This is a genomic window from Ruminococcus bovis (genome assembly GCF_005601135.1).
Classification (GTDB): Bacteria; Bacillota; Clostridia; order Oscillospirales; family Acutalibacteraceae; genus Ruminococcoides; species Ruminococcoides bovis.
This window is the reverse complement of sequence record NZ_CP039381.1, coordinates 2,305,155-2,362,825: the sequence shown is the minus strand read 5'-3', so window position 1 is coordinate 2,362,825 and position 57,671 is coordinate 2,305,155. Positions and strand designations below refer to the sequence as shown.

Below are 57,671 nucleotides of genomic sequence, written 5' to 3'. Positions count from 1 at the left end.
GCCGACCTTATGCAGATTGCAGGTCTATCTCATGGTACTGATGTATGGCTTGGTAATGCTCAAGAACTTATCAAGAATGGTACTTGTACAATTTCAGAAGTTATTGGTACTCGTGACAGTATTATGACTTACTTAATGCACAAAGGTCTTGAACCCGGTATGGCATTTAAGATTATGGAAATTGTCCGTAAAGGTAATGCCACAAAGTTACTTACAGAAGAACATTTTGAAGCTATGCGTAGTCACAATGTTCCTGAATGGTACATTGACTCTTGTATGAAAATCAAGTATATGTTCCCTAAGGCTCATGCTGCTGCTTATATGATTTCTACTTTGCGTTATGGTTGGTATAAAGTGCATAAACCACTTGCATATTATGCTGCTTACTTTACTGTTCGTGGTGAAGATTTTGACGGTGCAACTGTAATGAAAGGCAGAGATGCAGTTAGAGAAAAGATGAAGATTATCAAGCAAAAGGGTAATGAAGCATCTGCTAAAGAACAAACAGAATTTTCTACTTTGGAGATTATTAATGAAATGTTGGCAAGGGGCATTGAGTGCCTACCTGTTGATATTTACAAATCCGAAGCTAAGAAATTTATTATAGAAGATGGTAAGATTAGACTACCGTTTATGTCACTTTCAGGTATAGGTGAAGCTGCTGCAATTTCTCTTGCTGAATGTGGCAAGAAAAATAAGTATCTTTCAATAGAAGAAATGATTATTAAAACTAAAGTTTCCAGAGCAGTTATTGAAACACTTAAAAATGTAGGTTGTCTAAACGATTTACCTGAAAGTTCACAAATGTCTTTGTTCTAAGGAGGAATATATGAAAGATAAACGACTAAAAAGAGGTATAATCCTAATAGCAGTTGCAGCTTTATTCTGCTTTTTGATTATGAATTTTAACAAAGCAGTAAGTATTATTTCTACAATTTTTACTGTATTAACACCATTTATGTATGGCTTTATTATTGCTTATATATTGAAGTTTCCATATAACTTCTTTTATGAAAAAGCCTATAAAGGCATAGGTAAGAAACATGAAAAATGTAAAGTAATGCGAAAACCACTTGCTATTATAACTACCTATGTAATAGCCTTTTCTGTAATAGCTTTCTTGATGGTTATTATTATACCTAGCTTGGTAGACAGCTTTGCAGAGTTATCTAAAAATATTATTAACTATGGTAAACAGTTTGAACAGTGGGCTGCACAATTTATAGATTGGGCAAATGCAACATTCGGTTTATCACTACAGATGGATAACGGTCTTGTTGACTTTATTAATAAGTTTACAAAGATGTTCTCAGGTGGTAATATTCTTGATACTGTTAAGTCACTGCTAAGCAGTATTTTCCCTGAAATCCTTTCTACTGCAAAGGTTGTTTCTTATGGTGTATATAACTGGATTATCGGTATTGTTGCATCAATTTATTTCCTATCATCAAAGGAACTTATGTGTGGTCAAGTAAAGAAACTTACTATGGCGTATGCTCCTAAGAAATGGCAAAACAAGATTTTCGAAGTAACTCATATGTCAAATGAAGTATGTGGTAACTTTATTATCGGTCGTGTAATTGACTCTTTAATTATTGGTGTACTTTGCTATATTATTTTACTTGTATTCAACTTTGATTACGCTTTACTGATTGCAGTTGTAGTTGGTATTACAAATGTCATTCCATTCTTTGGACCATTCCTTGGTGCAATCCCTAGTGGCTTTATTCTACTAATGATTAACCCAACAGAATGTTTCTGGTTTGTAATTATTATTGTTCTTTTACAGCAACTTGACGGTAATGTTATTGGTCCTAAGGTTATCGGTGACAAAATCGGTATCTCAGGTTTCTGGATTTTATTCAGCGTTATTGTAGGTAGTGGATTATTTGGTGTTGCCGGTATGCTAATGGGTATTCCTGCTTTCGTTGTAATTTATAACCTTCTTGGCAAAGATGTAAACAAGAAACTTCTTAGAAATAAAGAGTATATTTCTAAAGAGCCTTTAGATAAAAGCAAAAAGTCTGAGAAAGTTAAAGAAAATTAAAGGTTGACAAAATTTCTTTAGTGTGTTAACATATTAGCACACTAAAGTGCGAGGTAATTTATGAGAAAGAATTTAATGATTACACCGGAGGGTACAAAGGACTATTTGTTTGAAGAATGTATCACCTCTTGTGATGTACAGGAAAAGATTAAGAATTGTTTTGTAAATAGGGGCTACTCAAAGGTAGATACTCCTTGTATTGAATTTTATGATTTGTTTTCTTTAGAGGACTCAGGTTATCCACAAGAAGCAATGTTTAAGACTACCGATAATAAAGGCAGACTAATGGTAATGCGTCCCGATTCAACATTACCGATTGCCAGAATGGCAGCAACTCGTCTAAAGAATTATGATTTGCCACTAAGATTATATTACGGTCAGTCTGTTTATCGTAACAATCCTACTTTGCGTGGTAGAAGTAATGAAATTATGCAGATGGGTGTTGAACTTATTGGTGCAACTGGTAAGAGGGCAGACCTTGAAATTCTAACTACTGCTATTGACTGTCTGTCAGCTAATGTTGATGATTTCCGTATTGAAATCGGTCATGCTGATGTTTTTAACGCATTAGTGAAAAGACTAAATGTAACTGCTGAAACTGCCGAGGCTATTAGAGTAAGTATTGAAAGCAAGAATTATTCAGCCCTAAATACTATCCTTGATAAACTTCCTCAGAGTTCAGATGTTGAAGCTATCAGAAAGCTACCAAGACTTTTTGGTGGTGTTGAAGTAATTGATGAAGCTTTAAATCTATGTAATGATGAAAAGGCAGTTAAAGCATTAAACTACCTAAAAGAACTATTTGAAGATTTATCAAAACTTAACCTTGGTGACAAGATTATTATTGACCTTGGTATTGTTCAACAGACTAACTACTACAGTGGTATTGTTTTCACAGCTTTTGTAAACGGTATCGGTGATGAAGTTATTTCAGGTGGTAGATACGACAAACTAATGGAAAACTTTGATTTCCCTACAGGTGCTGCCGGTTTTGCAGTTAATGTAGATGACCTTGTTGAAATTAAGTTAAAAGATAGCAACAAAGATGAAGCTCCTATTCCGGAAATTCTTGTTTGTGCAAAAGATGGCTTTGAAATCACAGCTATTGAAAAAACAAAAGAACTTGTTAATCAGGGCAAAAATGCAGTGTTTAGTGTATTTGAAACAATTGAAGAAGCTAAACAGTATGCAGACAAAACCAGAGTAAAGGAACTATTAGTTGTAGGTGAATGATATGCAGCCATTAAGAATAGCCTTAACAAAAGGCAGACTTGAAAAAGATACAATAAAATTATTTCAAAAGATAGGTTACAACTGTGATGCAGTTATCAACAAGGGCAGAAAGCTCATCCTTCCAATCGGTAACGGCGAAATCGAAGTTGTCCTAGCTAAAGCAGCCGATGTTATTACATATGTAGAAAATGGAGTTTGTGACCTTGGTGTTGTTGGCAAAGATACAATTCTTGAAAACGGTCATTGTTTCTATGAACTACTTGACCTAGGCTTTGGTAGATGTAAGTTTGCAGTAGCAACACAAAAGGGTAAAGACCTTTATGGTGGATACAAAGCATTAACAATTGCTACTAAGTATCCTAATGTTACAAGATCATTCTTTGAAGAAAAGAATATGGATGTTCGTGTAATCAAAATTGAAGGTTCTGTTGAACTTGGTCCACTTATCGGTTTAAGTGATGCAATTGTGGATATTGTTGAAACAGGTTCAACTTTAAAAGAAAACGGACTTGAAGTAGTTGAAGATGTTTGTCCAATCTCAGCAAGACTAATTGCTAATGTTGCAAGTCTAAAACTACACAAAAAACAAATTGAAGAACTTGTTGATTTAATAAGTAAGGAGATTGATGCTTAATGTATATTATTCCTGCTATTGATATTAAAGACGGTAACTGTGTTCGCCTACAAAAGGGTGATTACAATACAGTTAAAAAAGTTGCTGAAAACCCATATATTACTGCTAAGTCATTTAAAGATGCCGGTGCAAGATACTTACATATGGTCGATCTTGATGGTGCAAAAGACGGTAAAATGCAAAACGCCGAATTAATTTGTGATATTGCAAAGTCCTGTGGTATGCTTGTTGATGTTGGTGGTGGTATTCGTGACCTAAAGGCTATTGAATTCTACCTAAATAACGGTGTTAACCAAGTTGTTTTAGGTTCAGTTGCAGTTAAGAACCCTCAGATTGTTATTGATGCAGTTAAGAATTTTGGTGACAAAATTATTGTTGGTATTGATGCAATGGACGGTATGGTTAAGTCAGAGGGTTGGATTGACGGTAGCGATATTTACTACACAGAACTTGCCAAGAGAATGGAAGATGTTGGTGTAGAAAAGTTTATCTTTACCGATATTAACCGTGACGGTATGCTAACAGGTCCTAACCTTGTTCAGCTTGAAGTGCTAAGTAATTCTGTAAGTGCTGACATTGTAGCAAGTGGTGGTGTATCAGATTTAACAGATATTAAGGACTTAATGAGTCTTAATATTTTCGGTGCAATTTGTGGTAAGTCAATTTATGAAGGTACACTTAATTTACCAAAGGCTATTAAACTAACAAGAGGTTAATTATGGAAAATAACTTAGATAAATATTTTGTTAAGTCAGACTTAATTCCTGCAGTAGTTCAAGAGAAATCTACAGGTGAAGTCCTTATGGTTGCTTGGATGAACAAGGAGTCTATGGCTAAAACACTTGAAACAGGCTATACTTGGTTTTGGAGTAGAAGTCGTCAGGAACTATGGAATAAAGGTGCAACATCAGGCCATCTTCAAAAGGTTGTTGAAATTTATTCCGATTGTGATGATGATACTTTATTAGTAACAGTGGAACAAACAGGTGCTGCTTGTCATACAGGCAACCACAGTTGTTTCTTTAAGAAAATTTATTGATTTAATTACAAAACTGCTTTCTATTAATTTAGAGAGCAGTTTTTCTCATAAAAAAGTGGGTACTGAAAATCAGTACCCATAATTTTTTAACTTGCATTCTTTAGTTGTAGTCTTAATTTATCACTAATCATAGCAATAAATTCACTGTTAGTTGGCTTACCTCTTGAGTTGTGGATAGTATATCCAAAGTAGGAGTTAAGCACATCCATATCACCTCTGTCCCAAGCAACTTCAATTGCATGTCTAATAGCCCTTTCAACTCTGCTGGAAGTGGTTTCATACTTTAGTGCAACAGATGGATACAGTTCCTTAGTAACGGCATTGATAATTTCAGGTTTTTCAATAGACATAAGTATTGAGTCTCTTAGGTAGTGATAACCCTTAATATGTGCAGGTACACCGATTTGATGAAGAATCTCAGTAACCTTTACTTCAATGTTAAGGTTGCTTTGATAACCAGGGTTGTTCATAATGTTCTTTGTGTTCATTAACATAGTAATGTTTTCAGTAAGGTCGTTAATGTTGTAAGGCTTTAGCACAAAGTAAGATGCACCATTGTTCATAGCCTCTTGTTCAAGTAAAGCACTTCTATAGTTAGAAAATGCAATGAAAAGTGGTGAACAGTTGCTTTCGTTTCTAATGTGACGCATAACGCTTATTCCATCTAGTCTTGTTAGGAACAAGTCGAAAAGTACCACATCAGGGTGTATCTCGTTAATTTTGTTTAGTAGTTCTTCACCATCTTTAGCAGAGTAGTGAACTGAAAAGTTCTTGCTGTTGAGAAAACGGAGTGTTTCCTCATCAAATTCATTTGGTTCTTCTGTGAGAAGTAGTTTGATTTTATTCTCCATGAAAATTCTCCCTTGTTAATTTGTTGAGATAATTATACCATATTATGGTAAATATATCAAGGGTTTACACTTAAATTTTTTTCAAAAAATTAATTTAAATCTCAACATATTGTGCCACTACTACTCACTATATTACAAAATACCCCAATAATATGCCATTTCTACAATTTTTTTATTTTGACTCTTCTATCATAGTTTCAGCAAGAATACCATAACCTTTTTCAGGATTATTGACAAATACATGGGTAACAGCACCAACAAGCTTACCATCTTGTATTATAGGTGAACCACTCATACCCTGAACAATGCCACCTGTTTTTTTCAGCAACTCTTTGTCTGTGACTTCAATTGTAATTTCTTTCATTTTGTCAAAGAAGAAGTGACATTCAGGTTTAATGTTTACTTTGTAGAATTTAGGATTATAACCCTCAACAGTTGTGTAAATATAAGCAGTTCCTTTTTTAACTTCTTCCTTCGTAGCAACTTTATATTCTTTGTAGGAAGTTTCTATTTCTTTATTACAGAACAGTCCATATTCTGAATTATAATAAGCCTTACCGATTTCATCATCTAAGAAATATCCGTTAAGTCCACCGGCATAACCACTTTTTGCTTTATCAACACTTTGAATAATTGCAGGACAAATGTCACCTTCAGCCATAGGTAATAGGTTAGTTGATTCTTTGTCACAGATACCATGACCTAAACAAGCAAAGGTATTATTGCTCTCATCATAGTATGTTATAGTACCTATACCGGCACAACTGTCTTTTATCCAAATACCTACTGTATAATTACCATTGTGATTTTCAGGTTTAATGTTTAAGTCAATAATTTCATAATCTCTGTTAATTGTAAATTTAATTGTTCGATTTTTATATTCTTCAATTTTATTCCTTACAACTTCATTATCCTTAACTTTCTCATTATTAATACCTATTATAATGTCATTAACTCTCATACCTGCTTTATCAGCAGGAGAATTTTCTCTTACTTTAGTTACTAAAGCACCCTCTGAATAAAATTTAATTCCAAAAGGTTGTCCACCGATTTGTACTGTTTTATTTTTTAAGTCACTACTTGTTGCAATAGCATTTGATGGATTTATAGTATTATATACTCCTAATATAGCCACAATAGCTATTATAAAAGAAATAACTTTTTTCATAACCTCACCTTTATTTATATGTCATACTATTATTTTTTCTTGTTTTATAGTATAATAGTTTGGAAATAGTATTGATAAAATATTATTTTGGTAGTATTATTTTTTTAGTGCTGATTTTCAGTACAGAGGTTCCAAATTTTTTATTTAATGGGTGCTATATGAGTGAAGAAAAAATTTTTACAGGTTTAACTACCCAAGAAGTTGAGAAGAGAGTTTCAGAGGGTAAGGTTAATGTTGATACCTCAAAACCGGAAAAAACCTTAGGAAATATTTTATTTAAAAATATTTGTACATTATTTAACTTATTGAATGTTGTTCTTGCCTTAGCAGTTTTTCTTGTTGGTTCATACAAGAATATGCTTTTTATCGGGGTTGTATTTTTCAATACAATAATCGGTATTGTGCAAGAAATTCGTAGCAAAAAAGCAGTTGATAAACTGTCTATTATTTCCGGTAACAATTCAAAGGTTATCAGAAACGGTGAAACAATAGATATTAATAATGAAGATATTGTTCTTGATGATTTACTTTCATTAAGCAGAGGTAACCAAATTCCAACTGACTGTGTTGTAGTTGACGGTGAGTGCTTTGTAAATGAAAGTATGCTTACCGGTGAAAGTGAATTAATTAGGAAAAAAGTTGGGGATAAGCTAATGTCCGGTAGCTTTATCAACTCAGGACAATGTATCTCAAAGGTTGTTGCAGTAGGCGACGATAATTATGCAGCAAAACTAAATAATTCAGCTAAGTATTACAAAGAAAACAATTCTGAAATTTTCAGAACTATTAAAAAAATTATTAAAGTAGTAACTTGTATTTTAGTTCCTTTAGGTACAATACTATTTTTACATCAGTTGTTATTCCTAAATGTTACACTTGAAAATGCAGTTGTTAAAACAGTAGCAGCACTTATAGGTATGATTCCTGAGGGTCTTGTGCTTTTGACAAGTACAGTTCTTGCAGTTTCTGTTATAAGACTTTCTAAGAAAAATGTTCTTGTTCAAGACCTTTATTGTATTGAAACACTTGCAAGAGTAGATACACTTTGTCTAGACAAAACAGGTACACTGACTTGTGATGAAATGATTGTTGAGGATATTATTCCCCTAAGTGACTATACTTATGATGATGTGCTAAATATTCTTTCTGATTTTGCAAATAATAGCATTGACTACAACAGTACAATGAATGCAGTTAGAGATAAAATTGATGGTTACCATTATGAAAAAGCAGTTTCAGTAGAAGCCTTTTCTTCCGAAAAGAAATGTTCTTCTGTTACTTTTAGTGATAGGAAGATTCTCTGTGGTGCAGGTGAATTTATCCTTAATGAAGATGAAAATGATATTCTAACTGATATTAAGGAATACGAAAATAACTACAGAGTACTAACCTTTGTAATGATTAAAGGTGATACAAGAACACCTATTTGTAATGTTTTATTGAGAGATAAACTTCGAGAAAATGCAAAAGAAACTTTAAAGTATTTCAAAAAACAAGGTGTTAATATTAAGATTATTTCAGGTGACTCAGTAAACACAATTGTAAATATAGCTAGAACTTTTAATATTGACAACTATGATAAAGCAATAGACTGTAGCACCTTAAAAACTGATGAAGATATTAAAAAGGCATCAGAAGAATATACAATCTTTGGCAGAGTAACACCACAACAAAAAGAAAAGTTGATTTCATCAATTCACGATAATGGTCATTCAGTAGCTATGACAGGTGATGGTGTAAATGATGTATTAGCACTTAAAAAGGCCGATTGTTCAGTTGCAATGGCATCAGGTAGTGAGGCTGCTAAGTGTGTATCACAAATTGTACTTGCTGATAATGACTTTTCTTCAATGCCACATATTGTTGCAGAAGGTAGAAGAACAATTCAGAATATCCAGAGAAGTTCATCACTGTTTTTAGTTAAAAATATTTTTTCAATTTTACTTTCTGTTTTAGTTATTATTTTTGGTATGTCCTATCCATTCCAATCAATTCAACTTTCGTTTGTCGGAGGACTTACCATCGGTATTCCATCATTTATATTAGCTATGGAATACAACAATAACAGAATTACAGGAAACTTCTTTGTAAATATAATCTGTGGTGCAATACCTGCCGGTTTAACGGTAACTTTAAATTATATATTGGTTATGACTTTAGGTTATCATCTTGGCTTTAATACCCAAACACTTGAAACCATTTGTATTATGGTAACTGCATTTGCTTTGTTTGCACTAGTAGTAAAGATTTCTTTACCGTTTAATAAACTAAGACTATCACTATCAATTTTCATTTTTGTTTGCTTAGTTTTAGGTTTCTTGTTTGGTGGCAAAATTTTAGGCACAGTACCACTAAATCATAATTCTTCTATGTTCTTATTATGTTCATTTGCTTTTACAATAATAGTATTTATTATTCTTACTTTCATTACAAATGCTATTAAGAAAAAGATAGTTGACAAAAATTAATATATAACAAGATAGCACAACATGAAGTTGTGCTATTTTTGACTTAAATTTAACTTTTTTATACATAATTAATGTGGTATAATAAATATAAAAATAATTGAGATGATATATATGAATTTTACTTTACCTAAAAATGTTTTAAATATAATTGCTAAAATGGAGTCAAATGGTTTTCAATGTTATACGGTAGGTGGCTGTGTAAGGGATATGTTACTTGGTTTAACACCTAAAGATTATGACTTAACCACAAATGCAAAACCGGATGAAATTATTTCAATATTCAAAGATTACAAAATTATTGATGCCGGAATAAAGCATGGCACAGTTGCAGTAATAATTGATAATGAAGTTTATGAAATTACAACCTATAGAATTGATGGAGATTATGAAGATAATCGACATCCTAAGAATGTTGAGTTCACCACTTCACTAAAAGAAGACTTAGCAAGAAGAGATTTTACAGTAAATGCTATGGCATATAACCCAAGTGAAGGTGTAATTGATTATTTTAACGGTCAAGAAGATTTAAAGTATAAAGCTATTAGATGTGTTGGTGAACCGGATAAAAGATTTAAGGAAGATGCACTGAGAATTTTAAGAGCATTAAGGTTTGCATCAACTTATAACTTTTCAGTAGAATTTAATACATATAATGCAATTGCAAAGAATAAAGAACTATTAAATAATATTTCTAAAGAAAGAATTGCAACAGAACTTGTAAAAACTTTGTGTGGCGAAAACTGTAGTTATATTCTTAGAAGATTTAAAGATGTATTTGCAGTAATTATTCCTGAAATTTCTACAGTGTTTCATTATGACCAAAACACACCACACCATAACAAAACTTTATGGAAACATACAGTTTCTTGCGTCAAGCATATTGACAACGACCCAATCTTAAGAATGACAATGCTACTTCACGATATAGGTAAACCTATGTCAGAAAATAAAGACGAAAATGGTGTTTCTCATTTTAGAGGTCACGAAAAGACAGGTGCAGGTATTGCAAAGATAATTTTGGAAAGACTTCGTTATCCAAAAGATTTTACTGAAACTGTGGTTAATTTAATTTCAATTCACGATTTAAGAATTCAGCCTGATAGAATTATAATTAAAAAAGTCCTAAAAAATATCGGTTCAGATAATTTTTCAATGCTTATGAAAATTCAAATGGCTGATGTACTTTCTCAGTCATCATACCATCAGCAAGAAAAAATTGATAAACTGAATAAAGTTAATAGTATCTTTCTTGATATTATGGCTAATGATGAATGTTTTAGCTTAAAGTATCTTAAGGTCAATGGTTCAGACCTTATGGGTTGTGGAATGTCAAAAGGCAAAATAATAGGGGATACACTTAATCTTTTACTTAATAAAGTTATTGAAAATACTTTAGTTAACGATAAAGAAACTTTACTCCAATATGTCAGAAAAAATGTAATATAAATAAGAAAAAGGAGATGCATTAGCATCTCCTAAATTTTTGCCTATTTAAATTGTAACAGATAATTAAATCTGACTTACACCTGTTTCCTTAGCAGCCGTAATAACAGCCTCAGCAACAGCCTTACCGATTCTCTTATCAAATGCTTCCGGTAAAATGTATTCAGCATTTAGTTCATCATCAGAAATTAGGTTTGCAATAGCATAAGATGCAGCAACTTTCATTTCTTCATTGATTTCTTTTGCTCTACAATCCAAAGCACCTCTAAAGATACCTGGGAAAGCAAGTACATTGTTAATCTGATTAGGAAAGTCACTTCTACCTGTACCTACTACAGCAGCACCTGCATTCTTAGCCTTATCAGGCATAATTTCAGGTGTAGGGTTAGCCATAGAGAAGATAATAGGGTCATTAGCCATACTCTTTACCATTTCTTCGGAAACAATGTTAGGAGCACTTACACCGATAAATACATCAGCATTTTTCATTGCATCAGCTAGATTACCTGTCTTTTTACTTCTGTTAGTAACCTTTGCAATTTCCTTATGTGCATCTTTAAGAGTATCATCATCTTCACAAAGAATACCGTTAATATCACACATTGTAACATTCTTAAAACCAATGTTTAGCAGATGCTTACAAATAGCAATACCGGCTGAACCTGCACCGTTAATTACAACCTGTACATCTTCAACATTTTTCTTAACTACCTTTAGTGCGTTAAGTAAACCGGCTGCAACAATAATAGCAGTACCGTGTTGGTCATCATGGAATACAGGAATGTCACATTTTTCTTTTAACTTCTTTTCAATTTCAAAGCATCTTGGTGCTGCAATATCTTCAAGATTAATGCCACCAAAGCTACCACTGATAAGATAAACTGTATTTACAAATTCATCAACATCTTTAGTTCTAACACAAATAGGAAAGGCATCAACATCAGCAAATTCCTTGAATAATGCACATTTACCTTCCATAACAGGCATACCGGCCTCAGGACCAATGTCACCTAGACCTAAGATAGCAGAACCGTCAGTAACTACTGCAACAAGGTTATTTCTTCTTGTTAGTTCAAATGACTTGTTGTAGTCCTTATTAATTTCAAGGCAAGGTTCAGCAACACCGGGAGTATAGGCCAGTGACAAATCTTTGCTACTATTAACCTTAACTCTGGAAACAACTTCGATTTTGCCGTTCCATTCATAATGCTTTTGTAAAGATTCTTGTCTAATATCCATATTGTAATCCTCCATAAAAATCTTATTATATTATACAACTTATTATAAATTCATTCAATATGTTTGACAAAATATTATTTTTCTATTAAAATATAGTAGCAACTAGATTGAATAGCTACGGTTAGAAGCGAAAGCGACTATCCGAGGAAAGTCCGAGCTCCATAGAGCAATAATAACGGCTAACAGCCGCCGGGGGTGACCCTAGGGATAGTGCAACAGAAAATTACCGCCACTTATGTGGTAAGGATGGAAAGGCGAGGTAAGAGCTCACCGGTAATATGGAGACATATTAGCCGTGTAAACCCTATTTGGAGCAACACCGTGGAGGGACATAATGCTTGCTCGGCAGTCCCGGGGAGGTGGCGTTGAGCAGTTGTGGTAACACACTGCCAAGATAGATGGCTATTCACGACAGAACTCGGCTTATAGATTTGGTTGCTAAGGGTCATTACGACCCTTATTTTTTTACTATTTATATTTCTTTTAAATAATTTTCTATAAGAAAATTACAAAAATATTACAAAATATCACTATCTTGTAATATAATTCGATAAAAAGTATCAATTTTTTAAATTTATTTACAAAAAGGTCTTGTTTTTTTTCTTTTATAGTATTATAATATGTTCATAATGAATTTAAAGAATTTTTTTAAAGAATATTTTAAAAGAATTATTTATTAGAATTATTCAAAAGAATTACTTTAAAGAAAAATAATTATGTAAATGGGGAGAATATTATGAGGCTAAGAAAACAAAACTTAGGCGACAGAAACCTAATTGGTGCTCGTGTTGAATCTGCAAGAAAAAAGAAGGGAATGAAGCAAAAGGAACTTCTTGCACAGTTGCAGGTCAATGGCGTTGATATGAATGCATCAGGTCTTTCTAAGCTGGAAGGTCAAATCCGTTATGTAACAGATATTGAACTTGTTGCATTAGCAGATATTTTGGAAACTTCTGTTGACTCACTTCTTGGCAGAGAATAATTTTAAGTAGAACGGTGACTTTGTCACCGTTTTTTTGCGTTATTTGCATAAAATAATTGAAATTTTCTTTACATTTGGTATAATAATATAGTATGTATTTAGGAGGTTGAACCTTATGACAAAAATTGATAACTTTTTTGAAAGTATAAAGGATAAGAAAGTAGCATTTTGTGGACTTGGTATCAGTAACTTTCCTGTTATGGAAATGTTCGTAAACAAGGGCATTGATGTTACTGCTTGTGATAGAAGAAATTTTGAGGACCTAGGTGATAACGCTAAGAAAGCAGAAGAACTTGGTGTTAAACTTTCTTTAGGTGATAATTACCTAAAGAACCTTGATGTTGATATTGTTTTCAGAACACCGGGTATGAAGTATTATATGGATGAACTTGTTGAAATGCGTAATCGTGGTGTTGTTGTAACTTCAGAAATGGAACTTTTCTTTGAACTTGCCAACTGTCATATTATTGCAGTTACAGGTTCTGATGGTAAGACAACTACAACTTCTATTGTTTCAGAATTTCTAAAGGCTGCCGGTAAAAAGGTATTTTTAGGTGGTAATATTGGTAAGCCACTTTTACCTGAAATTGAAAGTATTACTAAGGATGATTATGCAGTTGTTGAACTTTCTTCATTCCAGCTAATCTCAATGAAAGAAAGTCCTGAAATTGCTATTGTAACAAATGTTTCACCAAATCACCTTGATATACATAAGGATATGCAAGAATATGTTGATGCTAAGAAGAACATTCTTCTTCATCAAAATGCTTTCTCTAAGACTGTTCTAAACCTTGATAATGAAATTTCAAATTCATTCTCAAGTGAAGTTCGTGGTCAGCTAGTTAAGTTTAGCAGAAGAAATACAGTTACTAACGGTGCATATCTAAAGGATAACAAGATTGTTTATTCTGATTACGGTAAGGAAACAGAAATCATTGATATTAAAGATATTTTCATTCCCGGTATGCACAATGTAGAGAACTATATGGCTGCTATCTCAGCAGTATGGGGCATTGTTGATGTTGATACTATTGTGAAAGTAGCAAAGACTTTCCAAGGTGTAGAACATAGAGCAGAATTTGTAAGAGAGTTTAATGGTGTTAAGTACTATAATGATTCTATTGCATCCAGTCCTACAAGAACTGCATCAGGTACACTTTCTCTATATGATGAAAAGATTATTATTATTGCCGGTGGCTATGACAAGAACCTTAACTATGATGAACTAGGTGAAGTTATTTGTAAGAAAGTTAAAATTCTTATTTTAATGGGCAATACTGCCGATAAGATTGAAACTTCAACTAAGAAAGCTCCTAGCTATAGTGAGGGTAACCCTGTAATTTATCGTGTATCTAATATGGAAGAAGCAGTTAAAAAGGCTTCTGAAGTAGCAGTTAAGGGTGATATTGTTTCTCTATCTCCTGCAAGTGCAAGTTTCGATTTGTACAAGAACTTTATGGAGAGAGGTATTCACTTCAAGAACCTTGTAAAAGAATTGAAATGATAAAATATCTGTCTGATGACACAAAATATAAGAATGTTACAGCTAAGCTAAAAGATAAGGATGTATTTTTCACCAGAATAAATGTATTGTATAAATCTTATGGGCTTAACTGTGACTTTCTTGATATATGGTATCAGTCTTTTAATGAAGATTATGTTTCATTGATTTCAAGGTTAGATAATCAGTTTGTTTTATTTTTAACAGAAAATTCTAACATACAAGAAATTGAAGAATTTCTCAATGTGTTAGGGTTTTCTCATCTTTTGTTTAATGAAAAATATTCTCTGAATTTTAATTCTTGTAAGTCTGAAATCGGCTTAATTATGAAAAGAGAATTTATTGATAATAATATTAAAGAAAATAACTGCATTTTTACTACCGTTAATGAATATAAAGATGTTTTTAACTTCTTTAATAATTGCAATTCAACTGTTGTAAAAATTGCTGATTACGGATATTTTGCAACTGATTTACATTCTAAGGTTAGAGTGAATTGTAGTAAAATTTATTCACTTAAACTTAATGATAATATTGTTTCTTGTGCAATAATAACAGGTGATGAATATAGTAAAATAATTTCACCAATTGCTACATTACCACAGTATAGAAATAATGATTATGCAAAAAGCCTTTTAAATAATGTAAAAAAAGACAACCTGTGCTTATTTTGTGAAAATAATTTAAAAGAATGTTATACCAAAATGGGTTTTAATATAATAGGAAAATGGAAGGAAATACATAGATGAGTTTTTTTGATTTAGATAGTAAAATTCTAGAACTATCTGAAAAAGCAATGGAAGAGTGCAAAACTCAGTTCCAAGAAATAGAGAGAATACAAGAATATAACCAGAACAAAATGCTAAAGGCATTCCAAACTTGTGGTGTGTCAGAAAGCCACTTTGCCGACAGTACAGGTTATGGCTATAGCGATAGAGGCAGAGAAGTTCTTGATGAAGTATATGCCACTGCATTTGGTGCTGAAGATGCAATAGTGAGACAAAGTTTTCAGTCAGGTACTCACGCATTAACTGTTGCTTTATTTGGTATGCTAAGACCCGGAGATACTATGCTTTCTGTTGTAGGTATTCCTTATGATACAATCAGAAGTGTAATCGGTATTGAGGGTAACTATTCAGGTTCATTAAAGGACTTTGATATTCATTATGATGAAGTACCTTTAAAAGATAATGAAGTTGATTATGATACTTTAGTTGAAAAGCTAAAGTCAAAACCTAAGATGGCTTATATTCAGCGTTCAAGAGGTTATTCTCTAAGAAGAGCATTAACTATTGCAGATATTAAGAAAATTGCTGAAATAGTTAAGAGAGAGTCCCCTGAAACTATTGTTATGGTTGATAACTGCTATGGTGAATTTGTTGAAGAACTAGAGCCAACTCAAGTTGGTGCAGATATTATGGCAGGTTCTTTAATTAAGAATGCCGGTGGTGGTATTGCTCCAACAGGTGGCTATATTGCCGGTAGAAAAGATTTAGTTGAAATTTGTAGTTACAGACTTACAACACCGGGTACAGGTAGAGAATTAGGTGCAACAATCAGCACTAAGAGAGAAATGTTCCTAGGTGCATTTAACTCACCACATATTACAGGTGAAGCTATGAAAACTGCAGTTTTTGCCAGTACACTATTTACATTAATGGGCTACGGTGTATCACCAACTATGAATGAAAAAAGAGGAGATATTGTACAAGCTATTCTTCTTGAAAATGAAGAAAACCTTATTGCTTTTTGTGAGGGTATTCAAGCAGGATCACCGGTAGATAGCTATGTAACACCTGTACCTGATGATTTACCGGGATATGACAGCAAGGTTATTATGGCTGCCGGTACATTTACTTTAGGTTCAAGTATTGAACTTTCTGCTGATGCACCACTTAGAGAACCATTTGCAGTATGGATGCAAGGTTCATTTAACTTCCATTGTGGTAAGACAGGTGTACTTATTGCAGCAGATAGAATTTTAAAGAAAAATAAGTAATATGAATTTTGAAAGTTTAGTTAAATCAATTACAGGAATATTTAGTGAAGAACCTGATAAACCCTTTAAAAATGATAATGTTTCTACTGTTTTTAGGCATAGTAACAATAACAAATGGTTTGCTTTATTAATGAAAATCCCTAAGAATAGATTAGGCGAATATTCTGATAAAATAGTAGATATAGTCAATATTAAGTGTGACCCAATAATGCTAGGCTCACTTTTAGAAGAAAATGGTTTTTATCCGGCATACCATATGAATAAGGAACATTGGATTACAATATGCCTTGATGGTTCTGTTGATGATGAAAAAATACTTTCATTAATTGATATTAGCTATGATTTAACAGTAAAATAAACAGAAAAAAGTCCTTAACAATCAACTCGTTAAGGACTAATTTTATGTTCTTTTGTTTCTCAAATATTTAAAGAATTTATCAAAAAGTTCTAAAGACTCTTTTTCTTTAAAGCCACCTTTGTAAGTAACTTTAAAATTTTCTTTCATATTAAATACATTGATAACAGAACCACAAGCACCATACTTTTTATCATATGCACCAAAATATACATTAGGTATTCTGGCATTAACTATAGCACCGGCACACATAGGACAAGGTTCCATTGTTACATACATTTCACATTGCCAAAGCCTCCAACCTGATAACTCTTTACAAGCATTATCTATTGCAATAACCTCAGCGTGATGAAGTGCATTTTTAGTTTTTTCTCTTGTGTTGTGAGCTTTAGCAATTACAACACCATCTTTAACGATTACTGCACCAACAGGAACTTCGTTTTCTTCTAAAGCTAACTTAGCCTCATTAAGTGCAATATCCATATACTTTTCATTATACATAATTAAAAACCTAATAAAGTAATAAATGCTTCAATAATGAAGAATGAAAGAAGAATTATTGTACCGGGATTAGCAAAAAATTGAACTATTCTATCCTTAGCACCTAAACTCACAATAGATTTATTTCCAAATTTAAAGTTAAGGCCTTTTTTTACAAGCAAAACTATAGAAATAAAGCCTAGTAGTGTAAGTGTAAAAATAACTACCGAAGAAATTACAGAATACAAATTGTCACCAACATAATTAGCTACAATATCAATAAGTACCGATGTACCATTATTAAGAAGATGTAAAACCATAGCCGGTATAATTGAATTTGTCTTTACAACTATAAATCCACAAGCTAAACCTACAATAAATGCAAATGGAATTTGTACAAAGTTACCATGCATAAAACCAAATAGGAGAGATGACATTAAAATTGCAAAGCCATCACCGAATTTTCTAAATGAATTTAAGATAACACCTCTAAACATAAATTCCTCAGTTAAAGCAGGAATAATTGCAATACATATAAAGTAAATAACTTGGTCAAGTGGTGTCTTGGTTGTAAATTCAACACCGGTTGTATTGGTCAATCCAAATATACTTAAATTATTATTTAGTAGGCTAACTGCAATATTTGCAACAGTACAAATTGCATATCCACCTAATACCAATAATAAAGGATTATATTTCTTATTACTGTTAACCGGAATAACTTCACTGAATTTGTAACGAAATAATAAGCAAAATACGAACGGTACAACAAAGAAACCGGCAAATTCTCCTAAACCATTAATAATGTAGTCATAAGAAGAATAACTGTTTTGTATTCCTGTAGTGGTAAGAGAAGTATCTTTGCTAAAAAATGCAATAAACATAAATAGTACAGTAGCTGCAATATTCATAAATATAATTGCAATAAACAACATAAAGGAAAGTTTGTTGCTTTCTTTTCTTATCATTTTTTTCTCTTGATTTATTTGATAATTGTGGTACAATTGTTGTTGAAAAAAGTTATTCATTTTGTCTACCTCGACTTTCGTTAGTATCATATTATCAAATTTCTAATTAATTGTCAAAAAGGTATTGACAAATTAAATGCTTTTATATATAATAATTGAGTAAAAGAAAGAAAGGCAGTTATGCTTTCACCTACGGGGTGCCGTCTGCGTGGGTTAATACTTACAGTTTTTTTACTGATGCGTATTATAGTGGACGGAGTTTATCTGTCCACTTTTTTAATTTATTTTGGAGGTGCTCGACAATCAGCAACAAGAAACTACAGATTAACGAAGAAGTCCGTGATAAGGAAGTAAGACTAATTGGTGCCGAAGGCGAACAGCTAGGTATTATGTCTTCAGAAAAAGCTTTCAATATAGCAATGGAGAGTAACCTTGACTTAGTTAAGATTGCTCCACAGGCAAAGCCACCTGTTTGCAAAGTAATGGACTATGGCAAGTATCGTTTTGAACAAGCTAAAAGGGAAAAAGAAAACAAGAAGAACCAGCGTACTTTTGATATTAAGGAAGTTAGACTTTCACTAAATATTGATGTGCATGACTTCAACACAAAACTTAACAATGCCCTTAAGTTTATTAAGAAAGGCGATAAGGTTAAGGTTTCAATTCGCTTTAGAGGTAGAGAGATGGGTCATCCTGAACAGGGTTATGACACAATGAACCGTTTTGCTAAAGCTTGTGAAGAAGTTGCTGTTATCGAAAAACCAGCAAAACTTGAAGGTAGAAATATGCTAATGTTTCTAGCTCCTAAGCCAAATAAGTAATTTTTAAGGAGGATTTTCATAATGGGAAAGATTAAGACACATAGTGGTGCAAAAAAGAGATTTAAACTTTCTAAGAATGGTAAGGTTATCCGTGCTCATGCTAACAAGCAGCACATTCTTAACAAGAAGAACACAAAGCGTAAGAGAGGTCTAAGACAGACTTGTGTAGCTGATAAGACAAATACAGCTCAGATTAAGAAATTAATCCCTTACAAATAATTAACTTTTTGAATTTAACTTACGAAATAACGGAGGAAATATAGAATGGCTCGTGTAAAAGGCGCGATGATGACTCGCAAAAGAAGAAACAAAACATTAAAGCTTGCTAAGGGTTATTACGGTGCAAAGAGTAAGCACTTTAAGATGGCTAAGCAGGCAGTTATGAAATCTGGTAACTATGCATACATTGGTCGTAAGCAGAAGAAGAGAGATTTCAGAAGACTTTGGATCACAAGAATTTCTGCAGCTTGTAAGCTAAACGGCACAAACTACAGCACATTTATGAATGGTCTTAAGAAGGCTAACATTGACCTTAACAGAAAGATGCTTTCAGAAATTGCTATTTCTGATCCAGCAGCTTTTGCTAGCCTTGTTGAAAAAGTTACAAAAGCTTAAGTGTTATGCGTTTGAGGTTCTTACCTCAAACGCTTTTTACTATCTAAAAAAGAGGTCATTATATGAAGTTTGTTACAAGTAGAGAAAATGGTACTCTAAAGCATATTCATAAATTAGTAAAGCAGAAAAAGTATAGGAACAAGAACAAGCAGTTTGTTGCAGAAGGACTAAGAACTTGCCAAGATGTTTTAATTTCTAATATTCATATTGATGTGCTACTTTGTAGCGAAAATTTCTATACCAGAAATCTTGAATTATGCAATAGACTTGAGTCAATTTCTGATGAATCAATAGTTGTACCTAACAACATTTTCAATGTTTTGTCCGATACAAAGTCACCACAAGGTGTAATGCTTGTACTTAAAACACTTGACAAAACTGATGATATTGATAAAATTGATTATAATGGTAAGTTTGTACTTTTAGACAATGTGCAAAATCCGGACAATATTGCAACAGTATTGCGTTCTGCAGATGCTTTTTCAATTAAAGGTGTATTTATTACAAAAGATTCTTGTGATATTTATAGTCCAAAGGTTGTAAGAGGTAGTATGGGTGCAATTTTCCGTGTACCTTTCTATATTATTAATGACGCAGAAGAATATATTGAATGTGAATTTAATAAGCATGGTAGGTCTTATGCTGCTTGTTTAAAAGATACTGCCAAAACTTTAGGTGATTTTGAGTTCTCTAAGAATGCTCTTGTTGTAATAGGTAACGAAGCTAATGGACTAAGTGAAATGACTATTAATGCTTGTAACTACCAAGTTATTGTACCTATGAAGGGAAAGATTGATTCTCTTAATGCCGGAGTAGCAGCTAGTATAATTATGTGGGAAATGTCAAATAATGAATAATAATCGTTATTGGATATGGCTAAGTTTAGCTCTTGGCTATGATAATCCAAAAGTTAAAAGACTTTACGAAACTGAAGAGTATAGGGATATTTCTGTATTTTATAATGGTCAGGACTTTGAATGGAGATTTTGTGGTATTTTTACCGAAAAGGAAATTAACCACCTAGAAGAAACTCCGATTGAAAAAGCTGATGAAATTATATCTAAATGTGAAAGTTTGGGTTATTCCATTTTTGCAATAGATAATGACAGATACCCTAATTGTTTGCGTAATATAGATACTCCACCTGCAGTTATATATGTTAGTGGATATTTACCAAGAGTTGATAATCTTTTAACTATTGCTATTGTAGGTACAAGAAAAGCTACAACATATGGCAAAAAGGTGGCTTACAGTATTTCTCATAATCTTTCAAAATGTAAGGTAACTATAATTAGTGGTGGTGCAATGGGTGTTGACAGTTCAGCACATACAGGTGCATTAAACGCTGATGGTATTACAATTTGTGTTTTAGGTTGTGGTATCAATTATCCTTACCTTATGAAAAATGAGCCTATGAGAAAGGCTATAACACACAGAGGATGTTTAATTTCAGAATATCCTCCGGATACAGAGCCTTTGCCACATCACTTTTTATCTCGTAACAGAATAATCTCTGCACTTTCAAGAGGTGTTCTTGTTGTTGAAGCAGGGAAGAAAAGTGGTGCATTAGTTACAGCCGATATTGCCGGAAGAGAACAAGGTAAAGATGTTTTTGCTGTAATGGCAAACATCAATAGTGTCTATTCTGTTGGCTCAAACCAACTTATTAAGGATGGTGCTATTCCTGTAACTACTTATCTTGATATTTTAAACTACTATAATGAATTTAATAATTTAGAAGTTTATGAAGATGATGAGTATGATATCCCTGACAGTACAGTGCTGAAAATTCCTGCAAAAAAGTCTAATGTAAAACCCGAAAAAGAGTTTATAAAGGGCCATAGATATGATGTAAACCTTGATGAAAATTCATCAAAGGTTTATTATGCTATCGGAAATGATCCTATACATATAGATGATTTGTCTGATAAATGTAACTTACCGGTATATAAAATTTCCGGAATACTAACAAATCTTGAACTTATGGATTTAATAGTAGTTTTACCGGGCAAACAGTATAAAATAAAGTAACTATCGGAGGATAGATAAATGTCAAATTTAGTAATAGTGGAGTCTCCTGCTAAGGCTAAAACAATCAAAAAATATCTTGGAAAAGATTATGAAGTTGTAGCATCAATGGGTCATGTTCGTGACCTACCAAAGGCTAGACTTGCTGTTGATATAAAGAAAAATTATGCTCCTAAATATGCAATCATCAAAGGTAAAGAAAAGTTAGTTGATGAACTAAAGTCACTTGCAAAAGACAGTGACAAGATTTATCTTGCAACTGACCCGGACCGTGAAGGTGAGGCTATTTCTTGGCATTTAGCATATATTTTAGGACTTGATTTAGAAGATAAAAATAGAGTTGAATTTAACGAAATTACTAAGACAGGTGTCAATAACGGTATGGCGAACCCTCGTTCTATTGACATTGACCTTGTTAATGCTCAACAGGCAAGAAGAATTCTTGACAGACTTGTTGGTTATAAGCTAAGTCCATTTGTTAGCCAAAAGATTCGTAGAGGCCTTTCTGCCGGTAGAGTGCAGTCTGTAGCTCTTAAGATTATCGTAGACAGAGAAAACGAAATCAGAGCATTTAAACCGGAAGAATATTGGTCAATTGAAGCAAAACTTTCTCCAAAGTCAAGCAGAAAAGTTTTCAATGCATCTTTAGCACTTGGACCTGACGGTAAGAAAATTAAGATTAATAATAAAGAAGAGGCTGACAAGATTCTTGAAGAAATCAAGGATGCTGAATTTATTGTTACAAAAGTAAGAAACGGTACTCGTAAAAAGTCACCATACCCACCATTTATTACTTCAACTTTGCAACAGGAGGCATCTCGTAAACTTGGTTATCAGTCAAGAAGAACAATGAAAATTGCTCAGGAACTTTATGAAGGTGTTGATGTTGAGGGCTATGGTACAACAGGTCTTATCACATATATGAGAACTGACTCATTAAGAATTTCTAATGATGCCGTTGCAGAAGTAACTCAGTATATTAATGATAACTTTGGACCTGAATATTTACCACCAAAGCCAAGAGTGTTTAAATCTCGTTCAAATGCTCAAGATGGTCACGAAGCTATTCGACCATCTATTCCATCATTGTCACCTGATAAGGTTAAGGATAGCTTAACTATTGAACAGTATAAGCTATATAAACTGATTTGGGATAGATTTACTGCTTGTCAGATGGCTGATTGTATCCACAAAACAACTCAAGCAGAAATCAATGCCAATGACTATATCTTTAAGGCATCAGGTTACAGAGTTGACTTTGACGGTTATACAACACTTTATGTTGACAGTAATGATGCTGAAGGTACAAAGGAAAAGCAGCTTCCTCCACTAGAGAAGAATATGCCTACTAAGGTTAGAGAGATTATCCCTAACCAGCACTTTACTCAGCCACCTGCAAGATTTACAGAAGCGTCTCTAATCAAAGCACTTGAAGAAAACGGTATTGGCCGTCCATCAACATATGCTGCAACAATCTCAACAATTACAAGTAGAGAATATGTTAAAAGAGAAGCAAAGTCCCTTGTACCAACTGAACTTGGTGAGGCACTTGTAACTCTATTAAAAGAAAGATTTCCTAAGATTGTAAATGTTAAGTTTACTGCACAAATGGAAGAAGACCTTGATAAGGTTGAACATGGTGACGAACAATGGGTTGAACTACTTGATAATTTCTATGTTGACTTTGATAAGACCTTGAAAAAGGCTAAAGAAGATATGGAAGGTGTCAAGATTAAGCTAAAAGAGGACGAAACTGATATTGTATGCGAAAACTGTGGCAGAAAGATGGTCGTCAAAGTCGGTAGATACGGTAAGTTTATTGCTTGTCCGGGATACCCTGAATGTAAGAATATCAAGAAGTTTGTAGAGAAAATCGGTGTTCAATGTCCTGAATGTGGTGGAGATGTTATTACTCGTAAAACCAAGAAAGGTAAAGTGTTCTACGGCTGTAGTAACTACCCTGATTGTAACTATATGTCTTGGTATGAACCTGTAAATGAAAAGTGTCCACAGTGTGGCAAGATTCTATATAAAAAGAAGGGCAAAAAGCAGACAATCTTCTGTGCAACTGAGGGTTGTGGCTATACTAAAGACCAATGAGTATAAATATAATAGGTGGTGGACTTGCAGGATGTGAGGCTGCATATCAAGTTGCTAAGCGTGGCATAAAGGTAAACCTTTATGATATGAAGCCTAACAAGAAAAGTCCGGCACATCATTCAGATAAATTATGTGAGCTTGTATGCTCAAACAGTCTAAAAGCAGCCAGAAAAGAAAGTGCTGCCGGTATGCTTAAAGAAGAAATGAGAATGTTAAATTCTCTGCTTATGAAGTGTGCCGATAAAAGTAGAGTACCGGCCGGTGGTGCTTTGGCAGTAGATAGAGAGATTTTTTCTAATCTGGTAAATGAAGAAATAAATAATAACCCTAATATTACTGTAATAAATGAAGAAGTTATGGAAATCCCTGATGGCATTACTATCATAGCATCAGGACCACTTACTTCTGATTTGCTTTCTGACAAAATCAAAACTATGTTCGGTGACAGTCTTTCATTTTATGATGCAGCAGCTCCAATTGTAAAGTTTGATACAGTTGATATGAACAAGGCTTTCTTTGCATCTCGTTATGATAAGGGTGACGGTGATGACTATATTAATTGTCCTATGAATAAGGAAGAGTATGACAATTTTTATGAAGCACTTGTATCAGCAGAAAGAGCACCTGTACATGACTTTGATGTAATGAATCCAAAGGTATATGAGGGTTGTATGCCAATTGAAGTTATGGCTCAAAGAGGTCATGATACTATTCGTTTTGGTCCAATGAAACCTGTAGGACTTAAAGACCCAAGAACAGGTCATAGACCATGGGCAGTAGTTCAGCTAAGAAAAGAGAACAGTGCCGGTATTATGTATAACCTAGTAGGCTTTCAAACTAACCTAAAGTTCCCTGAGCAAAAGAGAGTATTCTCTATGATTCCGGGACTAGAAAATGCTGAGTTTGTAAGATACGGTGTAATGCACAGAAATACTTTTATTGACTCACCAAGAATTCTAAACAGTGATTATTCTGTAAGAGAAAATAAAAATCTTTTCTTTGCAGGTCAAATCACAGGTGTTGAGGGTTATATGGAGTCAGCATCATCAGGATTAATGGCAGGTATAAATGCAGCTATGAGATATAACGGAGAACAAACTGTAACCTTACCTGAACATACAATGATAGGTTCTTTGTCAAGATATATCAGCGATGAAACAGTTTCTAAATTCCAACCTATGGGTGCAAATTTAGGAGTGTTACCTGAACTTGAACAAAGACCAAGGGATAAGAAAGAGAGAGCAAAGGCTTATTCTGATAGGTCATTTGCAAAGCTAACAGAATTTATAAATTCAAGAGGTTTATGATGAAGATAGTAATTGATGCATTTGGTGGAGATAATGCACCTTTGGAAATTATCAAAGGTGCTGTAAAAGCTCAAGAACATTTTAAAATTGAAATTTGCCTAACCGGTAATGAAAACATTATCAAGAAAGTGGCAAAAGAAAATAATATAGATATTTCAAATATCGAAATTAACCATACAGAAGATGTTATTCCTGTTGACGAAACACCTAATGCTATTATGAAAGAATACAACAATTCCTCAATGGCACTGGGTCTAAAGATGGTTGCAAATAATGAAGCAGATGGTTTCGTTTCAGCAGGTAACAGTGGTGCTTTATGTGTAGGTGGTACTTTAATTGTTAAAAGATTAAAGGGTGTCAAGAGACCTGGTTTTGCACCGGTTTTGCCTACATTTAACGGTTCATCATTTATGCTTATTGATGGTGGTGCAAACCTTGATGCCAGACCTGAAATTCTTCGTCAATTCGGTATCTTAGGTTCTGTATATATGGAAAAAGTAATGCACAGAGAAAGTCCAAGAGTTGCCCTTGCCAATGTTGGTACAGAAAGTCATAAGGGTGGCGATTTACAGAAAGATACTTATGCTTTACTTCAAGAAAGTCCTGTTAACTTTGTTGGTAATGTAGAAAGCAGAGAAATCTCTAACGGTGCTTGTGATGTTTATGTTTGTGATGGTTTTACAGGTAATATTCTGCTAAAGAATTATGAAGGCGTTGCAAAGTCATTAAGCCATACAGTTACTGATATTTTCAAGAAAAGTGTAAAGAATAAAATCGGTGCATTATTTGTATATGGTGACCTAATGAAATTTAAGGAAACTATGAACACAGATGTTTATGGTGGTGCTCCAATTCTAGGTATCAAAAAGCCTGTATTTAAAGCACATGGCAGTTCTAATGCAACAACAATTTTCAATGCAGTTAGACTAACTATTGATTACATAAACGCAAATGTACCACAGGTTATTGAAGACTCATTTAATAAATTAAAAGGAATAAAATAATGGAAGAATTTGAAAAAGTAATTAACTATACATTTAAAGATAAAGAACTTTTAAAGGTGGCACTAACACATTCTTCTTATGCTAATGAGCATAAGAAGCAACACCTTAAATATAATGAGAGATTGGAATTTTTAGGTGATGCAGTACTTTCAATTTCCGTCTCTGATTATATTTTTAACAATTGCCCACAATTACCTGAAGGTGACCTTACAAAGTTAAGAGCATCTTTAGTTTGTGAAAAGAGTTTGTTTGTATTTGCCAAGAAGATTAACCTAGGCAAGTACATTTACCTAAGCAATGGCGAAAGAAAGGGTGGTGGAGCAGAAAGACCATCAATCCTTTCAGATGCTTTTGAAGCAGTTATTGCTGCTATTTATCTTGATGGTGGTATGGAAAAGGCAAGTGAGTTTGTACTTTCTTTTGTTGTACCTGAAATCAAGAACCATACAGCAGGTAAAAACTTTAAAGATTACAAAACTAAACTACAAGAAATTATCCAGAGAAATCCGGGAGAAACTTTACAGTATGAAGTTGTAGATGTTAGTGGTCCTGACCACAACAGACATTTTGTAGTTGAAGTACATCTAAACAGTAATGTAATCGGCAAAGGTGGAGGAAGAAGTAAGAAAGATGCAGAACAACAAGCTGCAAGAGAGGCTTTGGAGTTGATGGGATATTAAACATTCTAATATTTCCATTTTTGTGCCTCACAATGGTTGTCCTCACCAATGTGTTTTTTGTAACCAAAGGAATATTACAGGTCATTCATATCAACCAACTCAAGATGATGTAGTGTCAGCAATAGAAACTGCTATAAAAAGTGGTGTTGATAAGAAAAATACCGAAATTGCTTTCTTTGGTGGTAGCTTTACTGCCATTGATAGGGATTATATGGTTTCTTTACTGGATGCTACAAAGCCGTATATTAATGACTTTTATGGTATTAGATTGTCAACAAGACCTGATGCAATAGATGATGAAGTTTTAACTTTGCTTAAAAGTTATGGTGTAACTTCAATAGAGCTTGGTGCACAGTCAATGTGTGATGATGTTCTTTTACTGAATGAAAGAGGTCATAGTGCTACTGATGTTGTAAATGCATCTAACCTTATTAAGAAATTTAATATTTCTTTAGGGTTACAAATGATGATTGGTCTTTATGGCAGTACACCTGAAAAGGATATAGAAACTGCTGAAAAATTAATCAGTCTTTCTCCTGATACTGTTAGAATTTATCCAACAATAACTATGAAAGACACATTACTTGAAAAGTATTATAACGATAAAAAATATGTTCCATATAGCGAAGAAACAACAATAAATACTTGTGCAAAAATTCTTAAAATGTTTTATGATAAAAAAATTAATGTTATTAGAGTAGGACTTCATTATTCCGATGAACTTGTTAATACTTCTGTAGCAGGTTATTATCATCCTGCTTTTAGAGAATTATGTGAAAGCAAAATGTTTCTTGATATGTTAGTAAATGAAATAAAGAAATACCCACAAGGCGAATTTTCTGTTACTGTAGGTAATAAGTTTATTTCAAAAGCTATTGGACAGAAAAAGGCAAATATTAAAGTCCTTAAAGAACTGGGATACATAGTTACTTTTAAACAAAGTGATACCCTTAAGGACTTTCAGTTTATTATTAAAGAAAGAGGTGACTTATGCTACTAAAATCATTGGAATTGCATGGCTTTAAAACTTTTCCCGATAGAATAAAGCTATCCTTTGATAAGGGTATTACTTCAATTGTAGGACCTAACGGTTCAGGAAAAAGTAACATAAGTGACGCAATTAGATGGGTACTTGGTGAGCAGTCAGCAAAAACTCTAAGATGTTCCAAGATGGAAGATGTTGTTTTTAACGGAACAGACAAGAGAAAAAAGACAGGCTATGCAGAAGTTACCTTGTCTATTGATAACAAAGACAGAATACTTCCTTTTGATGGTGACGAAGTAGCCGTTACAAGAAGATATTACAGAAGTGGCGAAAGTGAATATATGATTAACAAAGCCACAGTAAGACTTAGAGATATTCATGAATTGTTTATGGATACAGGTCTTGGTCGTGACGGTTATTCTATGATTGGTCAAGGTAAAATTGACAGTATTGTTGCATCAAAAAGTGAAGAAAGAAGAGAAATATTTGAAGAAGCATCAGGTATTTCTCGTTATAGATATAGAAAAACCGAGGCTGAAAGAAAGCTAAAAAGTACGGAAGAAAATCTTGTTAGACTTAGAGATATTGTTGGTGAACTTGAAGATAGAGTCGGTCCACTAAAGAAACAGTCAGAAAAAGCACAAAAGTTCCTTGTACTTTCTGAAGAAAAGAAAGGTCTTGAAATTGCTTTATGGCTAAATACTCTTGATAATTCAGCAAACATTATCAAAGAACAAGATGACAAAATAGATATTCAAAGAGCACAGTATGAAAATGCTGAACAAGAACTTGCAAATATCAGTTCAGAAACAGAGTCTATATATTTAAAAAATGGTGAAATCACTTCTAAGATTGACACCATAAGAAGAAATATTTCTCAGTTTGAGTCAGAAGTTAGCAACAACAATGCCCTTATTTCTGTTGCAAATAACGACATTGAGCATAACAAAGAAACTATCACAAGGCTTGAAACTGAAATTGAACAACTTGACAATTCCTTTACTGAAATTGAATTTCAAATTAAAGAGAAAAAAGAAAATGTTGAAAAATTAAAACTAAGCATTGAAGAAAAACAAAAGGAATATAACGAAGTATCCGAAAACCTAAATACTATCAGTGTTGATGCTTCCCGTAGTGGTGATGAACTTCAAGAACTAAATTCAAGATTAGCTGAATTATCCCAAAAGTCAGCTAATGCAAAGGTAGTTTTACTTACAAGTGATTCATCAATTAATGAACTTAATGAAAGAATAGAAACCCTAAATTCTTCATTATCAGAAAAAGAAAGTAATTTAGAAACTACTTCTAAAATGCTTGAAGATTATAAGGTGCAAGGTAAAGACTCTGCCGAAAAGGTAGAAATGCTTTCCAATTCTATTAAGGGTCTGGAACTTAAAATCAATAACCTAAAGACCAGAAATGAAAATTCTAAAAGCGAAATTGACAGATTAACTCTTGACTCTAACGAAAAACTTAGAAGAGCCAATATTCTTGAGGACTTAGAAAAGAACCTTGAAGGTTTTGCCCACAGTGTAAAAACTGTTATGAACCTTTCAAGACATGGCAAAATCGGTGGTATTCACGGACCTGTTTCAAGATTAATTAAAGTACCGACAGACTATGCAGTAGCTATCGAAACTGCTTTAGGTGGTGCAATGCAGAACATTGTTACAGGCAATGAAGAAGATGCTAAGAGAGCAATTCGTACACTAAAAGAAAATAAAGGTGGTAGAGCAACTTTCCTACCTATTGCTACAATTAAACCTAGATACCTAAATGAAAATGGTATTGACAGTTGTTTTGGTTTTGTTGGTGTAGCATCAGATTTGTGTGATTGCAAAGATGAATACAAAGGTATTCTACAAAACCTACTTGGTAAGATTGTTATTGCCGAAGACCTTAATTCAGCAGTATCTATTGCTAAAAAGTATTCATACCGTTTCAAGGTAGTTACTCTTGATGGTCAGGTTGTTAATGCCGGTGGTTCTCTAACAGGTGGTTCATTAAATAAACGAACAGGTTTGTTATCTCGTGCAAGTGAGATTGAAAAGTACCGTAAAGAGGCTAAAGTTCTTGCAGATAAAGCAAACAAACTTAAAGAACAGTACAGTAACAGTCAGCAAGAATTTGCAAAGTATGAGGCTGATATTTTAGGTACTAGAGGAAATTTATCTACTGAACAACAAGAACTTATCAGATTAAGAACTGAATATAAGGCTTGTCAAAATGAATATGATTCTTTAGTTAGCAGTATTGATTTTACAAAGAATGAAATTGTAGAATGTGAAAATAAAATTTCTAATCTACAAAAAGACAAAGAAACTGCCGATAAAGAATTTAGTGCATTTGAAGAAGAAATTGCAAATATCGAAAAAACAACTTCTAACCTTACAGGCAACAGACTTGCACTAACCGAAAAGAGAGAACAACTTTCTGAAAAACTACAAAATATCAGACTTGAAATTGTTACTTTTGAAAAGGACAAAGAGGCTTTAATCAGCGAAATCAGAACATCTGAATACAACAGTCAGCATCAAACCGAAAGAAAAGAGAACTTGCGTAATCAGATTGTTTCTGTAAATTCAAATATTGATATAATTAATAAGAAGATTGAAAGTTACACTAATATTTCAAACAATTATCAAGATAAAATTGCTGAATTCAATAATGCTATTGAAAAGCTAAATGGCGATAAAGAAAAGTTTGAAAAGAAAAGTGTAGAACTTAGACAGAAAGAAAAAGACCTAAACTCTACAAGAGAAGTTTCCGGCAGAGAACTTGCTCGTCTTGAAGAAAGAAAAATCAATCTACAAAAGCAGTATGATGATATTATTGCAAAACTTTGGGATGAATATGAACTTACAAAAAGACAAGCAGAAGAAATTTCTATTGAAATTGAAAATGTTTCAACTGCCAGAAAGAGACTTAATGAAATTAAGTCATCAATCAGAGGTCTTGGTTCTGTTAATGTTTCAGCTATTGAAGAATACAAGGAAGTATCCGAAAGATATGAATTCCTAGGTGCTCAAGTTTCCGATGTAGAAAAGTCTAAGAATGAAATCGAAAGACTTATTAATGACTTAACAAAACAAATGAAAGATGCTTTCATTGAGAACTTCCACGAAATCAATAAGCACTTTGGAGAAACATTCAAAGAATTATTTGGTGGTGGTACTGCTTCTCTTGAACTTGCAAACCCTGATGATATTCTAAACAGTGGTATTGATATTATCGCTCATCCTCCCGGAAAGATTGTTGTTCATCTAGAAGCACTTTCAGGTGGTGAAAAGGCACTTGTTGCTATTGCACTATACTTCTCAATTATGAAGGTCAGACCTGCACCATTCTGTGTTATGGATGAAATTGAAGCAGCCCTTGATGATGTTAATGTTGACAGATTTGCTCAGTATATGAGAAGAATGACAGACAGAACTCAGTTTATTACCATTACCCACAGAAGAGGTACAATGGAAGAATCTGATGTTCTTTACGGTGTAACAATGCAAGATGAGGGTATCTCAAAGTTACTTGAACTTCGTGCATCAGAAGTTGCAGCAAAGCTTGGAATGAAAGCAAACTAATTTAAGGTGGTAAAACAATGGGACTATTTAAAAAGATTAAAGAAGGTCTTAAAAAAACAAGAGACAGTGTTGTAAGTCAGATTGACTCAATGCTAAAGTCTTTTACAAAGATTGATGAAGAACTTTTTGAGGAACTAACTGAACTTCTTGTAATGGGCGATGTTGGTATTCAAACAGCAGAACAGATTACCGATGAACTAAGAGTCAGAGTAAAAAAAGAAGGTATCAAAGACCCTAAAGAAATCACACAACTTCTACAAGAAGTAGTTGCAGATATGCTTAGAGGTGATGAAGAACTAAAAATTTCTACAAAGCCATCTATTATTCTTGTAATCGGTGTTAATGGTGTAGGCAAGACTACAACTATCGGTAAACTTGCTAATAACCTAAAAAAGCAAGGCAAGAGTGTTTTACTTGCAGCTGCAGATACATTTAGAGCAGCAGCTATTGAACAGTTAGAGATTTGGGCTGACAGAAGTGGTTGTGATATTGTTAAACAGAACGAAGGTTCTGACCCTGCAGCAGTAATTTATGATGCTATTTCAGCAGCAAAAGCAAGAAACACAGATGTAATTATTTGTGATACTGCAGGACGACTACACAACAAAAAGCACCTTATGGATGAACTTGCAAAAATCGGTAGAGTTATCGACAGAGAACTTCCTGACGCAGATAAAGAATACTTACTTGTACTAGACGCAACAACAGGCCAGAATGCAGTTAATCAGGCTGAACAGTTTAGTAAAGCAACAGGCATTACAGGTATTGTTCTTACAAAACTAGATGGTACTGCTAAGGGTGGTGTAGTTCTTGCAATTAAGAACGGTCTAGGTATTCCTGTTAAGTACATTGGTGTTGGTGAACAGATTGATGACCTACAAGAATTTGTTCCGGAAGATTTTGCAAAAGCTCTGTTTGATTTTGGTGATAAAGAATGAGAAAGTTTTTAATTGCATCTAATAATGCACATAAAGTTGTAGAACTTAATAGAATTCTAAACCCATTGGGTATTCACGCAGTTACTGCTAAGGAATGTAACATTGACCTAGGTGATGTTGAAGAAACAGGCACTACATTTGCCGAAAATGCTAAAATTAAAGCTATGTCAGCTTTTGAAAAGTCAGGTATGCCTTCAGTAGCTGATGACTCAGGTTTGATGATTGACGCATTAGATGGCAGACCCGGAGTATATTCAGCTAGATATGCCGGTGAAAATGCAACCGATGAAGATAGATATAATAAAGTCCTAGAAGAAATGAAGGATGTACCGGAAGATAAGCGTACTGCAAGATTTGTTTCAAGTATTTGTTGTATTCTTGAGGATGGTACAGTTATTACAGCAGAAGGATATAGCGAAGGCAAAATTGCATATGAACCTCATGGAACAGAGGGTTTTGGTTATGACCCGATTTTCATTACAGATAGTGGCAAGTCTTTTGCAGAACTAACTTCCGAAGAAAAGGATGCTATCAGTCACAGAGGTAATGCATTAAGAATATTAAGAGAAAAGTTGTTAAAATATATTTAAGGAGTAATTATGCTAACAAGTAAACAGAGAGCATACCTAAGAGGTATTGCAAATTCAATAGATACAATTTTAATGGTTGGTAAAGGCAGTATCACAGACCAAGTTGTTAAACAGGCTGAAGATGCACTTTATGCAAGAGAAATTATTAAGGGTAAGGTTCTTGAAAATTGTGAAATCAATTCAAGACAAGTTGCTGATATTTTGTCAGAAAAACTTGATTGTGATGTAGTACAGGTTATCGGTTCAAAGTTTGTTCTATATAAGCCTAATCCTGACGAACCTGTAATTAAGCTACCAAGAGCAAATAAGTAATGAATATTGCTATTTTTGGTGGTGCATTTAACCCAATTCACAAAGCTCATACAACTCTTGCAGAAAATGTTCTAAAGGAATGTAATGTTGAAAAAGTTATTTTTATACCGACTTTCATCAGTCCACATAAAAGTATGCAATATGCAGTTCCTTTTGAACATAGAGTGAATATGTGTAAAATAGCTACTAAAGATAATGATAATTTTATTGTTTCAACTTTAGAAGAAAATTTCAAAGGCAAAAGTTACACCTACAGAACCCTTGAAGAACTAAAAAAACTTTATCCTAATGATAATTTATTTTTAGTTACAGGTGCTGATATGTACTTAACTTTTTTACAGTGGAGAAATCCTGATGAAATTTTCAGTTTAGCTACACTGATTACTTGTCCAAGAGATGATGGTGACTATAATTCTTTAGTAGAATATTCAAAAGTTTTGGAAAAACATAATGGCAAGTCAATTATTCTGAAAGAACCTATTATGGAACTTTCTTCAACCATTGTAAGAGATGATGTGAATGAGGCTTTTAAAAGAGATTTAATTGATAAGAATGTATTTGAATATATTAGAAATAATCAATTATATGGGGTGAAGTAATGAGTATTGAGTCTTATAAGAAGATAATCAAAGGCAGAATGGGAGAAAAAAGATATATTCATTCTGTAAATGTTGCAAAACAAGCTCAAAAACTTGCGAAAATTTATGGTTGTGATGAAGAGAAAGCAATGACTGCCGGTATTCTTCACGATGTAACAAAAGAAACACCTTTTGATGAACAGTTGAAAATTATAACAGAGGGTGGTATAATTTTGGATGAGATTGAAAAATCAAGTCAAAAATTGTGGCATCCCATTTCAGGTTCAGTATATATTCAGAAATATTTAGATATTAATGATGCTGATATTATCAATGCTATTAGATTTCATACAACCGGTAGAAGTAATATGTCTTTGCTTGAAAAAATTATTTTTGTAGCTGACTTTACCGGTGATGAAAGAAATTATGATGGTGTTGATATTATGAGAGAAAAGGCTTTAAGAAGCCTTGAAGAAGCTATGATTTATGGCTTACAGTTTACTATACAAGATCTCTCAAGCAGAGCATTGACAATTCACCCTAATGCTTTGTCTTGTTATAATGAATTAATTTTAAAGGATGAATAAAATGGATACAAAAGAACAGGCACATTTAATTGCCAAAGCACTTTCAAGCAAAAAAGGACTTGATGTAGAAGTTATCAAAATTTCTGATGTTTCAGTTCTTGCTGATTATATTGTAATTGCAACCGGTACTAGTTCAACTCATGTAAAGGCTCTGGCTGATGAGGTTGAATATCAGCTTGACGAAGCAGGATTTTCTGTAAGTCATGTAGAGGGTCACCGTGGTAACGGTTGGATTTTACTTGATTATATTGATATTATCGTTCATGTATTTGATGACAAGTCCCGTGAATACTACAACCTTGAAAGATTGTGGGAAGACGGTACTGTTGTTAAGTTTGACGATGTAGATTAATGGAGGAATACAGTTGAAGTACAATCATTTGGTAGTAGAGCCTAAGTGGCAAAAAGCATGGGAAGAAAAGGGTTGTTTCCATGCAGAAGAAAATAGCGACAAAAAGAAATTCTATGCATTAATTGAATTCCCTTATCCATCAGGACAAGGTCTTCATGTTGGTCATCCAAGACCATATACTGCACTTGATGTTGTTTCTAGAAAGAGAAGATTACAGGGATATAATGTACTATATCCAATCGGTTGGGATGCTTTTGGTCTTCCAACAGAAAATTATGCTATTAAAAACCACATCCACCCTGAAATTGTAACAAAGAATAATGTTGCACGATTTAAAAAGCAAATTCAGTCACTTGGTATTTCATTTGACTGGAGTCGTGAAATCAATACAACCGATCCTGAATATTATAAATGGACTCAGTGGATTTTCCTACAACTATTTAAGCATGGTTTAGCTTATAAGAAAGAAATGGCAGTTAACTGGTGTACTTCTTGTAAGTGTGTTCTAGCTAATGAAGAAGTTGTCAATGGTGTTTGTGAGCGTTGTGGCAGTGAAGTTGTAAGAAAAGTTAAGTCACAGTGGATGCTAAAGATTACAGAATATGCCGATAGACTTATTAAAGACCTTGATTTAGTAGATTATCCTGACAGAGTTAAGGCTCAGCAGAAGAACTGGATTGGCAAGTCAACAGGTGCTGAAGTTGATTTCAACACAACTGAGGGCGATAAGCTAACAGTATATACTACAAGATGCGATACACTATTTGGTGCTACATATATGGTTATTTCACCTGAACATCCTTGTATTGAAAAGTGGAATGACAAGATTAAGAATATTGAAGATGTTAAGGCTTATCAGGCAGAGGCTGCTAAGAAGTCTGACTTTGAAAGAACAGAATTAGTTAAAGAAAAAACAGGTGTTATGCTTGACGGTGTTAAGGCTATCAACCCTGTAAACGGTAAAGAAATTCCTATTTTCGTTTCTGACTATGTTCTTGTTTCTTACGGTACAGGTGCTATTATGGCTGTTCCTGCTCACGATACTCGTGACTGGGAATTTGCAAAGAAATTTAACCTACCTATTATTGAAGTTGTTAAGGGTGGCGATGATGTACAGAAAGAAGCATTTACAGACTGTGCAACAGGCGTAATGGTTAATTCTGATTTCTTAACAGGCTTAACAGTAGAAGAAGCTAAGAAAAAGATGATTTCTTGGTTGGAAGAAAACAAAGTAGGTAGAGCAAAGACTAACTATAAACTAAGAGACTGGGTATTCTCTCGTCAGAGATATTGGGGTGAACCTATTCCAATCGTTCATTGTGATAAGTGTGGTTATGTTCCAATTCCTGAAAGTGAACTACCACTAAGACTACCTATGGTTGATTCTTATGAACCAACAGATACAGGTGAATCACCACTATCTAAGATTACTGATTGGGTAGAAACCACTTGTCCTTGTTGTGGTGGTAAGGCTCACAGAGAAACTGATACAATGCCTCAGTGGGCAGGTTCATCATGGTACTTCCTAAGATATATGGACCCACACAACAAAGAAGCATTAGCAAGTAAAGAAGCACTTAACTACTGGTCACCTGTTGATTGGTATAACGGTGGTATGGAACATACAACACTTCACTTACTATATAGCCGTTTCTGGCATAAGTTCCTATATGATATTGGTGTAGTACCTACTCCTGAACCATATGCTAAGAGAACAAGCCATGGTATGATTCTTGGTGAAAATGGCGAAAAGATGAGTAAGTCTAGAGGCAATGTTGTTAATCCGGATGATATTGTACAGCAGTATGGTGCTGATACTATGCGTCTATATGAAATGTTCATCGGTGACTTTGAAAAGGCTGCTCCTTGGAATGACAAGGGCATTAAGGGCTGTAGAAGATTTGTAGAAAGATACTATAACCTACAAGAAAAGCTAATTGACGGTGATGAAGTTCGTCCTGAACTGGAATGTTCAATTCATAAGACAATCAAGAAAGTATCCGAAGATATTGAAAATATCAAGTTTAATACTGCAATTGCATCATTAATGGCACTTATGAATGACATTAATGCAGTTGGTTCAATCAATAAGAAAGAATATGCAATTTTCTCAATTCTGCTAAATCCATTTGCTCCTCATGTAACAGAAGAAATTTGGTCAACTTGTAACTTAGGTGACGGTATGGTTGTTGATCAGCCTTGGCCAGAATATGACGAAAGCAAGTGCAAAGCAAATGAAATTGAAATTGCTGTTCAGGTTAATGGCAAGATTAAGACTAAGCTTATGATTCCTGCAGAAGCAGAACAGGCTGAAGTTATTGCCCTTGCAAAGGCTGATGAAAATGTAAAGAAGTCAGTTGAAGGTATGAATATTATTAAGGAAATTTATGTTAAGGGAAGACTTGTTAACATAGTTGTTAAGCCTTAAAATACAATTTTCAACAAAAATTTATATTTTACTTGACAATCTTTAGGTTTTTGTAGTATAATCATTTATGCAATTAAGCAAAATTACCCATGCCAAGTGGCAGATGGGAGGGAAATATACAATGGCAGAAGTTAGATTAAAAGACAATGAATCTCTTGAAAGTGCACTAAGAAGATTTAAGAAGCAGTGTGCTAGAGCTGGCGTTATTGCTGAAGTTCGTAAGAGAGAAGCTTACGAGAAGCCTTCCGTTAAGCGTAAAAAGAAATCTGAAGCAGCTCGTAAGAGAAAGTATAAGTAATAATGCTTATAAAAAACGGACAGTAATATTTTACTGTCCGTATTTTGTTATCCAGAAAGGTTTTTACTATGAAGAAAATTTTAGTAATGCTAGGTCCAAACCTAAATATGGTTGGCACAAGAGAAAAAAATATTTACGGTGAAGAAAATGCTGATACCATAAATCAGGATATTAAGTCATTTGCAGAGAATATAGGTTTTGAATGTGATATTTTTCAGTCAAACCATGAGGGTGACTTAATTGATAAAATTCATAGCACTTTAGGTGTATATGATGGTGTTGTTCTAAATGCAGGTGCTTTGACTCATTATAGTTATGCATTAAGAGATGCTATTGCTTCAGTAACTGCAGTACCATTTATTGAAGTTCATATGTCTAATGTACATAAGAGAGAAGAATTTCGCCATAAGTCAGTTATCTCAGCAGTATGTGCCGGTGTAATTTGTGGCTTTGGCAAAGACAGTTACAGACTTGGTATTGAAGCATTAAAAGGATTGATTTAGTTGGATATTTACAAGAATAGAATTAATAATATCAAATCAAAAATTACAGATGGTGCATTCTTAGTAACAAATGATAAGAATATTTATTACTTTACAGGACTTTGGGACAGTAACGGATATTTACTTATCACTAAAGAAAATGCCTATCTTTTTGTTGACTTTCGTTATGGTGAAGTGGCAGAGAAAACTGTAAATTCTGCTAATGTTATTGTTTTTAATAAACTTTTTGATGAACTTAATAATGTTCTAAATAATGATAATGTTACTAAACTTTATGTTGAAACAAATGTACTGACTATGGAACAGTACAAAACATATAGTGATAAGCTCAATGTTACTTTGTCAGAAGAGAATATTCTTGACAAAATCATTCTTAACCTAAGAATTGTCAAGGATAGTTATGAACTACAGTTAATGCAAAAGGCTCAAGATATTACAGAAGAAGCATTTAACAAAATTGTACCACTTATAAAAGTTGGAACAACTGAAAGAACTTTATCTGTTGAACTGGAATATCAAATGAAACTATTAGGTGCAGAAAGTGTTTCTTTTGATTTAATCACCATTACAGGCAAGAAAACTTCATTACCTCATGGTGTGCCTGGTAATGATATAATCAAAAATGGTGACTTTGTTACTTTTGATATTGGTGCAACATATAAGGGTTATCATAGTGATATGACAAGAACCGTTGCAGTAGGCAGTGTTACAGATAAAATGAAGGAAGTTTATAACATTGTGCTAGATGCCCACAAAATGGCAATGGAAAGTGTTAAGCCCGGTATGAAGTGTTCTGATATTGACAAGGTTGCTCGTGACTATATATATTCTAAAGGTTATGAAGGTTGCTTTGGCCACGCAACAGGTCATGGTGTAGGTCTTGATATTCACGAATATCCAACAGTAAGTCCAAGGTGTGACACTATCTTAAAAGAAGGTATGATTGTCACTATTGAACCGGGTATATACATAAAAGATAATTTTGGTGTTAGAATAGAAGATACCGTAATTGTTACAGAGAATGGTTACAAAAGTTTTGCGTCCCTCCCAAAAGAATTAACAATTCTGTAAAAAGAGGTTGCTTTTTATTCCATTTGTATGTATAATATTAATGATAAATTGTGCGAGTAGTCGCATTTTATAAAATTTAAGGAGGATTACCAATGATTTCAGCAGGTGATTTTAGAAATGGTGTTACTTTTGAACTTGACGGACAGGTAGTTCAGGTTATTGAATTCCAGCATGTTAAGCCAGGTAAAGGTGCAGCATTCGTTAGAACAAAGTATAAAAATGTTATTACAGGTGCAGTAGTTGAAAAGTCTTTCAACCCAAACGATAAGTACCCAACAGCATTTATCGAAAGAAAAGATATGGAATATAGCTACGAAGACGGTGGCCTATATTACTTTATGGATACAGAAACATGGGAACAGATTCCTATTAGTGCTGACATCCTAGGCGACTCATTTAAGTTCGTTAAGGAAAATATGGTATGTAAGATTCTTTCTTACAAGGGCAATGTATTCGGTGTTGAACCACCTAACTTTGTTGAACTAAAGGTTACTAAGACTGATCCTGGTTTCAAGGGCGATACAGCTACAAATGCTACTAAGCCTGCTACACTTGAAACAGGTGCAGAAATTAAAGTACCACTATTCATTGACGAAGGCGAAGTTATCCAGATCGATACAAGAACTGGCGAATATATGGGTAGAGCGTAATGAACCTATCAGCAAGAATTTCCTATATTAAGGGATTAGCAGAAGGTCTAAACCTAGACGAAAACAAGGACGAAGTAAAGGTTCTTAATGAAATTATTGATTTCCTTGGTCAGTTAGCTGACGAAGTTGAAGAACTTGAAGAATGTTATGATGAATCAGTTGATATTGTTGATACACTTAATGACGATTTATCAATGCTTGAAGATGTAGTCTATGGTGAAGATGATGAAGACCTAGATAAGTTCTCTTGTTCAACAGGTTGCAAGGGTTGTTGTACTTCCCAGAATGATGATTCTTCTGATGAAGCAGATGTACCTATGTATGAAGTAACTTGTCCTCAGTGCAACAAGAAGATTGCAGTTTCAGAAAATCAACTTCTAACAGGTGAAGTTGAATGTCCTGATTGTGATGCTGTTCTTGAATTTGATTTAGACGGTATTGCTAATGACGAGGAAGAACAAGATATTAAGTTCTGATTTAACAAATTTACACTCCTGGGATAATATATCTCAGGGGTGTTTTTTTGCTTATTAAGAAAATTAAGAAAAAAAGAAAATTTATGAAGTTTATTGTAATTTTCATTGCAATATGTATTTTATTAACTATTGCATTTGAAAGTTATATGAAACCACTACAAGACAAAATTATGGAAAATGAAGCCAGAGGTCTTGTAGAAGAAAGAGTATCCAAAATTGCTGATGATGTTATTTCTAATAGTGACTATGATTATGATAAGCTACTAGTAAAGAAAGAAAATAAAACCGGTGGAATAGTGTCTTTAAGTGTAAATACACCGGCAGTTAATAAAATTCAAAATGAATTTTCTGATGTGTTCCAAAATAAAATGGATGACCTAAACACTCAGTATTTTTCAGTACCTTTAGGTGACTTAACAAATCTTACTATGCTATCAAGTTTAGGACCTAGGATAAAATTTTCATATGATATGACAGGTTCAGTTGATGTTGAACTGAAAAGTTCATTTGAAAGTACAGGTGTAAATCAGACAATACATAGGGTAAATATGATTGTTGATGCCGAAGTAGTTTTTATCAGCCAATCATATATGGAAAATTTGAAAATAAGAAATGAATTTGCTATCAGTGAAACTGTTATTGTTGGTGACACACCTGATTATCTCTATCCAAAAGTAAATTAGAAAAATATCTGTTGAAAAAACATATATATTGTGATAAAATAAGATGATACAACAATGGATAGGAGTGTTACTTTGGAGAAAAGTGACTTAAATAACACAAATTTCTTGGAAAATCAAGATTATTATCTTAACTTGATTTCTGAACTTATGAATATCAGAAAAAGAGGAGAAGTACCTCTGGCTTATATTCACACATATGGTTGTCAGCAAAATGTTGCTGATAGCGAAAAAATCAAAGGTATGCTTTCAAAGGCAGGTTTTGAATTTGTAGACGGTCCTGATGATGCTGACTTTATCTTGTTCAATACTTGTGCAGTTAGAGAACATGCCGAGGATAGAGTATTCGGTAATGTTGGTGCATTAAAGAAAATTAAGAAAAAACATCCACAGATTATGATTGCAGTTTGTGGTTGTATGATGGAACAAAAACATATTGCAGAAAGAATGTACAATAGCTTTCCATTCGTTTCATTAGTTTTCGGTACTCATTCTTTGCAGAATTTCCCTGAACTATATTACAGAGCATTATTCTCAGGTAAGAGAGTTTACGAAAGAGATAATGACGATAAGAAGATTTATGAGGGTATCCCAATTAAGAGAGATGGCACTTTCAAGGGTTGGTTACCTATTATGTATGGTTGTGATAATTTCTGTACATACTGTATTGTACCTTATGTTAGAGGTAGAGAAAGAAGTCGTAAGTCTGCCGATGTTATTTCTGAAGCTAAGGAACTAATTAATTCAGGCTATAAAGATATTACTTTGTTAGGTCAAAATGTAAATTCCTACGGTAAAGGCCTTGACGAAGATATTACATTTGCAAAGTTACTTGGTGAGATTGATAAAATCCCAGGTGACTATTGGTTAAGATTTATGACTAGCCACCCTAAGGATTGTTCTAAGGAACTAATTGATACTATTGCTAGTGGTGAACATATCAGTACTCATCTTCATCTACCATTCCAAAGTGGTTCTGATAGAATTCTAAAGAAGATGAATAGACATTATGACAGAAAGAAGTATCTTGAAATTATCAATTATGCTAAAGAAAAGATTCCTAATCTTTCTTTAACAAGCGATATTATTGTTGGTTTCCCAGGAGAAACTTATGAAGATTTCAAGGAAACTTTGTCATTAATCAGAGAAGTAGAATTTACTTCACTATTTACTTTTATTTACTCACCAAGAGTAGGTACACCTGCTGCTAAAATGGATGACCCAATTCCTGCTGAGGAAAAGTCAAAGTGGTTTCAAGAACTACTTGCAGTTCAAGAAGAAATTGCTGCAAAGCGTTGTGCCTCTATGGTAGGTAAGAAAGAAAAAATTCTTGTTGAAAGTGTAAACAAGAAGAATAATAAACTTCAGTGTAGAAATTCAGGCAATATTATTGTTGAATGTGACGGTGATGAAAACTTAATCGGTACATTCCAAACTGCTGAAATTACTGAAGCAAGAAACTGGATTTTAAAAGGTAAGTTAATATAAAGGAGAATAACAATGGAAGAAAAAATTGTTTCTATGGCAAGAGAAATCGGTAAACTTCTTCAAGAAGAAGAATGTTATGCTAAGATGGAAAGTGAAAGAATTGCATCTGATGCAGATAAAGAACTTCAAGATTTAATCGGTGAATTCAACTTAAAGAGAATTGCAATTAATGAAGAAGGTATGAAGAAAGACAGAGACCAAGAAAAGATTCAAAACTTCAATAACGAAATGCGTGAAATCTACGGCAAGATTATGCAGAATGAGCATATGATTGCTTATAATGAAGCAAAGTCAGAACTTGACAAGATTGTAGGTAGAGTAGCTGCTATTATTACAAACTCAGCTAATGGTGAAGATCCTGAAACAACTGATGTACACCAAGGTTGTAGTGGTGACTGTAGTGGCTGTAGCAGTTGTGGCTAATTAATATCTATTTAGAAAGGAAGTGAGAGTATGGCTGAATTGTCACCAATGATGAAACAATATTTTGAAATTAAAGAAAAGAATAAAGACAGTATTCTGTTCTTTAGACTAGGTGACTTTTATGAGATGTTTTTTGATGATGCAAAACTTGCTTCTCGTGAACTGGATTTAACTCTCACTGGCAGGGATTGTGGTCAAAAAGAAAGAGCTCCTATGTGTGGTGTTCCGTTTCATAGTTGTGAAAGCTATATTGCAAGACTTGTTCAAAAAGGCTACAAGGTAGCAATATGTGAACAAACAGAAGACCCTGCAAAAGCTAAAGGACTTGTAAAGAGAGATATTATCAGAGTTATTACACCGGGTACTGTTATTGAGTCCGGTATGCTTGATGAGGGTAAGAATAACTTTATTTCTTCAGCTTTTATGGCAAATAAAAAGATTGGTTTATCTTTTTGTGATATTTCAACAGGTGAGCTTTTCATTACAGAAATATCCGGTGAAGACTTGCAAGACCAACTACAAGATCAATTAATCAGTTACAATCCAAGAGAAATTTTAATAGGTGGAGAAATTGTTAATTTCAAAACCTTACCAAACTTCATCAAAGAAAAACTTTCTGCCTCTGTAGAAATGCTGACTGATGATGAATTTGGCTATTCTATTTGTCTTGATGCTATGAAAAATCAGTTTAAAGAAAATGATGTTAACAGTATTAAGGATAAAAAAGAAATGGTTTCTTCTGTAGGTGCTTTGTTAAGTTATCTAAAGGTTACTCAAATTACCGGTTACGAAAGAATCAATACTTTTGAAGTATATAACGAAAATCAGTATATGAATCTTGACTATAACACCAGAAGAAATCTAGAACTTACCAGAACTATGATGAATAAAGAGAAGAAAGGTTCTCTTATTTGGTTATTGGATAAAACAAAAACTGCAATGGGTAAAAGACTACTTAGATATTGGCTTGAACACCCATTACTTAACATAGGTACAATTCTAAACCGTCAAAGTGCTATTGCCGATTTAGTTGATGATACAGTTCAAAGACTGGAAATTACTGAGTCATTAATCGGTATTTTTGATATTGAAAGATTAATGACAAAGATAGTTTACGGCAATGCCAACGCCAGGGAACTTCGTTCTCTGTGTGGTGCATTTGAGAATTTACCACAGATAAAGAATTTAATCAGTAAGTTTGATTCAAGTCTTATGAGAAAGCTAACTGAAGACATAGATCCACTTGAGGATATTCATCAGTTAATTGATACTGCTATTGAAGAAGAACCACCATTTTCTGTTAGAGAAGGTGGACTTATCAAAGAGGGCTATAATGAAGAACTTGATGCAGTCCGTTCTGATATGAACAACAGTACTTCTTTACTTGCTCAAATTGAGCTTGAACAAAAAGAAAAGACAGGTATCCCTAAGCTAAAGGTTGGTTACAACAGAGTATTTGGTTACTATATTGAAGTAACAAATTCCTATAAAGATAAAGTACCGGAAGAATATATCCGTAAACAGACTTTAACTAACTGTGAGCGATATATTACCCAAGAGCTAAAAGACCTGGAAGGAAGAATTTTAGGTGCAAAAGACCGTTCATTCGGTATGGAATATGCTATCTTTGATGAAATTAGAAAAGTAGTAGCAAATAACCTTGATAGAATTGAAAAAACTGCAAAGGCTATTGCAACACTTGATGTACTAACAAGCCTTGCAAATGTTGCAAGTGACAATAACTACACCAGACCGGAAGTTAATCAATCAAGTAAAATTATTTTGAAAGACTCTCGTCATCCGGTAGTAGAAGCACTTCTTTCAGGTGCACCATTTGTTCCTAACGATGTAACACTTGATAACGATAGTAACAGAGTTGCTATTATTACAGGTCCTAATATGGCAGGTAAATCTACATATATGCGACAAGTAGCACTAATTGTGCTAATGGCTCAGATGGGTTCATTTGTACCTGCAAGCTATGCAGAGATTGGTGTGGTTGATAGTATCTTTACAAGAGTAGGTGCATCTGATGACTTAGCATCAGGTCAATCAACATTTATGGTTGAAATGAATGAAGTAGCTAACATTGTAAAGAAAGCTACTAAGAATTCTTTGCTTATCCTTGATGAAATCGGTAGAGGTACAAGTACCTATGATGGTATGAGTATTGCGAGAGCAGTTCTTGAATTTGTTGCAGATAAGAAAAAGCTAGGTGCTAAGGCACTGTTTGCAACACATTATCATGAACTTACTGTTATGGAAAATCTCCTTGATGGAGTTAAGAATTACAACATAGCAGTTAAGAAGCGTGGTGATGATATTACCTTCTTGCGTAGAATTATACCGGGTGGTGCTGATGACAGTTACGGTATTGAAGTAGCAAAACTTGCAGGACTGCCTGATTGGATAATTAAAAGAGCAAAAGAAATATTAAAAGAGCTTACTTCCGGTAAGACTGATGATAAGGAAACATTTGCAAATATATCACCTCATAGTAGTGAAGATGATATGCAATTAAATCTCCTAGATACTGCTAGTAATGCAGTAACCGATAAATTAAAATCTGTTGATGTAAATACACTTACACCGATAGAAGCTATGAATTTATTATATGAACTAAATAATATGATTTAAAAGGTGGTGGACGCTATGGGTAGAATAAATGTACTTGATAAACATACGGCAGAACTTATTGCTGCCGGTGAAGTTGTAGAGCGTCCTTCATCTGTTGTAAAAGAATTACTAGAGAATTCTATAGATGCAGGGGCAACTCAAATTACAGTTGAAATTATGCATGGTGGTATTGACTATCTTCGTATTACAGATAACGGTTGTGGTATCCTTAAAGAAGATGTACGCAATGCTTTTAAGCGAAATGCTACCAGTAAAATTTCAGTTGACAGTGACCTTGAAAAAATAGGTACACTTGGCTTTAGAGGTGAAGCCCTAGCGTCAATTTCATCAGTTTCAAAGGTTCAGCTTATAACCAAAGCTAAAGAAGAAAATATAGGTTCAGCTTATGAAATTGATGGTGGAGAGGAAATTTCTTTTGATGATGCCGGTTGCCCTGATGGTACAACTTTAATTATGAGAAATCTTTTCTACAATGTACCGGCTAGATATAAATTCCTTAAAAAGGATGTTGCCGAAGGTAATGCAGTTGCAAGTGTAATTGATAAGATTGCTTTGTCACATCCTGAAATTGCAATTACTTTTATTAGGGATAACAAGAGAGTTCTGAAAACTGCCGGTGATGGTAAATTAATGTCATCAATTTATGCAGTATATGGCAGAGATTTTGCCTCAACACTTATACCTGTTGACTATGAACTTAACGGTATGAAGTTAACCGGTTATATCAGCAGACCTACAAATGGTCGAGCAAATAGGAATATGCAAAACACATTTATTAATGGTCGTTTTGTAAAGTCAAGGACAATTTCTGTTGCACTTGAAGAAGCCTGTAAAGGTTCAATTATGATTGGTAAGTTTCCTTCTTGTGTTCTTAATTTACAGATTAGTCCTGAGGCAGTTGATGTAAATGTTCATCCGGCTAAAATTGAAGTTAGATTTATTAATGAAAGACCTGTTTTTGATACAGTTTATCATGGTGTTAAGTCAGCTTTACTTCGTGGAGACAGCAGAAAGGAAGCAGTACTAAACCACAACAATACTGTAAATATAAAGCCTCTAAATCCTTTTAATTTGGCAAATAAGGTTATTAATAAAGAACCTACTAAATCGGTTCAAAAAGCACCTGAAAAACCAAGAGAAAAAAGTATTTTTGATGAACTTGATTTACCGACAAAAACTGTAAAGTATAATAAAGTAAATAAAGTTTCCGACAGTTCTTCTGTTCAAAAGAAGTATATGGAATTTCTGGAGAATAACAAGAAACTGTCAGAAAACAATCAAACTACAAACAATTCGTTATGTGATAATATAGATAATAATGCAGAAAATAATGTTTCAACTGAAAGTAAGATTGAAACAAAAATAAATGAAGTAAAAGAAGATACTTCATTAAAACAAGAAGTACAAAAGGTTAATCCTTTTGAAGAACTTGAACTGGAAAAAATAACTAAAGATGAAAATATAATTACGGAAGAAAAGAAAAGTGATGTTGATGTTGTGTTGCCAACAGAAAGACAAACAAATTCTTCTTCCGAAAATATAGAAATCAAAACATTAATTGACGAAGACAAGCAAAGTTTTAGATTTATCGGTGAAGCAATGAATACATATATCATTGTAGAAACTGATAACAATAAACTTGTTTTAATAGATAAACACGCAGCTCATGAAAGAATAATTTTCGAAAAGCTAAAGCGTGAAAAAGGAACAGGTTCTGTTCAGCTACTGTTAATTCCAATTACAGTTACACTGGAAAAAAATGAGTATACTGTAGCAATTGAACATTTATATATGTTCAAGAATGTTGGGTTTGATGTAGAGGACTTTGGTAATGGTACTTTGATTGTGAGAAGTGCACCATCATACCTAAGAAATGATGATATTGAAGATACTATTATTGAAATTTGTGGTTACATAGCTGAAAACAGAAAGAATGTTATGAGTGAACATATGGAATGGATTTATCACAATATTTCATGCCGTTCAGCAATAAAAGCAGGTGACAGTAGTACTGCTAAGGAACTAATAGATATTGCGAAAACAGTTTTTTCTGATGACAGTATAAGATATTGTCCTCATGGCAGACCTGTATGTATTGAACTTTCTAAATATGAAATTGAAAAACAATTTGGAAGGGCATAACTAAATGGACAAGATAAAAATTATTACTATAATCGGACCTACTGCATCAGGTAAAACAAGCCTTTCTATTGCAGTTGCAAAGAAATATAATGGTGAAATAGTTTCTGCTGATTCAATGCAAATCTATGAAGATATGGATATTGGAACAGCTAAACCTACTTTGGAAGAAATGGATGGAATAAAGCATTATATGATGGATTTTCTTCCACCATCAACTAACTATTCAGTAGCAGATTATGTAAAAGATGCAAATAGTGCAATTAAAGAAATTTTAGATAAAAATAAACTGCCAATACTTGTTGGTGGTACAGGACTTTATGTTGATTCATTGCTTAATAATGTTCAGTTTACTGAGCAAAAAGTTGATGAACAGTTAAGAAATAAATTGAATTCTAAGAGTGATGAAGAATTACTTCAAGAACTCCAAAAGGTAGATAAAGAGTCCTATGATAAACTATCAAAAGAAATCAACCATAAGCGAATTGCCAGGGCATTAGAAGTATATTATCTTACAGGCAAACCTAAGTCACAAATTGATAAAGAGGCAATGATGGTTGAGTCACCATATAAACCGATAAAAATCGGATTATATGCAGAAGACAGACAGTTTCTGTACGATAGAATTAATCAAAGAGTTGACATAATGGTTCAGCAAGGTGTTTTAGAAGAAGCTAAAAATCTTATGAACAGTAACCTTAGTTTAACTGCTCAAAAAGCCATTGGATATAAAGAATTCTTTCCTTATTTAAATGGTGAAGATACTTTAGAAAATTGTGTTGAAAAATTAAAAATGAATACAAGAAGATATGCAAAAAGGCAGTTAACTTGGTTTAAAAGAGATAAAAACATTAAATGGTTTGATATAAGTAAACTTAACAGTGAAGAATTAATAAAGAATGTTTTTGAATATATAGATGAGGCAAAAGATGATTAATAAAAAGACAAAAAGAATTATTATTAGTGCAATATGTATTTTTATAATTATATATGTTATTTATGTTTTCATTAGCTCAGTATTTGACCTTAACGGTGTAGATACTGAAGTGGCAACACAGATTACTGCAACTGACTCTCTTTATAAAGATGCAATTATTGTTAGAGATGAAAAGTTAGTGAAAAACAGTACAGACGGTATTATTTCTTTCTCTTGCGATGATGGTGACAAAGTTGCAAAGAATGAAAAGGTAGCTGATATTTACAGTTCAGAAGATGATGTTCTAAATAACAACAAACTTGAAGATATTAATAGTGAAATCACTAGACTTAAGAAGTTAAGTTCTACTGCATCTAACGGTGATGTTGGTATTGATACTGTTAATAGTCAGATTAATAATTCTATTACAGAACTAAATTCCCGTATTGCTGATAAAAACTTTCTTGACAGTGAAAATTATGTTGATGATATTACATATTTAATCACAGAAAGAATGTTAGTAGCAGGTAAGAATGTTGATATTTCAAGCAGATTAAACGATTTAAAGCCACAGAAACAGGAACTACAGAACACATCTAATAAAGCAGTTGGATCTGTAAAGGCTTCACAAGCCGGTTGTTTTGTTTCTTCTGCTGATGGTTATGAGTCAATTTATAAGTACAAAAATGCAAAGTCAATGACGATTACAAAGTACAATAAATTACTAAAACAAAAGCCTAAGAAAGTGTCAAGTGATACAATCGGTAAACTTGTTACAAGTGTAAACTGGTATGTGATTTGTCCAATTTCTAAGGAAGAGGCTTTAACACTAAAGTCAACTAACTATGATTCAATTACAGTAAATATGCCTTATGCGTCAACAAGCACAATCCCTGCATCTATTGAGTCTATCAACCAAGATAAAAAGGGTGGAGACAGTATTCTTGTTTTGAAGTGTAATTATATGAATTCAGAACTGGCTTCTGTTAGAAAAGAAAATGTTGAAATTTGTCTAAAAACTTATGAAGGTATAAGAGTTAATAAGGATGCTCTTCATACTGATTATGTTACAAAGATTACAGAAGATAGTAAGGGTAACCAGAAAACAACTAAGAAGAAAGTTCAGGGTGTATATGTACTATATGGCAATGAACTTCAGTTTAAACAAGTAAATATTATTTATTCTGGTTCAGATTTTGTTATTTGTGATCCTTCTTCAGATAATGCAAACTTGTATAATGGAGAAACGATTTCTTTATATGATAATATTGTAGTAAAGGGGAATGACTTAAAAGATGGAAAGATCATTAACTGATATTAAGTATAATTATGATTTTATCAATGAGAAAATTGCAGAGGCTGCTATGAAAGCCGGAAAAACCAGGGATGATATTACTTTTCTTTCAGCAACAAAAACTGTTGAACCTGAGTATATTAACTATGCAATTTCTCTGGGACTTTCCTATATCGGAGAAAACAAGGTTCAGGAATTACTTTCAAAGTATGATGAGTACAACCTTGAAAACTGTTCATTACAGTTTATTGGACACTTACAGAGCAACAAAGTAAGACAAATTGTCGGTAAGGTTGATTTAATTCAGTCAATCGACTCAATGAAACTTGCTAAAGAAGTTTCTAAGTGTTCTTTAAAGAATAACATTACTTCTGATATTTTAGTTGAAGTAAATATCGGAAAAGAAGAAAACAAATCCGGTGTTATGCCGGAAATGCTTGAGGAATTAGTGGAAGAAATTAGCACTTTACCTGCTGTAAATGTTAAAGGATTGATGACTATTCCACCTATTTGTGAAAAAAATGACGAAATTCGTAGATATTTTGAAAAAATGAATAGATTATTCCTTGACATATCATCAAAAAAATTAGATAATGTTTCTATGGACATTTTGTCTATGGGTATGTCTAGTGACTATTACGAAGCAATATTAGAAGGTGCCAATATGGTAAGAATCGGTTCTGCTTTGTTTGGAAATAGGATATATAAATAATTTGGAGGTTCAGATATGGCTGGTTTTGTAGATAAGATTAAGAGAATGTGGGATTCACCTGATGATGAATATGAGTATGATGATTACTCATATGAGGATAACAAAGATTCTTACGATGATGAAGATGACTATGTTGATGAAAGAGAACATCAGCGTGAAGTAAGAAGATCTGAAAGATCAGAAAGAAGAAGATATACTTCTGACTCATATACAGATAGTGACAGTGGCAACAAGGTTGTTAACATTAATGCAAGTACAAAAATTCAGGTTATTCTATTTAAGCCTGAGCGTTTTGGTGACGAAACAAGAGGTATTGCAGATGAAATCAACAAGAATCGCACTGTAGTACTTAATCTTGAAGACACTAACAAGGATATGTCAAGAAGAATTATTGACTTCCTAAGTGGTGTTACATATGCTAAAAAGGGTAAGATTAAAAAAATCGCAAATGCTACATTTATCATTATGCCTGAAAATGTAGATTTCACAGGTGATGATTTACTTGGTGAACTTGAAAATAACGGAGTTATTTTTTAATTGAGTAAAAATATAGATGAAAAGGATATTCTGATTTCTAGAATAAGTGACCTTTATTATCTTTCTATGGAAAGGAACAAACCTGAGTTTACATCTTTCCTTAATGAAAGTGAAATTTCAATTTGTATTGAAGCATTAAAGGACTTTGGTATTACTGATTACTGTTTCTTTGGTGGCTATGAAAACAGCCAGAGAAAGGTACTTGGATTTTTCGCTAAGGAAGAGGAATATCCAATATCAATTATTGAATATAAATATAGAAAGCAAGATAAATTAACACATAGACAGTTTCTTGGTACAATTCTTTCTACCGGACTTAACAGAAATGTTATAGGTGATATTGTTTGTATGGAAGGCAAATCTTATGTTTTTGTGTTAGAAAATCAAGCAGAATATATTTTATCTCAAATAAATAGAATTGCTAAAGTTGGAGTAAAGTCAAGAATAGTTACACTTGATAACTTTGATTACACACCAACATTTAAGTATTATGACTATACAGTTGCTTCTCTTAGACTGGATGCAGTTGTTGCTGCTATAACCGGTCTTAGCAGAGAAAAGGTAAGGACACTTATGCTTTCGGGTAATGTGTTTAAGAACTATATAGAAGATACAAATATAAGCGACAAAGTATCACAAGACGACATTATTTCTATACGAAAGTATGGTAAATTTATTCTTGATGATATTAATGGCTTAACTAAAAAAGGCAGACAAAAAATTAAAATAAAACAATATATATAGGGGAGATATAAAGATGCTAACTATTGATGAAATCAAGGATGTCAAGTTTAGAACTAACAGAGGTGGCTCTTTTTATAAGGCTGAAGATGTTGATTCTTTTATTGATGATGTTATAGAAACATTTGAACAGAAAAATAACGAAAAGGCTGAACTTGTACACAAGATGGATATTCTTGCTACAAGAATTGAACAGTACCGTTCTGACGAAGAAACAGTTCGTAACGCGCTATTATCAGCTCAGAAAGTTGCTGACTCTACACTTAAGGAAGCTAACGAACAGTCTGAAATTGCTGTAAAGAATGCTGAGAAAAAGGCTGATGAACTTATTGCACAAGCACAGGCAGAAGTAAAGAAAGAAAAAGACTCCCTAGTTGCTTTACAGAAACTTGCTAATGAAATGAGAACAGAACTATTAATGAAAGTTAAGAGTTGTATTGATATTGTTGATGCACTTCCAACTGATAATGTTGTTGCTGAAATTCAGGAAAAGCTATCTAAGGAATTTCCTACACCTGCAGTATCAGAAGAAGTTGTTGAACCAAAGGTTGAACCGGTTAAGGTTGCTGAACCTCCAGTAGAAGTTGAAAAAGAAGAACCTGCTGAAGAAGTAAAAGAAGAAAAGAAGACTGACCCGGCTCTTGAAGGTACTACTAAGTTTGGTGTTCTAAAGTTTGGTAGTAATTATGATGTAGAAGAATAATTAAAATATAAATTGGAGAGAAGTAGAATGTCACAGGATTACAATAAGACTTTAAATCTTCCTAAGACTGACTTCCCTATGAGAGCAGGACTTCCAAAGAGTGAACCTGTAACTTTAAAGGGTTGGGAAGATAACAAGATTTATGACAAGTTAATGAAGAAAAATGATGGTAAACCATTATTCGTATTGCATGATGGTCCTCCATATGCAAATGGTGATATCCATCTAGGTCATGCTTTAAACAAGATTCTTAAGGACTTTATTGTTCGTCAGAAGAATATGGCCGGTTTCAAAGCACCATATGTTCCGGGTTGGGATACTCATGGTCTTCCAACAGAACTAAAGGCCAGACAAAAGGCCGGTGTTGGTAACTCAGCAGAAATCTCTATTGTTGAACTTCGTAAAATGTGCGAAGAATTCGTTACAGGTTATATTAATGACCAGCGTACACAGTTTAAGAGATTAGGTGTTATCGGTGAATGGGATAACCCATATATTACACTAAAGCATGAATTTGAAGCAGAACAGATTAGAGTATTTGCTGATATGGCTACTAAGGGTTATATCTATAAGGGACTAAAGCCTGTATATTGGTGTCCTGAATGTAAAACAGCTCTAGCTGAAGCTGAAATCGAATATGCTGAAGATCCTTGTCATTCTATTTATGTTAAATTCAATGTAACTGATGATAAGGGTGTATTCTCAAACTTGGGAATTGACCCATCAAAGGTTAAGTTTGTTATTTGGACAACTACAACTTGGACATTACCAGCTAATGTTGCTATTTGTGTTGGTCCAAGATATGAATATTCTATCATCAAAACAGGTGATGAATATCTTGTAATGGCTACTGAACTTTATAAGAATGCAATGGAAGTTGCTGAAGTTACAGATTATGAAGTAGTAGCTACAGTCAAGGGTAGTGAACTTGAATATATCAAGACTGCTCATCCATTCCTAGACAGAGAGTCACTTGTAATTGTCGGTGACCATGTTACTCTTGAAAGTGGTACAGGTTGTGTTCATACTGCTCCCGGTCATGGTGTTGATGACTTTAATGTATGTCAGAACTATCCTGAAATTCCTACGATTTGTCCTGTTGACTCTAACGGTGTTCTTACTGAAGAAGCAGGTCAGTTTGCAGGTTTAACAACTGATGAAGCTAATAAGAAGATTGCTATGTTCCTTGATGAACAAGGTTCTCTATTCGCACTAAAGAAGATTATCCACCAGTATCCTCACTGTTGGAGATGTAAGACACCTATCTTATTTAGAGCTACTGACCAGTGGTTCTGTTCTGTTGATGACTTTAAGGATGAAGCAGTTGAAGCTATTAACAATGTTAAGTGGATTCCTTCATGGGGTCGTGACAGAATTACAAATATGGTTAGAGAAAGAAAAGACTGGTGTATTTCTCGTCAGAGAAAATGGGGTGTACCTATTCCAATCTTCTTCTGTAAAGAATGTGGCGAAGCTCATATTGATAAGGATGCTATGTATGCAGTAGCTGACCTATTTGAAAAAGAAGGTTCTAATGCTTGGTATAATCATACTGCTGCTGAAATTCTACCTGCAGGTACAAAGTGTAAGAAGTGTGGTTGTACTGAATTTGATAAAGAAAAAGACATTATGGATGTTTGGTTCGATAGTGGTTCTTCTCACGCTGCTGTTGTTAGAAAGAGAGATAACCTACAGTTCCCTGCAGACCTATATCTAGAAGGTAATGACCAGTACAGAGGTTGGTTCCAGTCTTCACTTCTAACTTCTGTTGCAACAAATGGAGTTGCACCTTATAAGGCAGTTCTTACTCACGGTATGATTCTTGATGAAGAAAAGAGAAAGATGAGTAAGTCACTTGGTAATGGTATCAGTCCTCAGGATGTTATTAAACAGTATGGTGCTGATGTACTAAGACTTTGGGTTGCTTCTACTGACTATCAGTCCGATGTTCATATTTCAAATGATATTCTAAAGCAGATTTCTGAATCATACAGAAAGATTAGAAATACTGCAAGATATATCCTAGGTAATATTTCTGACTTTAACCCTGACGAAAATTCTGTTGCTATTGATGAACTACTACCAATGGATAAGTGGGCACTTGTTAAGTTAAATGAACTTATTAACAAGGTAGCAAATGCTTATGATAACTATGAATTCCATCAGGTTTATCATTCAGTAAGAAACTTCTGTGTAGTTGATATGTCTAACTTCTATCTAGATGTTCTTAAGGATAGACTATACACAGAAAAGAAAGAAAGTCATTCAAGAAGAGCTGCTCAGACAACTATCTATATTATTCTTGATTCTCTAACAAGAATGATTGCTCCTATCCTTGCTTATACTTCTGATGAAATCTGGAAGTATATTCCACATAGAGCATCTGATGATGGTGAATGTGTAATGTTTAATGAAATGCCAAAGCCTGTTGAAATCAATGTTTCTGATGACTTTATGGCTAAGTGGGACAAGATTCACGATTTAAGAGATGATGTTAAGAAAGCTCTTGAAGAAGCAGTTAAGGAAAAGAAACTAAAGAAGTCACTTGACGCTAAGATTATTCTTAATGCTAGTGGTGATGAACTTGAATTTATCAAGTCTGTAGAACCTGAACTAAAGAATGTATTTATTGTTTCCGGTGTAGAAGTAGTAGATAATGATTCAGATACTAAGATTGATGTTGAACTAGCTGATGGTGAAAAGTGCGAAAGATGTTGGGAACATTCAGTTACTGTTGGTGCTGATCCTGTACATCCAACTCTTTGCCAGAGATGTGTAAATGTTCTTAAATAATAAATAACTAATTACGGTGCACATTCTGTTTGGTGTGCACCGTTTTTATTAATGAGGTGAAAAGTTGGTAGCGTTATCTCTTGTTATAGCCGGTTTAGTTGTTGTTATAGACCAGGTTATTAAATATTTTGTAGCTATGTATTTACCACAAGCAGGTGTTGTTACTGCAATTCCACATTTATTAGATTTAAATTATGTTGAAAATCGTGGTGTTGCTTTTGGTATGTTTGAAAATATGAGGTGGATTTTTGTTGCTCTAACTTCAGTTATTATTGTAATCCTACTTTATATAATCATTTTCAAAAAGATTAAATCCAAAATGTTCCTAATATCATCAGCATTGATTATTGGTGGTGGTATAGGTAATTTAATTGATAGAGTTCTTTATGGATATGTAATAGACTATTTACAGCTTTCTTTTTTCAGTCCGGTATGTAACTTTGCCGATTATGCAGTTACGGTTGGTACAGTACTGCTTGTAATTTATCTTCTATTTATGTCTGATAGTTCTAAGAAGGAGAATAAGGTTGAACATTCTTAATTACATTATTGAAAATGAAAATCAAGAAGTTAGAGTTGATAAGTTTCTTTCTGATACTATAGAAGATATGTCTAGGTCATCAGTTGCTTCAATTATTGAAGATGGTGGTCTGTTAGTTAATGATAAATTACAAAACAAAAAGTATAAACTTAAAATCGGGGATAAAGTTCAATTTACTGTTCCTGACCCTGTAGAGTATACTGTTGAGGCAGAAGAAATACCACTTGATATTGTTTATGAAGATAGCGATTTGTTGGTAGTAAATAAACCTAAAGGAATGGTTGTTCATCCTGCACCGGGAAACTATAAAGGTACTTTAGTAAATGCACTGCTTTATCACTGCAAAGATTCCTTATCAGGTATCAATGGTGTATTAAGACCCGGTATTGTCCATAGAATAGATAAAAATACAAGTGGACTTTTGATTGTAGCAAAGAATGATTTTGCTCATAATAGACTTGCTGAACAAATTAAAGAACATAGCTTTAAGCGTGAATACCAAGCCGTTGTTTATGGCAATATTAAAGAAAACGGTACAGTAGATGCACCTATTGGCAGAAGTAAAAAAGATAGAAAGAAAATGTGTATTACCTATGAAAATTCTAAGAATGCAGTAACTCATTATGAAGTTATACAGAGTTATGGTAATTTTACTCATATTAAATGTATCTTAGAAACAGGCAGAACTCATCAGATTAGAGTTCATATGGCTTCAATCGGTCATCCGGTAGCAGGTGATGATGTATATGGCCCTAAGAAAGTTATTACAAAGCTAAAGGGTCAATGCCTTCATGCTAAGGTAATTGGTTTTGTTCATCCAAGAACAGAAGAGTATATGGAGTTTAATTCAGAACTTCCGGAATACTTTAGAAAATTTTTGCAAGAAATTCAACAATAAATTGTGATATTTTTTGTAAAAACACTTGCACAATACAAATTATTGTGTTATTATATATAGGCATTTGGAATCTGTCGTTATACGATAGGAGTCAAATCGAGGTCATTGACCGAAAATTTGAAGCGGGTATTCCTCTGCTACATAGGCAAGAATATCTGAAATTACAGGAGGAAATAAAATGGACGCATTAAAAACTATTGCAGCAGCTTCAATGAAAGAGTCTTTCCCAGAATTCAATGTTGGTGATACAGTAAAGGTATCAGTTAACATTCGTGAAGGTGAAAGAGAAAGAATCCAGATGTTCGAAGGAACTGTTATCGCTAAGAAGGGTAGTGGCATTGCTGAAACTTTCACAGTAAGAAGAGTATCTTACGGTGTTGGTATCGAAAGAGTATTCCCAGTACACTCACCAAACGTTGTTGACGTTAAGGTTGTTAGATATGGTAAGGTTCGTAGAAGTAAGCTATATTACCTAAGAGACAGAGTAGGTAAGGCTGCTAAGGTTAAGGAACAAATCAAAAAGTAATTAAAGGGGACTTTATGTCCCTTTTTTTACTATCTAAACGAAATTAGACGAAGAGAGATATAATGGATAATAATTATACAATTAAGACAAAATCAGCACCTAATTGGATATATGATTGGACTAAGTCAATTATTTCAGTGATTTTTGTTGTTCTGATTATTCTTACTTTCTTTTTTAGAATTGTAAATGTAGACGGAACATCAATGTACAGTACTCTTTATGATGGTGATAAACTATTTGTTTCAAGTTTTCTATATACACCTACTGATGGTGATATTGTTATTATCAGTCATGGTCAGTATTTAGATGAACCTATTGTTAAGAGAGTTATT

57 protein-coding genes and 1 other RNA gene (2 of these 58 cut by a window edge) are annotated in these 57,671 nt (G+C 33.5%); 53 read left to right on the top strand and 5 right to left on the bottom strand.

Features of this window, described 5'->3' with window-relative positions; translation table 11 throughout:
* The 6 genes in view from E5Z56_RS11175 to hisI are tightly spaced (at most 60 nt apart) and all read left to right on the top strand, a layout consistent with a single transcriptional unit that may run on beyond the window.
* On the top strand, positions 1-819 hold the final stretch of the coding sequence (locus E5Z56_RS11175) for a PolC-type DNA polymerase III (RefSeq protein WP_138157858.1). Its footprint begins 3,540 nt before the window's first position; 819 of the gene's 4,359 nt are visible here — the last part of the coding sequence; the start codon falls outside the window, past its left edge; the stop codon is at positions 817-819.
* A gap of 10 nt (positions 820-829) precedes the next feature.
* Positions 830-2,047, top strand: a complete 1,218-nt coding sequence (locus tag E5Z56_RS11170; RefSeq protein ID WP_138157857.1) for an AI-2E family transporter — start codon at positions 830-832, stop codon at positions 2,045-2,047.
* A 60-nt stretch (positions 2,048-2,107) separates the two neighbouring features.
* Entirely contained in the window at positions 2,108-3,280 is a 1,173-nt protein-coding gene (gene hisZ / locus E5Z56_RS11165) for an ATP phosphoribosyltransferase regulatory subunit (RefSeq protein WP_138157856.1), read from the top strand.
* A gap of 1 nt (position 3,281) precedes the next feature.
* The gene (gene hisG, locus E5Z56_RS11160; protein WP_138157855.1) at positions 3,282-3,914 is read left to right on the top strand and encodes an ATP phosphoribosyltransferase; all 633 of its coding nucleotides are present in this window, start codon (positions 3,282-3,284) and stop codon (positions 3,912-3,914) included.
* Positions 3,914-4,630: a 1-(5-phosphoribosyl)-5-[(5-phosphoribosylamino)methylideneamino]imidazole-4-carboxamide isomerase gene (gene hisA / locus E5Z56_RS11155; RefSeq protein ID WP_138157854.1), complete on the top strand. Its 717-nt coding sequence runs from the start codon at positions 3,914-3,916 to the stop codon at positions 4,628-4,630. The genes hisG and hisA overlap by 1 nt, the downstream gene beginning before the upstream one ends.
* Positions 4,631-4,632: 2 nt before the next feature.
* Positions 4,633-4,953, top strand: a complete 321-nt coding sequence (hisI, locus tag E5Z56_RS11150) for a phosphoribosyl-AMP cyclohydrolase (RefSeq protein ID WP_138157853.1) — start codon at positions 4,633-4,635, stop codon at positions 4,951-4,953.
* Between the two features lie 86 nt (positions 4,954-5,039).
* Here the strand turns inward: hisI and spo0A are convergent, their stop codons facing one another.
* The gene (spo0A, locus tag E5Z56_RS11145; RefSeq protein WP_138157852.1) at positions 5,040-5,804 is read right to left on the bottom strand and encodes a sporulation transcription factor Spo0A; all 765 of its coding nucleotides are present in this window, start codon (positions 5,802-5,804) and stop codon (positions 5,040-5,042) included.
* Positions 5,805-5,976: 172 nt separating this feature from the next.
* Entirely contained in the window at positions 5,977-6,972 is a 996-nt protein-coding gene (gene spoIVB / locus E5Z56_RS11140) for a SpoIVB peptidase (RefSeq protein ID WP_138157851.1), read from the bottom strand.
* 158 nt (positions 6,973-7,130) lie between these two features.
* On the opposite strand from spoIVB, the gene E5Z56_RS11135 reads away from it, so the two are divergent.
* Positions 7,131-9,440, top strand: a complete 2,310-nt coding sequence (locus tag E5Z56_RS11135; RefSeq protein ID WP_138157850.1) for an HAD-IC family P-type ATPase — start codon at positions 7,131-7,133, stop codon at positions 9,438-9,440.
* Between the two features lie 111 nt (positions 9,441-9,551).
* Positions 9,552-10,886, top strand: coding sequence for a CCA tRNA nucleotidyltransferase (locus E5Z56_RS11130; protein ID WP_175405486.1), 1,335 nt, complete (start codon positions 9,552-9,554; stop codon positions 10,884-10,886).
* A gap of 63 nt (positions 10,887-10,949) precedes the next feature.
* Here the strand turns inward: E5Z56_RS11130 and E5Z56_RS11125 are convergent, their stop codons facing one another.
* On the bottom strand, positions 10,950-12,122 hold the full coding sequence (locus E5Z56_RS11125; RefSeq protein ID WP_138157848.1) for an NAD(P)-dependent malic enzyme: 1,173 nt from the start codon (positions 12,120-12,122) through the stop codon (positions 10,950-10,952).
* Between the two features lie 99 nt (positions 12,123-12,221).
* On the opposite strand from E5Z56_RS11125, the gene rnpB reads away from it, so the two are divergent.
* The 6 genes from rnpB to E5Z56_RS11095 all read left to right on the top strand — a co-directional run bounded on the left by rnpB (position 12,222) and on the right by E5Z56_RS11095 (position 16,962).
* An RNA gene (gene rnpB, locus E5Z56_RS11120) (RNase P RNA component class A) lies at positions 12,222-12,564 on the top strand.
* A gap of 294 nt (positions 12,565-12,858) precedes the next feature.
* Positions 12,859-13,104, top strand: a complete 246-nt coding sequence (locus E5Z56_RS11115) for a helix-turn-helix domain-containing protein (protein WP_022506382.1) — start codon at positions 12,859-12,861, stop codon at positions 13,102-13,104.
* 115 nt (positions 13,105-13,219) lie between these two features.
* A complete protein-coding gene (gene murD / locus E5Z56_RS11110) occupies positions 13,220-14,608 on the top strand; it encodes a UDP-N-acetylmuramoyl-L-alanine--D-glutamate ligase (protein WP_138157847.1) in 1,389 nt (462 codons plus the stop codon).
* A complete protein-coding gene (locus E5Z56_RS11105) occupies positions 14,605-15,354 on the top strand; it encodes a GNAT family N-acetyltransferase (protein ID WP_138157846.1) in 750 nt (249 codons plus the stop codon). Before murD ends, E5Z56_RS11105 begins: the two co-directional genes overlap by 4 nt.
* A complete protein-coding gene (locus tag E5Z56_RS11100) occupies positions 15,351-16,604 on the top strand; it encodes a methionine gamma-lyase family protein (protein WP_138157845.1) in 1,254 nt (417 codons plus the stop codon). Before E5Z56_RS11105 ends, E5Z56_RS11100 begins: the two co-directional genes overlap by 4 nt.
* 1 nt (position 16,605) lies before the next feature.
* A complete protein-coding gene (locus tag E5Z56_RS11095; protein ID WP_138157844.1) occupies positions 16,606-16,962 on the top strand; it encodes an MmcQ/YjbR family DNA-binding protein in 357 nt (118 codons plus the stop codon).
* 42 nt (positions 16,963-17,004) lie between these two features.
* Here the strand turns inward: E5Z56_RS11095 and E5Z56_RS11090 are convergent, their stop codons facing one another.
* Both E5Z56_RS11090 and E5Z56_RS11085 read right to left on the bottom strand, forming a co-directional pair.
* Entirely contained in the window at positions 17,005-17,460 is a 456-nt protein-coding gene (locus tag E5Z56_RS11090) for a nucleoside deaminase (protein ID WP_138157843.1), read from the bottom strand.
* 2 nt (positions 17,461-17,462) lie between these two features.
* A complete protein-coding gene (locus E5Z56_RS11085; protein WP_175405485.1) occupies positions 17,463-18,407 on the bottom strand; it encodes a CPBP family intramembrane glutamic endopeptidase in 945 nt (314 codons plus the stop codon).
* A gap of 302 nt (positions 18,408-18,709) precedes the next feature.
* Between E5Z56_RS11085 and infC the strand changes: the two genes are divergently transcribed.
* The 39 genes from infC to lepB form a co-directional block, all read left to right on the top strand.
* On the top strand, positions 18,710-19,228 hold the full coding sequence (gene infC / locus E5Z56_RS11080; RefSeq protein ID WP_211147551.1) for a translation initiation factor IF-3: 519 nt from the start codon (positions 18,710-18,712) through the stop codon (positions 19,226-19,228).
* Between the two features lie 21 nt (positions 19,229-19,249).
* The gene (rpmI, locus tag E5Z56_RS11075) at positions 19,250-19,447 is read left to right on the top strand and encodes a 50S ribosomal protein L35 (RefSeq protein ID WP_138157841.1); all 198 of its coding nucleotides are present in this window, start codon (positions 19,250-19,252) and stop codon (positions 19,445-19,447) included.
* A gap of 45 nt (positions 19,448-19,492) precedes the next feature.
* Entirely contained in the window at positions 19,493-19,843 is a 351-nt protein-coding gene (gene rplT, locus E5Z56_RS11070) for a 50S ribosomal protein L20 (protein ID WP_022506391.1), read from the top strand.
* Between the two features lie 62 nt (positions 19,844-19,905).
* Positions 19,906-20,700 (top strand): TrmH family RNA methyltransferase, encoded by a 795-nt coding sequence (locus E5Z56_RS11065; protein ID WP_138157840.1) that lies wholly within the window; start codon positions 19,906-19,908, stop codon positions 20,698-20,700.
* Complete coding sequence (gene dprA, locus E5Z56_RS11060; RefSeq protein WP_138157839.1) at positions 20,693-21,874, top strand: DNA-processing protein DprA; 1,182 nt, start codon at positions 20,693-20,695, stop codon at positions 21,872-21,874. Before E5Z56_RS11065 ends, dprA begins: the two co-directional genes overlap by 8 nt.
* 18 nt (positions 21,875-21,892) lie before the next feature.
* Entirely contained in the window at positions 21,893-23,971 is a 2,079-nt protein-coding gene (gene topA / locus E5Z56_RS11055; protein WP_138157838.1) for a type I DNA topoisomerase, read from the top strand.
* A complete protein-coding gene (gene trmFO, locus E5Z56_RS11050) occupies positions 23,968-25,278 on the top strand; it encodes a methylenetetrahydrofolate--tRNA-(uracil(54)-C(5))-methyltransferase (FADH(2)-oxidizing) TrmFO (protein ID WP_138157837.1) in 1,311 nt (436 codons plus the stop codon). The genes topA and trmFO overlap by 4 nt, the downstream gene beginning before the upstream one ends.
* A complete protein-coding gene (plsX, locus tag E5Z56_RS11045; protein WP_232842447.1) occupies positions 25,275-26,282 on the top strand; it encodes a phosphate acyltransferase PlsX in 1,008 nt (335 codons plus the stop codon). Before trmFO ends, plsX begins: the two co-directional genes overlap by 4 nt.
* Positions 26,282-26,962: a ribonuclease III gene (gene rnc / locus E5Z56_RS11040; RefSeq protein ID WP_022506397.1), complete on the top strand. Its 681-nt coding sequence runs from the start codon at positions 26,282-26,284 to the stop codon at positions 26,960-26,962. Before plsX ends, rnc begins: the two co-directional genes overlap by 1 nt.
* Positions 26,963-26,984: 22 nt before the next feature.
* A complete protein-coding gene (locus E5Z56_RS11035) occupies positions 26,985-27,962 on the top strand; it encodes an elongator complex protein 3 (protein WP_175405484.1) in 978 nt (325 codons plus the stop codon).
* Positions 27,953-31,528, top strand: a complete 3,576-nt coding sequence (gene smc, locus E5Z56_RS11030; RefSeq protein ID WP_138157835.1) for a chromosome segregation protein SMC — start codon at positions 27,953-27,955, stop codon at positions 31,526-31,528. Before E5Z56_RS11035 ends, smc begins: the two co-directional genes overlap by 10 nt.
* Positions 31,529-31,545: 17 nt before the next feature.
* Positions 31,546-32,466, top strand: a complete 921-nt coding sequence (gene ftsY / locus E5Z56_RS11025; RefSeq protein WP_138157834.1) for a signal recognition particle-docking protein FtsY — start codon at positions 31,546-31,548, stop codon at positions 32,464-32,466.
* Positions 32,463-33,056: an RdgB/HAM1 family non-canonical purine NTP pyrophosphatase gene (gene rdgB / locus E5Z56_RS11020; RefSeq protein ID WP_138157833.1), complete on the top strand. Its 594-nt coding sequence runs from the start codon at positions 32,463-32,465 to the stop codon at positions 33,054-33,056. Before ftsY ends, rdgB begins: the two co-directional genes overlap by 4 nt.
* Positions 33,057-33,065: 9 nt before the next feature.
* Complete coding sequence (locus tag E5Z56_RS11015; protein WP_022506402.1) at positions 33,066-33,368, top strand: YhbY family RNA-binding protein; 303 nt, start codon at positions 33,066-33,068, stop codon at positions 33,366-33,368.
* The gene (gene nadD / locus E5Z56_RS11010) at positions 33,368-33,967 is read left to right on the top strand and encodes a nicotinate (nicotinamide) nucleotide adenylyltransferase (protein WP_138157832.1); all 600 of its coding nucleotides are present in this window, start codon (positions 33,368-33,370) and stop codon (positions 33,965-33,967) included. The genes E5Z56_RS11015 and nadD overlap by 1 nt, the downstream gene beginning before the upstream one ends.
* Positions 33,967-34,533 carry a bis(5'-nucleosyl)-tetraphosphatase (symmetrical) YqeK gene (yqeK, locus tag E5Z56_RS11005; RefSeq protein WP_138157831.1) on the top strand — a complete coding sequence of 189 codons (567 nt, stop codon included), beginning with the start codon at positions 33,967-33,969 and terminating at the stop codon, positions 34,531-34,533. Before nadD ends, yqeK begins: the two co-directional genes overlap by 1 nt.
* 1 nt (position 34,534) lies before the next feature.
* Positions 34,535-34,885, top strand: coding sequence for a ribosome silencing factor (rsfS, locus tag E5Z56_RS11000; RefSeq protein ID WP_022506405.1), 351 nt, complete (start codon positions 34,535-34,537; stop codon positions 34,883-34,885).
* A 13-nt stretch (positions 34,886-34,898) separates the two neighbouring features.
* Positions 34,899-37,313: a leucine--tRNA ligase gene (gene leuS / locus E5Z56_RS10995; RefSeq protein WP_138157830.1), complete on the top strand. Its 2,415-nt coding sequence runs from the start codon at positions 34,899-34,901 to the stop codon at positions 37,311-37,313.
* Between the two features lie 121 nt (positions 37,314-37,434).
* Entirely contained in the window at positions 37,435-37,611 is a 177-nt protein-coding gene (gene rpsU, locus E5Z56_RS10990; RefSeq protein ID WP_022506407.1) for a 30S ribosomal protein S21, read from the top strand.
* 68 nt (positions 37,612-37,679) lie between these two features.
* On the top strand, positions 37,680-38,114 hold the full coding sequence (aroQ, locus tag E5Z56_RS10985; RefSeq protein WP_138157829.1) for a type II 3-dehydroquinate dehydratase: 435 nt from the start codon (positions 37,680-37,682) through the stop codon (positions 38,112-38,114).
* A complete protein-coding gene (locus E5Z56_RS10980) occupies positions 38,115-39,185 on the top strand; it encodes an aminopeptidase P family protein (protein ID WP_138157828.1) in 1,071 nt (356 codons plus the stop codon).
* A 92-nt stretch (positions 39,186-39,277) separates the two neighbouring features.
* On the top strand, positions 39,278-39,835 hold the full coding sequence (gene efp / locus E5Z56_RS10975) for an elongation factor P (protein ID WP_022506410.1): 558 nt from the start codon (positions 39,278-39,280) through the stop codon (positions 39,833-39,835).
* Positions 39,835-40,311, top strand: coding sequence for a CD1247 N-terminal domain-containing protein (locus tag E5Z56_RS10970; protein ID WP_138157827.1), 477 nt, complete (start codon positions 39,835-39,837; stop codon positions 40,309-40,311). Before efp ends, E5Z56_RS10970 begins: the two co-directional genes overlap by 1 nt.
* A 47-nt stretch (positions 40,312-40,358) precedes the next feature.
* The gene (gene yunB / locus E5Z56_RS10965) at positions 40,359-40,994 is read left to right on the top strand and encodes a sporulation protein YunB (protein WP_138157826.1); all 636 of its coding nucleotides are present in this window, start codon (positions 40,359-40,361) and stop codon (positions 40,992-40,994) included.
* A gap of 54 nt (positions 40,995-41,048) precedes the next feature.
* Positions 41,049-42,479 carry a tRNA (N6-isopentenyl adenosine(37)-C2)-methylthiotransferase MiaB gene (miaB, locus tag E5Z56_RS10960; RefSeq protein WP_138157825.1) on the top strand — a complete coding sequence of 477 codons (1,431 nt, stop codon included), beginning with the start codon at positions 41,049-41,051 and terminating at the stop codon, positions 42,477-42,479.
* Positions 42,480-42,491: 12 nt separating this feature from the next.
* Complete coding sequence (locus E5Z56_RS10955; RefSeq protein WP_138157824.1) at positions 42,492-42,902, top strand: YlbF family regulator; 411 nt, start codon at positions 42,492-42,494, stop codon at positions 42,900-42,902.
* Positions 42,903-42,932: 30 nt separating this feature from the next.
* Entirely contained in the window at positions 42,933-45,539 is a 2,607-nt protein-coding gene (mutS, locus tag E5Z56_RS10950) for a DNA mismatch repair protein MutS (protein WP_138157823.1), read from the top strand.
* Positions 45,540-45,554: 15 nt separating this feature from the next.
* On the top strand, positions 45,555-47,681 hold the full coding sequence (mutL, locus tag E5Z56_RS10945) for a DNA mismatch repair endonuclease MutL (RefSeq protein ID WP_138157822.1): 2,127 nt from the start codon (positions 45,555-45,557) through the stop codon (positions 47,679-47,681).
* Between the two features lie 4 nt (positions 47,682-47,685).
* Positions 47,686-48,615: a tRNA (adenosine(37)-N6)-dimethylallyltransferase MiaA gene (gene miaA / locus E5Z56_RS10940; protein ID WP_138157821.1), complete on the top strand. Its 930-nt coding sequence runs from the start codon at positions 47,686-47,688 to the stop codon at positions 48,613-48,615.
* Positions 48,608-49,909, top strand: coding sequence for an HlyD family efflux transporter periplasmic adaptor subunit (locus E5Z56_RS10935; RefSeq protein WP_138157820.1), 1,302 nt, complete (start codon positions 48,608-48,610; stop codon positions 49,907-49,909). The genes miaA and E5Z56_RS10935 overlap by 8 nt, the downstream gene beginning before the upstream one ends.
* Positions 49,890-50,600, top strand: coding sequence for a YggS family pyridoxal phosphate-dependent enzyme (locus E5Z56_RS10930; RefSeq protein ID WP_138157819.1), 711 nt, complete (start codon positions 49,890-49,892; stop codon positions 50,598-50,600). Before E5Z56_RS10935 ends, E5Z56_RS10930 begins: the two co-directional genes overlap by 20 nt.
* 15 nt (positions 50,601-50,615) lie before the next feature.
* On the top strand, positions 50,616-51,137 hold the full coding sequence (locus E5Z56_RS10925; RefSeq protein WP_138157818.1) for a cell division protein SepF: 522 nt from the start codon (positions 50,616-50,618) through the stop codon (positions 51,135-51,137).
* A complete protein-coding gene (locus E5Z56_RS10920) occupies positions 51,138-51,881 on the top strand; it encodes a YlmH/Sll1252 family protein (RefSeq protein ID WP_138157817.1) in 744 nt (247 codons plus the stop codon). It begins immediately after the preceding gene.
* 13 nt (positions 51,882-51,894) lie between these two features.
* The gene (locus E5Z56_RS10915; protein ID WP_138157816.1) at positions 51,895-52,581 is read left to right on the top strand and encodes a DivIVA domain-containing protein; all 687 of its coding nucleotides are present in this window, start codon (positions 51,895-51,897) and stop codon (positions 52,579-52,581) included.
* 27 nt (positions 52,582-52,608) lie between these two features.
* Positions 52,609-55,374: an isoleucine--tRNA ligase gene (ileS, locus tag E5Z56_RS10910; RefSeq protein ID WP_138157815.1), complete on the top strand. Its 2,766-nt coding sequence runs from the start codon at positions 52,609-52,611 to the stop codon at positions 55,372-55,374.
* Between the two features lie 64 nt (positions 55,375-55,438).
* Positions 55,439-55,915, top strand: a complete 477-nt coding sequence (gene lspA, locus E5Z56_RS10905; protein ID WP_138157814.1) for a signal peptidase II — start codon at positions 55,439-55,441, stop codon at positions 55,913-55,915.
* Positions 55,908-56,813, top strand: a complete 906-nt coding sequence (locus E5Z56_RS10900; RefSeq protein WP_207668602.1) for an RluA family pseudouridine synthase — start codon at positions 55,908-55,910, stop codon at positions 56,811-56,813. Before lspA ends, E5Z56_RS10900 begins: the two co-directional genes overlap by 8 nt.
* Positions 56,814-56,991: 178 nt before the next feature.
* Positions 56,992-57,339: a 50S ribosomal protein L19 gene (gene rplS / locus E5Z56_RS10895; RefSeq protein ID WP_138157813.1), complete on the top strand. Its 348-nt coding sequence runs from the start codon at positions 56,992-56,994 to the stop codon at positions 57,337-57,339.
* A 62-nt stretch (positions 57,340-57,401) separates the two neighbouring features.
* Positions 57,402-57,671 carry the 5' portion of a signal peptidase I gene (lepB, locus tag E5Z56_RS10890; protein ID WP_138157812.1) on the top strand. It continues 279 nt past the right edge of the window, so the window shows 270 of its 549 coding nt (coding positions 1-270); it begins with the start codon at positions 57,402-57,404; its stop codon lies off the right edge, out of view.

What these genes read in the sequence shown, in the direction of transcription:
- E5Z56_RS10955 (WP_138157824.1), top strand. Translation starts at nt 42,492, where the DNA reads ATGGAAGAAAAAATTGTTTCTATGGCAAGAGAAATCGGTAAACTTCTT.
- plsX (WP_232842447.1), top strand. Translation starts at nt 25,275, where the DNA reads ATGATGAAGATAGTAATTGATGCATTTGGTGGAGATAATGCACCTTTG.
- rnc (WP_022506397.1), top strand. Translation starts at nt 26,282, where the DNA reads ATGGAAGAATTTGAAAAAGTAATTAACTATACATTTAAAGATAAAGAA.
- rplT (WP_022506391.1), top strand. Translation starts at nt 19,493, where the DNA reads ATGGCTCGTGTAAAAGGCGCGATGATGACTCGCAAAAGAAGAAACAAA.
- smc (WP_138157835.1), top strand. Translation starts at nt 27,953, where the DNA reads ATGCTACTAAAATCATTGGAATTGCATGGCTTTAAAACTTTTCCCGAT.
- aroQ (WP_138157829.1), top strand. Translation starts at nt 37,680, where the DNA reads ATGAAGAAAATTTTAGTAATGCTAGGTCCAAACCTAAATATGGTTGGC.
- hisA (WP_138157854.1), top strand. Translation starts at nt 3,914, where the DNA reads ATGTATATTATTCCTGCTATTGATATTAAAGACGGTAACTGTGTTCGC.
- E5Z56_RS10935 (WP_138157820.1), top strand. Translation starts at nt 48,608, where the DNA reads ATGATTAATAAAAAGACAAAAAGAATTATTATTAGTGCAATATGTATT.
- mutL (WP_138157822.1), top strand. Translation starts at nt 45,555, where the DNA reads ATGGGTAGAATAAATGTACTTGATAAACATACGGCAGAACTTATTGCT.
- E5Z56_RS10925 (WP_138157818.1), top strand. Translation starts at nt 50,616, where the DNA reads ATGGCTGGTTTTGTAGATAAGATTAAGAGAATGTGGGATTCACCTGAT.
- E5Z56_RS11130 (WP_175405486.1), top strand. Translation starts at nt 9,552, where the DNA reads ATGAATTTTACTTTACCTAAAAATGTTTTAAATATAATTGCTAAAATG.
- E5Z56_RS11015 (WP_022506402.1), top strand. Translation starts at nt 33,066, where the DNA reads ATGCTAACAAGTAAACAGAGAGCATACCTAAGAGGTATTGCAAATTCA.
- rpsU (WP_022506407.1), top strand. Translation starts at nt 37,435, where the DNA reads ATGGCAGAAGTTAGATTAAAAGACAATGAATCTCTTGAAAGTGCACTA.
- rpmI (WP_138157841.1), top strand. Translation starts at nt 19,250, where the DNA reads ATGGGAAAGATTAAGACACATAGTGGTGCAAAAAAGAGATTTAAACTT.
- E5Z56_RS11095 (WP_138157844.1), top strand. Translation starts at nt 16,606, where the DNA reads ATGAATTTTGAAAGTTTAGTTAAATCAATTACAGGAATATTTAGTGAA.
- ileS (WP_138157815.1), top strand. Translation starts at nt 52,609, where the DNA reads ATGTCACAGGATTACAATAAGACTTTAAATCTTCCTAAGACTGACTTC.
- rplS (WP_138157813.1), top strand. Translation starts at nt 56,992, where the DNA reads ATGGACGCATTAAAAACTATTGCAGCAGCTTCAATGAAAGAGTCTTTC.
- E5Z56_RS11085 (WP_175405485.1), bottom strand. Translation starts at nt 18,407, where the DNA reads ATGATAAGAAAAGAAAGCAACAAACTTTCCTTTATGTTGTTTATTGCA.
- topA (WP_138157838.1), top strand. Translation starts at nt 21,893, where the DNA reads ATGTCAAATTTAGTAATAGTGGAGTCTCCTGCTAAGGCTAAAACAATC.
- E5Z56_RS11125 (WP_138157848.1), bottom strand. Translation starts at nt 12,122, where the DNA reads ATGGATATTAGACAAGAATCTTTACAAAAGCATTATGAATGGAACGGC.
- E5Z56_RS10915 (WP_138157816.1), top strand. Translation starts at nt 51,895, where the DNA reads ATGCTAACTATTGATGAAATCAAGGATGTCAAGTTTAGAACTAACAGA.
- spoIVB (WP_138157851.1), bottom strand. Translation starts at nt 6,972, where the DNA reads ATGAAAAAAGTTATTTCTTTTATAATAGCTATTGTGGCTATATTAGGA.
- E5Z56_RS10930 (WP_138157819.1), top strand. Translation starts at nt 49,890, where the DNA reads ATGGAAAGATCATTAACTGATATTAAGTATAATTATGATTTTATCAAT.
- E5Z56_RS11100 (WP_138157845.1), top strand. Translation starts at nt 15,351, where the DNA reads ATGAGTTTTTTTGATTTAGATAGTAAAATTCTAGAACTATCTGAAAAA.
- E5Z56_RS11170 (WP_138157857.1), top strand. Translation starts at nt 830, where the DNA reads ATGAAAGATAAACGACTAAAAAGAGGTATAATCCTAATAGCAGTTGCA.
- dprA (WP_138157839.1), top strand. Translation starts at nt 20,693, where the DNA reads ATGAATAATAATCGTTATTGGATATGGCTAAGTTTAGCTCTTGGCTAT.
- hisZ (WP_138157856.1), top strand. Translation starts at nt 2,108, where the DNA reads ATGAGAAAGAATTTAATGATTACACCGGAGGGTACAAAGGACTATTTG.
- nadD (WP_138157832.1), top strand. Translation starts at nt 33,368, where the DNA reads ATGAATATTGCTATTTTTGGTGGTGCATTTAACCCAATTCACAAAGCT.
- spo0A (WP_138157852.1), bottom strand. Translation starts at nt 5,804, where the DNA reads ATGGAGAATAAAATCAAACTACTTCTCACAGAAGAACCAAATGAATTT.
- E5Z56_RS11090 (WP_138157843.1), bottom strand. Translation starts at nt 17,460, where the DNA reads ATGTATAATGAAAAGTATATGGATATTGCACTTAATGAGGCTAAGTTA.
- yqeK (WP_138157831.1), top strand. Translation starts at nt 33,967, where the DNA reads ATGAGTATTGAGTCTTATAAGAAGATAATCAAAGGCAGAATGGGAGAA.
- rsfS (WP_022506405.1), top strand. Translation starts at nt 34,535, where the DNA reads ATGGATACAAAAGAACAGGCACATTTAATTGCCAAAGCACTTTCAAGC.
- ftsY (WP_138157834.1), top strand. Translation starts at nt 31,546, where the DNA reads ATGGGACTATTTAAAAAGATTAAAGAAGGTCTTAAAAAAACAAGAGAC.
- trmFO (WP_138157837.1), top strand. Translation starts at nt 23,968, where the DNA reads ATGAGTATAAATATAATAGGTGGTGGACTTGCAGGATGTGAGGCTGCA.
- efp (WP_022506410.1), top strand. Translation starts at nt 39,278, where the DNA reads ATGATTTCAGCAGGTGATTTTAGAAATGGTGTTACTTTTGAACTTGAC.
- hisG (WP_138157855.1), top strand. Translation starts at nt 3,282, where the DNA reads ATGCAGCCATTAAGAATAGCCTTAACAAAAGGCAGACTTGAAAAAGAT.
- E5Z56_RS10970 (WP_138157827.1), top strand. Translation starts at nt 39,835, where the DNA reads ATGAACCTATCAGCAAGAATTTCCTATATTAAGGGATTAGCAGAAGGT.
- miaA (WP_138157821.1), top strand. Translation starts at nt 47,686, where the DNA reads ATGGACAAGATAAAAATTATTACTATAATCGGACCTACTGCATCAGGT.
- mutS (WP_138157823.1), top strand. Translation starts at nt 42,933, where the DNA reads ATGGCTGAATTGTCACCAATGATGAAACAATATTTTGAAATTAAAGAA.
- E5Z56_RS11065 (WP_138157840.1), top strand. Translation starts at nt 19,906, where the DNA reads ATGAAGTTTGTTACAAGTAGAGAAAATGGTACTCTAAAGCATATTCAT.
- E5Z56_RS11135 (WP_138157850.1), top strand. Translation starts at nt 7,131, where the DNA reads ATGAGTGAAGAAAAAATTTTTACAGGTTTAACTACCCAAGAAGTTGAG.
- murD (WP_138157847.1), top strand. Translation starts at nt 13,220, where the DNA reads ATGACAAAAATTGATAACTTTTTTGAAAGTATAAAGGATAAGAAAGTA.
- rdgB (WP_138157833.1), top strand. Translation starts at nt 32,463, where the DNA reads ATGAGAAAGTTTTTAATTGCATCTAATAATGCACATAAAGTTGTAGAA.
- hisI (WP_138157853.1), top strand. Translation starts at nt 4,633, where the DNA reads ATGGAAAATAACTTAGATAAATATTTTGTTAAGTCAGACTTAATTCCT.
- E5Z56_RS11115 (WP_022506382.1), top strand. Translation starts at nt 12,859, where the DNA reads ATGAGGCTAAGAAAACAAAACTTAGGCGACAGAAACCTAATTGGTGCT.
- miaB (WP_138157825.1), top strand. Translation starts at nt 41,049, where the DNA reads ATGGATAGGAGTGTTACTTTGGAGAAAAGTGACTTAAATAACACAAAT.
- E5Z56_RS11105 (WP_138157846.1), top strand. Translation starts at nt 14,605, where the DNA reads ATGATAAAATATCTGTCTGATGACACAAAATATAAGAATGTTACAGCT.